This window comes from Thiobacter subterraneus (assembly GCF_055379455.1).
Window position 1 is genome coordinate 1,412,331 of record NZ_AP042402.1, and the last position, 57,000, is coordinate 1,469,330.

Below are 57,000 nucleotides of genomic sequence, written 5' to 3' on the forward strand. Positions count from 1 at the left end.
TGGGCGATGCGGCGCGTGCAGAAATCCTGGAAGGGCGGTGAACGCTTGAGCAGGGCGTCGAAATCGGCGGCAGCCAGGCGGTAGCAGAAGGTGTCTTCCACCGCGCGATAGACGTTGCCCACGGGCCGGTGGGCGAGCAGCGCACCGAGGGGGAAGCACTCGCCTTCCACCAGCTGGGTATGCGCCTCGCCGCCGCCTGCGCTGCTCTCGCCCACCACGGCGCCCTGCTTGATCACGTAGAAGTGGCTCACCGGCCCCTGGGCGGGATCGAGCAGCACGCCGTCCCTGGGCGTATAAACCACGGACAGGCGGGCCACCATCCATTCCAGATCCTCGCGCCGCATTTCGGAAAACGGCGCGAAGCGGGCCAGATGGGCAATGGTGGCGTTGAGCAGGCTGGCGGGCAGGGGGGCGGCTTCAGTCATGGTGTCACCTTAATGGGATCCCCCCTGGGCAGCAACCGGCGCGGCTTCCAGGGAGAGCGGCTCGGGCCGGTGCACGCCAAAGCCCTGGGCATAGTCCACGCCGAGGGCGGTGAGGTGACGCACGATCTCGTCGTTCTCCACATATTCGGCAATGGTGGCCAGCCCCATGACGCGGCCGATGCGGGCAATGGCCTCCACCATGGCGAAGTCCACCGGATCCGCGAGCATGTCGCGTACGAAGGCGCCGTCGATCTTGATGGAATCCACGGGCAGGTTCTTGAGATACGCGAAGGAAGACATGCCGCTGCCGAAGTCGTCCAGGGAGAAGGCACAGCCCACTGCGCGCAGGGTGTTCATGAGTTGAAGCGCGCGCGTCAGGTTGGCGATGGCCGCGGTCTCGGTGATCTCGAAACAGATGTGGCGCGGGTCGATGCGGTAGGAGCGAAGCTGGTCCAGCACGAAGTCGCCGAAGTCCTCGTCGCCCAGGGACTGACCAGAAAGATTGATGCTGAGGACGGCGTCCGGACACAGGGCCTCGCGGTTTGCCGCCAGCCAGGCGAAGGTGCTGCGCACCACCCAGCGGTCCAGGATCGGCATCAGGTTGTAGCGCTCCGCCGCCGGGATGAAGGCCATGGGCGGCACCAGGCGGCCGGCCTCGTCCACCATGCGCAGCAGGATCTCCCGCCGCCGGCAGGTCTGGCCCAGGGGCAGGGGATGGATTTCCTGGAAGTAGAGGTGGAAGCGGTTTTCCTCGAAGGCCCGCGTGATCTGGTTGACCCACTCCACCTCGCCCTGCCGGCGGCGCACCTCCGCATCGCTTTCCCGGTGCACGAACACCCGGTTGCGGCCGCGTTCCTTGGCCATGTAGCAGGCGGTGTCGGCGGCGGACAGGATCGCCGCCAGGTCGCCGCAGCCCGCCCCCAGCGCCACCAGCCCCATGGATACCCCGATGGTGAAGGTCTTGTCGCCCCAGACGAAGCGGAATTCCGCAATGGCCTGGCGCAGCGCCTCGGCCACGGCCTCGCCCGCCGCCACGTCGCTGTTGGGCAGCAGCACACCGAATTCATCGCCGCCCAGCCGCGCCAGGGTGTCCTCGGGCCGCAGCCGGGCCGGCAGCACGGCGGCGAGCTGGCGCAGGAGCTCGTCGCCGGCAAGATGGCCGCAGGTATCGTTCACCAGCTTGAACTGGTCCAGATCCAGGAAGAGCAACACGTGGTGTTCGCCCCTTGTGCGCGCCCGGTCGGCCAAATGGGCGAGCCGCCGCTCGAACTCGTGGCGGTTGAACAGGCCCGTGAGGGGATCGTGGCTGGCCTGCCAGGCCAGCTCCTGGGCCAGCACCCGCTCGGTGGTCACGTCCCGGAACACCACCACCGCCCCGAGGACGCCCCCCGCCTTCGCCCGAATGGGGGAGACCGTCTGCTCGATGGCGTATTCCTCGCCGCGACGGTTGAGCAGCACGGGTGCCGCCGGCGTGACAGTCGGCGGCGCATCGGCGAGCACGCCCGCCAGCAGGCCCGCCAGGGGGCGGCGGTCGCGCTCGTCCACCACCCGGTAGATTTCGTCCACCGGCCGGCCCGCCGCTTCCGCCAGGGACCAGCCGGTAAGGCGTTCCGCCATGGCATTCAGGTGGCGCACGCGCCCGTCGGCATCGGTGGTGATGACGGCATCGCCAATGGAATGCAGCGTGATCTCGGCGCGGTCCCGTTCCTCGGCCAGCGCCCGCTCCGCCGCCAGCGCCCGCCGTGTCACCCGCGCCGCGATCACGATGGCCAGGATCACCGCCGCCGCCGCCAGCGCCGCCACCTGCGCGAAGGCATGACGGTAACCGCGGCGCGCCTCGTCAAGGGCACGCGCGCTGGCCGCCTCCTGCAGGGCCAGCAGTTCCTTGAAGTGGACGTACACCGCCTGCTGGGCCGGCAGTGCCTGCTCCACGAGCAGCCGGTCCGCTTCGAACTCCCGTCCCTCCTCCAGCAGGCGCACCACCTCCTCCATGAGAGCGGTGGAGGTGCGTATCTTGACGCGGGAGGCTTCCAGCGCCACCCGCTCGGCGTCCGTCAGCGGCATGGCACGCAGGGCGTCGCGGTGGATCACGTACTGGCTGGCCAGCTCACGGAAGCGCAGCATGAGGCGGTCGCGCTCGAAGGGATCACCCGTAAGCAGCATGGACTGCACCACCAGGGCGCGCTCCCGGGAAGCAGACTGCATGGCATTGACGTGGGCCACTTTGACGTTGGCCTCGACCACGATGCGCTCCAGGCGGGTGTTGGCGGCGCGCATCTGCCACAGCGCCGTGGCGGCCAGGGCGACGAGCAGCAGGCAGACCAGGCCGAAGCCCAGGATGAGGGTGCGCGCGGAGCGGGAAACAGCGGGAGGATTGGCGGCCATGGCTGGGGATGATAGCGCGCGGGAGGCGGGATGGGCCCAGCGCCGGGCAGGATCGGCCCGCACCGGCCCCTCCACACCGTCCCGTTGTGCGAATAGCGGCAGGCAGCCGGCAGGCTTGAGGCCGCTCAAAAAACAAACCCCGCCGCAGCGGGGTTTGTCCGGACCATCCGTTGGGCGGTTACATCATGTCCATGCCGCCCATGCCGCCCATGCCGCCGCCGGCAGGGGCCGGCTTGTCTTCCGGCAGCTCGGCCACCATGCAGTCGGTGGTGAGCATCAGACCGGCCACGGAGGCGGCATTCTGCAGGGCCGTGCGGGTCACCTTGGTGGGATCCAGCACGCCCATCTCCATCATGTCGCCATACTCGCCGGTCTGGGCGTTGTAGCCGAAATTGCCCTTGCCCTCGACCACCTTGTTGACCACCACGGAGGGCTCGTCACCACAGTTGGCCACGATCTGGCGCAGGGGCTCCTGCATGGCGCGCAGCACGATCTTGATGCCGGCATCCTGGTCGTGGTTGTCGCCCTTGAGCTTGGACACCGCTTCCACGCAGCGCAGCAGGGCCACACCGCCGCCCGGCACGATGCCCTCTTCCACCGCCGCGCGGGTGGCGTGCAGGGCGTCTTCCACGCGGGCTTTCTTTTCCTTCATCTCGACCTCGGTGGCAGCGCCCACCTTGATCACCGCCACACCGCCGGCGAGCTTGGCCACCCGCTCCTGCAGCTTCTCCTTGTCGTAGTCGCTGGTGGCTTCCTCGATCTGCTTGCGGATCTGCTTGACCCGGGCCTGGATCGCCTCGGCCTTGCCGGCACCGTCGATGATGGTGGTGTGTTCCTTGGCCACCTCGATGCGCTTGGCCTGGCCCAGATCGGCGAGGGTGGCCTTCTCGAGGGACAGGCCCACTTCCTCGGCGATCACCGTGCCGCCGGTGAGGATGGCGATGTCCTCGAGCATGGCCTTGCGCCGGTCACCGAAGCCCGGGGCCTTGACCGCGCAGGTTTTGAGAATGCCGCGGATGTTGTTCACCACCAGGGTGGCGAGCGCCTCGCCTTCCACGTCCTCGGCGATGATGAGCAGCGGACGGCCCGCCTTGGCCACCTGCTCCAGGATGGGCAGCAGGTCGCGGATGCTGGAGATCTTCTTGTCGTGCAGCAGCACGAAGGGGTTTTCCAGCACGGCGAGCTGACGGTCCGGATTGTTGATGAAGTAGGGGGAGAGATAGCCCCGGTCGAACTGCATGCCCTCCACCACTTCCAGCTCGTTGTCGAGACCCGAGCCGTCCTCCACCGTGATCACGCCTTCCTTGCCCACCTTTTCCATGGCATCGGCGATGATCTTGCCGATGGATTCGTCGGAGTTGGCGGAAATGGAACCCACCTGGGCGATTTCCTTGCTGGTGGTGCAGGGCTTGGAAATCTTCTTGAGCTCCTCCACGGTGGCGGCGACGGCCTTGTCGATGCCGCGCTTGAGGTCCATGGGGTTCATGCCGGCGGCGACATACTTCATGCCTTCCTTGAGAATCGCCTGGGCCAGCACGGTGGCGGTGGTGGTGCCGTCACCGGCCACATCGGAAGTCTTGGAAGCGACTTCCTTCACCATCTGGGCGCCCATGTTCTCGAACTTGTCCTTGAGCTCGATTTCCTTGGCCACGGACACGCCGTCCTTGGTGATGGTGGGCGCACCGAAGGAACGCTCCAGCACCACGTTGCGGCCCTTGGGACCCAGCGTCACCTTCACCGCGTCCGCCAGAATGTTCACGCCGGCGACCATCTTGTGGCGGGCGACATCGCCGAATTTCACGTCTTTAGCAGCCATTTGATTCTCCTGAATTCAAAATCGTGGAACGCAAGGGCGGAGAGGTGGCACGGCAAACCGGCAGGTCCCCGCACTTCGCGTCTTTGCGTGGGATAGCGGTTACTTCTCGATCACGCCCATGATGTCTTCTTCGCGCATCACGAGCAGTTCCTCGCCCTCCACCTTGACGGTTTGGCCGGCGTACTTGCCGAACAGGACACGGTCGCCCACCTTCACGTCCATGGGAATGAGCTTGCCGGAGTCGTCCCGCTTGCCGGGGCCCACGGCGATGACTTCACCCTGGTCCGGTTTCTCCGCGGCGGTGTCCGGAATGACGATGCCGGAGGCGGTCTTGCGTTCCTCCTCCACACGCTTGACGATCACGCGGTCATGCAGGGGTCGGATTTTCATGCTTCGGTCTCCTGAAGTTTTGCGTTGAAACGGGGAATCCGGATCGGCCGGCCTCAAACCTGCGCCCGGGCATGTCGCCCAGGAGTCCGGGCCGGCGGGGCGGCTCGTAGCCACAGCGCGCCGGAATTGTTAGCACTCGGGCGCGAGGAGTGCTAATGATAGGGGCGACCCTTCGAAAGTTCAAGCGCCGGCACGGGCGCACGGCCCTCGGCGGCAGGAGCGACGTTGGGAGGTAATCGCAGAAGCAGCCCTGGCCGTCCGGCGGTTGGCGGCGGGGCATCTCGCTGGGTGAGTTCCCGCTGACCGTTCGCTTCGGTGGCGGCCGCCCCACCGGGCCGTTGCGGTTCTTTATCAGCCCATGGGGCACACGACACAGCCCTTGGCCCCCTGCCAGGCGCCCGGAACGGATCCTGAAGAGGATTTGCGGCAGCATCGCCTGCAATGGCCGCTCCGGCGGTACCGGCCTTGGGTTATTCCCAGGGGCTGTCCAGGCTACCGGGACCACCGCACACCTCACCAGCCCGCCGGTAGTCCCTCTGAGTCAGAATAGTTGTCGCCTCGACAGAATCTGAAACCTGGGGGCGATAAGGGAAGAACAAAGTGGCCAGATACGGACAAGCATTCAAGGACAAAGCGGTAGCACGGTTGTTGCCCCCGGAGAGCGCATCGGTGGAGACGGTTTCCCGCGAACTGAGTATTTCAACGGCGACGCTGGAGAGGTGGCGCGCGGATGCCCTGTCCAAGCCCGCTCGCACACGGGCCTGGACAGGGCCGGCCCGATTCGAGGCCGTGCTGGTCACCGCCGCAATGGATGAAGCCAGCAAGAGCGCCTGGTGCCGCGAGAACGGCGTGTATCCGCAGGAACTCGAGCAATGGCGTGCAGCGGCGACACAAGCGCTGGCCGACCCCGAGGACACCGCGCGGCTCGGCCTCCGCGACAAGAAGGCCGACCGGCGACGTATCAAGGAACTCGAGCGCGAGCTGCGCCGCAAGGAGAAGGCCTTGGCCGAAGCCGCCGCGCTGCTGGTGCTGTCAAAAAAGCTCGAGGCGATCTTTCCAAAGGACAAGGACGAGGACGCATGATCGGCCGGGAAGATCGCCAAACAATCGTCCGCCACATCGACACCGCACATGCCGCGGGGGCGCGCCTGCGCCCGGCATGCGAGGTTGCTGGCATCACCGTGCGCACCCTGCAACGCTGGAAGGCCGAGGACGGCCTGCGCGTCGGCGATCGCCGGCCCATGGCCAAGCGCCCGACACCCGCCCATGCGCTCACCGAAGAGGAGCGCGCCCGCATCCTGGCGGTGGCCAACGAGGCGCGTTTCGCCGACCAACCCCCCGCGCGCATCGTGCCGACGCTCGCCGACGAAGGGATCTATATCGCCAGCGAATCGAGCTTCCAGCGCGTGCTGCGCGCCCACGGGCAGACGCGCCACCGGGGCCGGGCTCGTGCGCCTCAGCGTTCGCGCCCGCCAACCACCCATGTCGCGACCGCGCCAGGCCAGGTCTGGTGCTGGGACATGACTTACCTGCCCACGCAGGTGCAGGGGCGTTGGTTCCACCTTTACCTGATCCTGGATCTCTACAGCCGCAAGATCGTCGGATGGGAAATCCATGCGGCTGACCACGCCGACCACGCGGTGAGCCTGCTCAAGCGCACCGCGCTGGCCGAAGGCGTCCACGCGATGATCGACAAACCCGTGCTTCACGGCGATAACGGCAGCACGCTCAAGGCCACCACGGTGCTTGCCATGCTGCACTGGCTGGGTGTCAAACCCTCTTACTCGCGCCCGCGCGTCTCCGACGACAACGCCTTCGTCGAGTCGCTGTTCAAAACGGCCAAGTATCGCCCCGAATTCCCGGCGCGGGGCTTTGCCACCCTTGAAGAGGCCCGCCGCTGGGGGCGGGACTTCGTGCACTGGTACAACTTCGAGCACCGCCACAGTGGCATCCGCTACGTCACGCCGGCGCAGCGACACGCGTTGGAGGACCAGGCCATCCTGGCCAAACGCCATCAGACGTATCTCCAGGCCCGCGCGCGCCATCCTGCGCGCTGGTCCGGGGAGGTTCGCGACTGGACACCGGTCGGTGCGGTCACGCTCAATCCGGAGCGTAATGCTGTCGTGCGCGGCCACGTACATGCCGAAGATACAGGGCAGTTTGTTGCATGAATCAGGCGACAACTAGCTTGACTTGTTCCGTAGTGCGGGGGGAAATTTGCAGAGAGAAAGATGCACAACTCCCTGCCCACCCAGCCAGTCTTGGTCAGAATGCCGTCGCCATCAAAGTCGAAGTCGATGTGGGCGGGGTAGCCCACTGCCTCCCAGCCGTCGCTGTCGAGGTCCAGGATGAAGGGGTCCCGGGGCCAGCGCCAGGGTTTGGCATCCCGATACCGACCCGTCGTCAAATCAAATAGAGGATCGAGATATGCGTTCCGGCTGATCCATTCACGAAGCTCTTTCAATCCCCATTCCGCCAGGGTGCCTAATCCCGCATCTCGTAGACTTTTCTTCGCGGCCTGATCCTTCAAGTAATCTTGGAATGATTTGTCCTTGCGGAGTGAATCAAATACACGATCGAGACCAGTTTTGGTGAGAGCCTTGTCGAGAAACCAAAGCGGTATGCCAATTCCAACGGCCTCAGCCAGCTTCGTTGCAGCATCATAAGCCGCTTGCTCGCGAGCATTTGGATCAGCCGTGTTTTGGACAATCTCAGCTGCATCAGCCACCTCTTTCAGTTTGGTGGCCACCCATGCAAGGGACCCTGCTTTGTGTAACGCGCTCAAGCTTTACCTCCACGAAAAACGATATAAGCCGCCGACAAGAATTCATCGAAAACATTAACTATAAAGCCAAAAATATATGTCATTGCAGCAATAAGGATTGCGTCCAACAACTCGATATTTTTTGCTGTGAATTTCTCCCCAAAAAAACCAGCGGCGAAGAAAGTTATAAGTCCATAACCAAGCAGCATCCAGAAAGAATCCGTCAGGCTCCCTTTGTTATGCGTGGGAAATCTCGGCCAACCAAGCAGCAGTCCCTCAAACACGCGCCTAAAAGTGTTTGCCAAGAAAGAGGAAAGCAATGCTCCAGCGACCAAATAGGCTCCAAGGCCATTCCACTCAAAACCGACAACTGAATAGACATTGCCCAGCAATTGCTGAGAACGTGTGACGGCTCCGATGCCACGTTCCTTAAATATGTAAAGACACCAAATCAAATGGAGTGTAAAGGACGAACCAAATAGCACGAGGTCCAGAATGTTGGCTTCCGACCTGGATGGTGAGAAATATTTTCCTTTCATGCCGCCATCCGCCACATTTGATTTGCGCATTTCCCGCTTTGGGCGACGCAACCTTCCTCCGCCATCATGATATCCGCGCCGTCCCCCACCAACTGACTTTCAGCGCTGCCGGCGAGGTTGCGCACTTGAACGCGGCAAGCAGATTGTGCGACCCCTTTTCTGTAAATTTCTGCGGCGGGTGTCATGGCGCCGGGGTTACGGGTTGAGGTTGAGATAGACCTTGCCGGTCATCCACTCGTCGTCGAGTTCGGCAAGCAGAGCCGAGACGAGGCGCAAGCAGGAATCCGGGTTGGGGAAGATGCTAGCCACGCGCGTGCGGCGGCGCAGCTCCCGGTTGATCCGCTCCAGGCCATTGGTGGTGCGCAGGCGGATGCGGTGCGCTGCCGGGAAGTCGAACACGGTCAGGCTCTCCGGCACGGCTTCCTCGGCCCATTGGGCCAGCTTCGGATGCGCCTTGCGCCAGGCCTCCAGAGCGCTCTTCAAGAGCCGTTCGGCCTCCGCCCGGTCGGGTGCGTTGAAGATGGCGCGCAGCTGGGCGGCGACCGTTTTCTTCGCCTCCTGGCGGGTAACGAACTGGCCGGCATTCTGCTGCAAATGGAACTGGCAGCGCTGCCATGGGACAGCGGGCAAGACAGCGCGGCGGGCCGCCTTGAGTCCGGCATGATCGTCGGCAACGATGAGCTTGACGCCCTGCAAGCCTCGGGCGAGGAGCTTTTCCAGGAAACGGCGCCAGTTGATCTCGGCTTCCGAGGTGGCAATGTCGCAGCCCAGCACCCGGCGTTTGCCCGAAGCGTCGATGCCGACGGCGATCAAGACTGCGCAATCGACGATGCGGCCTTCCAGGCGGACCTTCTCGTAGCGGGCAGGAAGACAAGAGGTAGGGCACCTCGCCCAAGGGGCGCTCGCGCCAAGCTTTGAGCCCCTCGTCGAGCCTGGCCGCGGCACGGCTCACCTGGGCGGAAGACAGCGCAATCTCGGGCCCAAGCAGACGCTGCAGGACGTCGATCACCCGCCGGGTGGAGACGCCCTGGACATACATCTCGGCCAGCGCCAGGTTGACGGCCTGGTCCGTGCGGGTGCCCTTTTCCAGGGCGGAAGGGTAAAAATCGCCGGAACGCACCTGCGGCACCTGGAAAGTCACTTCACCCAGGCGGGTGAGCATGGTCTTGGGCTTGAAGCCGGGGGCCGAATCGCGCCGGGTTGCGGTGCGTTCGTAAGGCCGGGCGCCGACAAACTCGGCGCGCTCGATCTTGGCCGCCTCGTTGACCAAGATGCGCAGCGCTTCGCCCGCGCCGTCAAGACCGTGCTCAAGCAAGGCTGCATACGCCGCCTCCAGAGCGTTCGTTTCGACTCGCATCGCCATGGGGCTTATACTCCTTTCTCCATGTCATGGCGTCAGATCTCCCACCTCACCATCCCGCCGGTAGGGCGAAACGGAATTTACAGAAAGAAAGATACACAACTGCCACAATGGTTTGACAGCGAAAGAGCGTACGATCATGCCGTTGTCAATGCCAGTGTCAAGCCCTCTTCGTCATTCACCGGGGAACTCTTTGCTGGGGTGCTGCCATTTTGCGTGGCAAGCGACACACGGATTTGACCGCCGGAAGACATCCCGAACGGACTCCGGGGTTCATCAACTCTGCGGCGTCATCTGAGTGGAAGAGCGTCCTTCACCAGTGCAGCTTGGGATCAGTCTTCCCCTGATACTTGAAACCTGCGATCAAGCACCGACCCTGCCGCCGCTGTTGTCCGGCAGCACCGTTACCCCCCATTTGCGCCGGACGGCAGGGCTAGTGCAATTTCACCCGCGGCTTGTTGGGGGAGTTGATGAAGGTGGCGAGGGTGGACAGCACCACGCGGAACACGCCGTGCAGGGCGATCTGGTGCTTCTTGTAGAGGGACCAATAGACGAAGCGCGCGATCAGTCCCTCGATCAGCATGCTGCCCCGCGCGAGCCCGCCCATGAGGTTGCCCACGGTGGTGTAGCGTCCCAGCGCCACCAGGGAGCCGTAGTCGCGATAGACATACTCCGGCAGCGGTTTGCCCTGCAGACGCCGTGGCAGGGATTTGGCCAGCAGCATGGCCTGCTGATGGGCCGCCTGGGCCCGCGGCGGGACGGGCCGGTCGGAGCCGGGCTGGGGACAGGACGCGCAGTCGCCGATGGCGAAGATGTTGGGGTCGCGGGTGGTCTGCAGGGTGGGCAGCACCTTGAGCTGGTTGAGAGGGTTGACTTCCAGTCCGTCCAGGTTGGCGAGGAAATCCGGCGCCTTGATGCCCGCCGCCCACACCACGGTGCGGGCCGGAATGAACAGGCCGCTGGCCGTGCGCACGCCTTCCGCCCTCACTTCCACCACGCGCTCCCCGGTGAACACGTGGATCTTGAGCTCACGCAGCTCCCTGTCGGCCGCCGCGGATAGACGCTCCGGCAGACCAGGCAGGATGCGGTGCGCCGCCTCGATGATGACGATGCGCACGTTTTTCTCGGGCTCGATCTTGTCCAGTCCGTAGGCATACAGCTCGCGCGTGGTTTCGTGCAGTTCCGCCGCGAGTTCCACGCCGGTGGCGCCCCCGCCGATGATGGCCACGGTGAGCTGTCCGGGTTCGATGGGGCCGGGCTGGGTGTGCGCCCGCAGGCAGGTATTGATGAGGTGCTGGTGGAAACGCGCCGCCTGTTCGGTGGTGTCGAGCATGCGGCAATGTTCCCGCGCGCCGGGGGTGTCAAAGGTGTGGGTGACGCTGCCCACCGCGATCACCAGGGTGTCGTAGCGGAAGCTGCGGCGGGGCACGATCTCGCTGCCGTCCTCGTCGTAGGTGGGCGCCACATGGACCAGGCGCCTGGCGCGGTCCAGCCCCTCCATGCGCCCCAGCCGGAAACGGAAGTGGTGCCACTTGGCCTGGGCCAGATACTCCAGCTCGTCATCGTGGGAGTTCAGGCTGCCTGCCGCCACTTCGTGCAGCAGCGGCTTCCACAGATGGGTGCGTGCCTGGTCGATGAGGGTGATGGCGGCCTTGCCGCGTCGGCCCAGGGTATCGCCCAGGCGCGTGGCGAGCTCCAGCCCGCCGGCGCCGCCGCCGACGATGACGATCTGGTGCAGATCGCGGGAGGCGGTCTCGGCGGCGTCGGTCATGGCAGGCCTGCTGGGAAAGCGCGCCATTCTACCGCAGTTGGCCTGCCACGCGCCGCGGCCGCCGCGCGTTCGCAATCACGACCATTGGCAACGGTGCAAATGCGCACCCTCGCCCTGCCTCTTCCCGCAACAGGCGCAGAACACTGACGGGGTCGTCGACGACAGCAGGCCATCCGCAACGCCTCAAGGGGATGTGTCAACCATTCCCCCGGGGCGCCACGGGGTGCGTTCAGCGCTCCCGCTCGGGCCTGCGCGAGGGGCGGCCCTCGTCATCGTCGCCCCTGCCGCGCCAGGGCCGGTTCGCCGCCTCACCGGGCAGGGAACGCTCCACGCGCTCGCGACGCTCGATCCGCTCTTCGCTTTCCATGCGCTGGGGCCGCAGCCCGGGGTCGCTTCGTTCACGGCGCTCCCAGCGGCCTGCCCCCTCCTCGGCCGGCCGGGGCCGCGGCGGCTCTTCGCGCACGCGCGGCACTTCCCGGGGACGCTCGCTGCCGGGCTCCACGGGCACCACCCGGGGCCGGTAGGGATCCCGTTCCGGCCGCCGCGCGTCGGCCCCGTCGCCGCGCCCGCGGGATTCGCGCATGTCCCCGTAGGCGGGCGGCAGACCGGGGCGGGGCCGTTCCGGGCCTGCCTCGCGCCCCTCGGGCGCACGGGGGAACTCGCCGGCGGGCCGGCCCGGGGGCGCCACATGGCGCGGCTCGGCCAGACGCAGGGGATGGGAGGCCTCGACCCGCCAGGGAACCTGGGGCGGCCGCGCGGGGCGCATGGCCACCACCGGCCGCTCCAGCACCTCCCGGGGCGGCAGCACGCCGCGCGCATCATCCCCCGCCAGGCGGCGGGGGTCGGGACGCACGGGCAGTTCGCCCCGGACATGCCTGAGCTCACGCTCCTGCTCCCGCTCGCGGATGCGCACCACGCGCGGATTGCCGTAGCCGAAGCGGTCCACGTCGGTGACCACGATGGTCCTCGCCACCTTCAGGTTTTCGTAATGGATGTGGGTGACGTTGACGACCGTGGTGGGACGGATCACCACCTGGTTGACGATGCGCGGTCCGCCCCAACCGCCCCACCAGGGACGACCGACGAAACGGGGCGGTCCCCACCAGGGCAGCAGGGGCTCGCCCCAGGACAGCGCCACCCAGGCCAGGCCCGCAGGGCCTATGCCCAGGGACACGCCCGAACCGGTACGGAAAAACGCCACCAGCGCGGGGGCATAGACCGGGCGTGCCACCACCACGGGGCCCGGCGCCCACGCCCAGTAACCGTCAAGGAAGACCCAGCGACCATAGTGAAAGGGCACCCAGCCCCAGGGCGCATCGTCCACCCAGGTCCAACCGTAGTAGGGATCCCAGATCCAGCGGCCGGTGCTGTAGGGCACCCAGCCGGGCGGCAGACCGTCGGGTACCCACACGGGGCCGTAGGGCGGCACCACGCGCCAGCTTCCGTAATGGTCTAGCTCGCGCGCGCCCGCCACCCCCGGCGGCAGGTAACGCTCGCTGACCGCGTCCAGCAGTTCCCGGCTGCGGGCCTCGTTCCAGCGGTCCCAGCGGTCCGGTTCGGGGGCCACGTAGCTGCTGACCTGGGCCGGCTCCGAGCCCTCCACCACCACTTCCTCGGAGGGGCGGATGCTGTAGGGCGCGCCACCCGCAGGCACCACCACGGCGCGCCCGCCCCGGCGCGTAATGAAATGCACGTCTCCGTCCACATCGACCCGGTAGTAGCCCGGACGGTCGATAGTGAACACCGCGTTGGGTGTGTCGAGCTCGATCACCTTGCCCGCGGGCAGGGCGCGCAGATCCAGGGACACCCGCCCCGAGGGAATGCGCAGCTGCAGGAAATCCCGTTCCTGGATCACCAGGGTGAGCTGGGTGTCGTCGTCGGCCCGGATGAAGGCGCGGCTGCCAAGCTGCAGCTCCAGCTCGGAGCGTTCGCCCACGTAGAGGGCATCCCCCGCCGCCAGGGGCGTGTTCACGCGCGCGGCAGTCCAGTCCTCGGCGCCGTACCGCATGAAGGAGACGCTGCCGCCCACGTGACTCAGCCGCAGGGGCTCGAAATCCCTGGGTTCGTCCGCGGCACGGACATACGCCGCGGACCACGCAAGGGCCAGCGCAAGCAGACACAACACCAGGCGGCGCAGAAAGACCATGACGACCTCCGAAGACGGAAATGGCGATCACGCGGCATCACAACGCAGCAGCGGCGCAAGGGTTTACCTCGCGTGACCCACTGGAGCGGACTGCCCCATCCCGCCGCGGTGTCGCTGGTCACTGTAGCAGGTCGCAATCCTCCCCGCATGAACGGGCTGTCACGATTCCAGCCTCAGCGCCGGCGGTGCACCGGTGCGCGGGCCGTCGCCACCGCCGGGCGCTCGTCCTTGTGGCGGAAGCTGATGCGCGCCTTGGTGAGATCGTAGGGGGACATCTCCACGGTGACCTTGTCCCCCTCGAGGATGCGGATGCGGAACTTGCGCATCTTGCCCGAGGCGTAGGCGACGACGTCCACACCGTTTTCCAGCAGCACGCGGAAGCGCGTATCCGGCAGCACTTCGGTGACGGTGCCTTCCAGTTCGATCAGTTCTTCTTTGGCCATGCTCTGCTCCTGCCCGGAATCAAGCACCGGGCGGCTTGCCATGAAAAAGAAAAAGCCCGGTAAACCGGGCTTTTCCGTGTCGTTCAGCCGCCGCTTATGCGGGACGGATGTTGGACGCCTGTTTGCCCTTGGGGCCTTCGGTCACGTCGAACGTGACCCGCTGGTTCTCGGACAGGGTCTTGAACCCGCTGCCCTGGATGGCGGAGAAGTGGGCGAATAGATCGTCGCCACCGCCGTCGGGTGTGATGAAGCCAAAACCTTTGGCGTCGTTGAACCATTTCACAGTACCAGTTGCCATGTCTAGATTTCCTGAATAGCAGTTTGAGGATGGGCGCATGCCCGGGTGACGAGAATCAAGACGGAACAGCTGACGAACTGGAGTACCGGATACAAAAATGAGGCACAGCGTAACGGGCTTGCGTACTGCTTGAACATCTCGTTGACGGCAGTATGGGGGCAGCAGGGGGCCAATGCAAGCTTTATTTGCAAAAACTTTTCCGGCGCGGGCGCATTGACCTCTGTTATGATGCGCGGGCGGCATCTGTTCCAGTCTCCGTGCCGCGTCCGGTTTTTCCTCCACGACCCCCATCTGCCTCAGACTGGCGCGCCGCGGGCGCGACAGGCCGATACTTTTTTCTCGGAGTATTCATGCATTTTTCAGAGCTCGGCCTGGCCGAACCCATCGTCCGTGCCGTCACCGAACACGGCTACACCACGCCCACCCCCATCCAGCGCCAGGCGATCCCGGCGGTGCTGGCCGGCGGCGACCTGCTTGCCGGCGCCCAGACCGGCACCGGCAAGACGGCGGGCTTCGTGTTGCCCATCCTGCACCGCCTGGCGCAACGGCCCGTCACGAACCCGGCGCCCGGCCGCCCGCGTGCCCTCATTCTCGTCCCCACTCGGGAACTCGCGGCCCAGGTGGAAGAATCGGTGCGCATCTACGGGAGATACACCGCGTTGTCCTCGATGGCCATGTTCGGCGGCGTGGGCATCAATCCCCAGATCGCGCGGCTGAAAAAACGCCTGGACATCCTGGTGGCCACACCCGGGCGGTTGCTGGATCACGTGCAGCAGGGCACGCTGGATTTGTCGGGTGTCGAGGTGCTGGTGCTGGACGAGGCCGACCGCATGCTGGACATGGGCTTCATCCACGATATCCGCAGGATTCTCGCCCTGCTGCCCACGCATCGGCAGAACCTGCTGTTCTCCGCCACCTTTTCCGACGAGATCAAGTCCCTGGCGGACAAGCTGCTCAACCGGCCTGCCCTGATCGAGGCGGCCCGGCGCAACGCCACTGCCGACACCATCGCCCAGAAGATCCATCCGGTGGACCGGGACCGCAAGCGGGAACTGCTCGCCCATCTCGTCAAGACCCATCAGTGGTTCCAGGTGCTGGTCTTCACCCGCACCAAGCACGGGGCCAACCGGCTCGCCGAACAGCTCAGCCGCGACGGCATTCCGGCCCTGGCCATCCACGGCAACAAGAGCCAGGCGGCGCGCACCCGCGCCCTCAGCGAATTCAAGCAGGGCAAGCTCCAGGTGCTGGTGGCCACCGACATCGCCGCCCGGGGCATCGACATCGCCGAGCTGCCCCACGTGGTGAATTACGAACTGCCCAACGTTCCTGAGGACTACGTCCACCGCATTGGCCGCACCGGCCGCGCCGGCAATGTGGGGGAGGCGGTGTCCCTGGTGTGCGTGGACGAGCACCGCTTCCTTGCCGACATCGAACGACTGATCCGGCGCAGGCTGCCCCGGGAAGTGATCCCGGGATTCGAGCCGGATCCAAACGCCCGGCCCCAGCCCATCGAGTTGCGCAGCCCCGGACATGGCACCCGCCGGCATCCGCCGCGGGGCGGTGCCCGGGCGGCCGGCCACGCCACCTCCCGGTCCGGCCCGGGGCACGGTCAGTCCGTCCGACGCGGCCGCGCCTGAAGCAACCCGGCCGCCGCGCCAGTCGGCAGGATCCGGCGCAACGGGGAAAAACACGACGGCTGCGGGCGCCCGGGAGCCCCGTGCGCCATCCAGCGCGCAATCGAGAAGCTGGACCAGGAGCACGGGCCAGGGTGAGGCAGATCAGCGCGCCCGCCCGAACACGTAGCGCAGGCGCGAGGGTGCGTTGACCTCGGGCTTGTCCAGAAACACCAGGTGCAGGTTGCCCGCGGCATCCAGGGTCAGGGCGGCATCGGACTGCACGCCGGGACCGGCCGCGCCTGGCACCGCGAGGTCCTCGCTCCAGCCCTGGGACATCTTCCAGGACAGCCAGATGTCCGGCGTGCCGTCGCGATCGTCGTCCCAGGCCACCGCCACGCGACCGTCCGGGTGGCCGGCGATGGCAGGATGCCACTGGGCGATGTTGTCGCCGAAGGGGTCCTGCACCTTTTCGTTGGCGCCGAAGGTCAGGTCGGCACCGGCAAACGCACCATAAACATCGTAACCCGAGCGGAAGTCGCGCTTGTCGGCCCAGACCGCGGCCACGCCATCGCGCCAGGGCGTGAGTGCCACCCGCATCACCCCGGTGCCCCGGCCGAAGCCGAGACTCTGGCCGCGCCATTCGGATTCGTTGAGCTGCCGCGGTGGAGAAAAACGGCGGCCTCCATCCCGTGACACGGCGTAGTAAAGCCGGGTGTGGCCGGCGCGCCTGTCCTCCCACGCCACCACCAGCCGGTTGCCGTCGAGCACCGCGAGACTCGGATAGGCCTGATCTCCGGCGCCGCCATCATCCACCGCGCGGACGCGAAGCACGCGGCCGTCCCGCGCCAGGGCCGCCACCTGGATGCGCCACTGCCCGCGCCGCCGTTCCGACCAGGCGGCAAACAGGCCCGTTTGGGGATGGAATCCCAGGCTCACCTGCGCCGAGGGCACCGCCGTGAGGGACCGGGCGGGCCCCAGGCCACGGGCATCCAGCCGGCGCACCCGCACGCGACCCCCCTCCTCCCAGCCGGCCACGAAGGCCCCTTCTGCCACGGCATGCACCACGGGTTCGGCACAGTCGCCGGTTCCGCTCAGCCGGCGCGGGGGCGCGAAGCCGCCGGCATCCAGCACCTTCAGGGCGACATGGCAGCGGGGGGTCCCGTCCCGTTGGTCCTCCCAGGCGACTGCCACCGTGTTGCCGGAAACGGCAATGTTCTTGCGTCCGGCGGATTCCACGTGGAAGAAAGCCGTCACGCCGGGCACCACGTCCAGCGGCGCAGAAAATTCCCATTGCGCGTGCGCACCCCCTGCGCCCAGGGCCAGCAGCGCGACAAGCCACCTCATGGCTCGCCCCGCAGGAATTCGGTCAGGGTCTGGCTGCGGTAGTGGCCTTCGCGCACGAAGCGGTCGTAGTTGCGGAAATCTTCCACCGTCTGGATGCCCGGGATGCGCGCCACCTCCGTGCCATCCGGCAGCAGGTACAGGAACAGGGGGGTGGCGAAGGCATGCAGACGCACCCCCAGCTCGGCCTCGGTGATGCGCTCGCCGCTGGGCAGGCGCAAACGGCGTCCGCTTTCCGCATCCACATACACCAGCACGTAATGACGGGTGTAGAGATCCTTCAGGGCAGGATCCACGAAGGTCTTGCGGTTGACCTCGTCACACCAGGCACAGCCGAAACGGCCGAAATAGACGAACAGGGGTTTGCCCGTCTGCCGCGCCCGCGCCAGGCCTGCGTCGAAACTCAGGAAGGGATAGCCGGCAGGGGGGTCGGCGTGGACAGGCAGGGCGGACAAAAGGCCAAGCAGAAAGGACGCGATCCAGCGGGGCATGGAACACTCTCCAGCAGGGGCAGGCAGCATGGCCGTACGGGACGGGCTCTCATTCTGCATAAACCATCGCCGGCGGATTGCCAAGTCCGCCTCGCCCCGGCTGCCGCGGGCCCCTACAATAGAGGTTTTTCTGCCGGAGTTTTTCATGGGATACCAGTTGCTTGTGGGCCTGCTCGGCCTGCTCTTCACCTTGGGCGCCGCTGCCGCCAACCCGGTGGTGGAAATGAAAACCAGCCTGGGCACGGTGACCCTCGAGCTCTATCCGGACAAAGCGCCCAAAACGGTGGAGAACTTTCTGCGCTACGTGAAACGGGGTCACTACAACGGCACGATCTTCCACCGGGTGATCGACGGCTTCATGATCCAGGGAGGCGGCTTCGACACGCACTTCCGGGAGAAGCCCACCGACGCCCCCATTCCCAACGAGGCCAACAACGGCCTGCGCAACGAGCGCTACACCGTCGCCATGGCGCGCACCATGGATCCCCACTCGGCCACGGCGCAGTTTTTCATCAACGTGCGTGACAACGATTTCCTCAACCACAGTGCGCCGACCCTGCGCGGCTGGGGTTATGCCGTGTTCGGCCGGGTGGTGCGCGGCGAGGAGGTGGTGGACCGCATCGCCAAGCTGCCCACCGGGCCCGGCGGCCCCTTTCCCGGTGACGTGCCGCGCCAGACGGTGGTGATCGAGGACATGCGGCTGGTGCAGTGAAGCATGCCCCGCAGAGGTTTCACCTGGTCTTCCATCCTGGCACTCATCGCCGAGCATCGGCGCGAGCTCCTGCTGGCCCACGGCGTGGCGATCCTGGCCGCGCTGGCCAGTGTGCCCATTCCGCTGCTCATGCCCCTCATGGTGGACGAGGTGCTGTTGCACAAGCCGGGACCCATGCTGGCCCTGATCGACCATCTCACCCCCGCGGCCTGGCAGGGGCCGGTGTTCTACATCCTGACGGCGCTTACCCTTACCCTGCTCCTGCGCCTGACCGCGCTGGTATTGGGCGTCTGGCAGGCCCGCCAGTTCGTGCTGGTCGCCAAGGACGTGGTGTACCACCTGCGCGAGCAGCTGCTTCTGCGCCTGTCCCGCATCGCCCTGTCCGAATACGAAACCCTGGGCAGTGGCACGGTCGCCTCCCATCTGGTGAAGGATCTGGACGCGGTGGACAGCTTCATCGGCGCATCCGTTTCCAAGTTCGTGGTGGCGGTGCTCTCCATCCTGGGGACGGCGGTGGTGCTGCTGTGGATGCACTGGAAACTGGCGCTGTTCATCCTGCTGCTCAACCCGGCGGTGATCTACTTCACCATGGTGCTGGGCAAGCGCGTGAAGGAGCTCAAGAAGCGGGAGAATCGCGCCTTCGAGGTGTTCCAGCAGTCCCTCACGGAAACGCTGGATGCCATCCACCAGATCCGGGCGATGAACCGCGAGCGTCATTACATCGCCCAGGTGATCGACCGCGCCCGGGGCATACGCACCCATACCGCGGCCTTTTCCTGGAAGTCGGACGCGGCAGGCCGCCTGTCCTTCCTGGTATTCCTGTTCGGTTTCGATGTGTTCCGCGCCCTGGCCATGCTGATGGTGCTCTATTCCGGCCTGTCCATCGGCCAGATGATGGCGGTGTTCGGCTATCTCTGGTTCATGATGGGGCCGGTGCAGGAAGTGCTGGGCATCCAGTACGCCTACTACGGGGCCAAGGCGGCACTCGCGCGGGTGAACGGGCTGTTGCGCCTGAAGGAAGAGCCGATCTATCCCCACCTGAAGAACCCTTTCCTGGGCAAGCGCACCGTGGGGGTGGAGGTGGAGGATGTTTATTTCAGCTACGGCGACACACCGGTGCTCAACGGTGTCTCCCTCGCCATTGCACCCGGCGAGAAAGTGGCGCTGGTGGGTGCCTCCGGCGGCGGCAAGTCCACCCTGGTGCAGGTGATCCTGGGACTCTATACGCCCCAGTCCGGCACGGTGAAGTTCGACGGCGTGCCCGTGACGGAAATCGGGCTGGACGTGGTGCGCTCCCATGTGGGCACGGTGCTGCAGCATCCGGCCCTGTTCAACGAAACGGTGCGCATGAATCTCACCCTCGGCCGCGAACTTTCGGAAGCGCAGCTGTGGCGCGCCCTGGAGGTGGCCCAGCTCGCCGATACCGTGCGGGCCATGCCCAAGGGTCTGGACACCGTGGTGGGGCGCCAGGGCGTGCGCCTCTCGGGCGGCCAGCGCCAGCGCCTGGCCATCGCCCGCCTGGTCCTGTCGGACCCGCAGGTGGTCATCCTGGATGAGGCCACCTCCGCCCTGGACGCCGAAACCGAAGTCCGCCTGCACGCGGCGCTGGCCGAATTCCTGCGCGGGCGTACCACCCTCATCATCGCCCATCGCCTGTCCGCGGTGAAACAGGCGGACCGTGCGCTGGTGTTCGAGAATGGCCAGATCGTAGAGGAGGGCCGCCACGAGGAACTCATCCGGGGCGATGGCCTCTACGCCCGGCTCTACGGCACACTGCAGCACTGATGGCGGAGCTAGTCCCGATCGCCGCGGCCTGGCTTGCCTACGGGGCGCTGCATTCCTGGCTGGCCGGACGCGCCTGCAAACAATGGGTCGGCCGGCACTGGCCGCGGCTGCTGCCCGCCTACCGGCTGCTCTTCAATCTGGTGGCCGTCGTCCTGCTCATGCCGCCCCTGTGGCTTGCCTGGCGCTTCGACGGTCCGGTGCTGTGGCAGGTGCCCGGCTGGATCGCCTGGCCGGCGCTGATCCTCGCCCTTGCCGGTTTCGCCTGGAGCACCCGCTGGTATGACGGTGCCACCTTTCTGGGACTTGCCCAGTTGCGGCGCCGTATCGGTCCGGACGATCAGCGGGAAGCCTTCACCCTCTCGCCCCTGCATCGCCACGTGCGCCATCCCTGGTATGCCCTGGGACTGCTCGTGTTGTGGACGCGCGACATGAACGCGGCGTGGCTCACCACGGCCGTCATCGTCACGCTCTATCTGGTCGTCGGCAGCCGGCTGGAAGAGAACAAGCTCATCGCCCTCTACGGCGAGGCCTACCGCCGCTACCGGGCCCGCGTGCCCGGTCTCATTCCCTGGCCCGGGCGCAGTCTCAGCCGCGAGGAGGCGCAGGCGCTGGAAGCCCTGGCCCGCTCTTCAACACCCTGACCGGCGCTCATCCCGCCTGCCTCCGGCAGGAAGCCTGCCCTATTCCTTGAGCGCCTCCAGCGCAATGTTGAGCCTGACCTCGTCCGACACGCCGGGCGCGAACTTGCCCATGCCGAAGTCCGAGCGTTTCACGCTCGCCACCGCGTTGGCGCCAATCGCCTCCTTCTTGCGGATGGGGTTCATGGCCTGGTGGAAATGGGTGATCTCCAGCGTGACCGGTTTCGTCACGCCCTTGATGGTGAGCAGCCCTTCCACCGCCACCGGCCGGTCACCCTCGATGCGCACCTGGGTGGACCGGTAAGTGATGACCGGATGGCGCGCCGTGTCGAAGAAGTCCTCCCCCTGGATGTGCTCGTTGAACAGGGGATGGCCGGTGTTCACGGACTTGGCATCGATGCTGACCTCCACGCTGGCGGACCGCGCGGCGCGGTCCAGCACGACCTTGCCGCTCACCCGGTCGAAGCGGTGGGTCTGGGTGGAAAATCCCAGATGGTTGTAGGAAAACCAGGGCGCGGTATGGGCCGGGTCGATGACGAAGGTTTCGGGTGCCGCCAGCGCGGGGCCGGCCATCAGGAGCAACAGGGCAAGCAGACGTTTCATGGACTCTCCTCCTTTCCGACGGACAGCAGGATTCAGGACGAACCGGACGCGGCGAGCACGAGCCGGACACGCACTTCCACTTCGTTGGCCACGGTCGAGACATCGGCCCACATGCCCTCGCCGACGGCAAAATCCAGGCGCCGCAGCGTGAAGCGGGTCTCCGCCACGGCGCGCCTGCCGCTCGTGCGGACAGTGACGGGCAGGACGAGCGACCGGCTGCGGCCCTTGATGGTGAGCGTGCCGCCCACCTCGTAGCGGTCAGCCCCTGTTGCCTTCACTTTCTGCACCAGGAAGCGCGCCACGGGATGGCGCAGGGCATCGAACCACAGCCGGCCGCGGGCTTCCCCGTCCCCTTCCGGCGAGCCGGTATCGATGGCGCTGACTGCGACCGTGATCTCGCCCCGGGTGGCCTCCGGTCTGGCCGGGTCGAAGACGAGGGATCCGCCCACCTGCCGGAAGGCGCCTTCCACCGGCACGTTCATCTGGCGATAGATGAAGCCGATGCGGCTTTCCTCCGCCACCAGCGTGTCGTATTGCAGCGCCGCCGCCGGGCCCGCCAGCAACCCCGCCAGGACAAAAAGCCAAGCCTTCATCCCCGCCTCCCCGCCCGTCCGGGCAGCATGCGCAGCATGAGGCCATCCCGGTCGTGGAACTGGTGCTTGAGGGCGGCGGCCACGTGCACCACCACGAGCCCCAGGAAAAGGTAATTGAGCGCGCGGTGGAGCACGGTGAGGGCATCTCCCAGCACCTTGTCCCGGCCCACCAGGTCAGGCAGCGGCAGGATGCCGAACCAGACGGTCTGAAATCCCTTGGCGGAACTCATCAGCCAGCCCGACAGGGGAACGACGAACATGAGCAGGTAGAGCAGGCCGTGCACCCATTGCGCCGCCAGGCGTTGCCAGGCGGGCATGACGGGAAGCGGCGGTGGACGATGGGCAAGACGCCAGCCAAGCCGCAGCAGCGCAAGCAGGAACAGGGTGACACCGGCCCACTTGTGCCAGGCGTAGAGCCTGAGCCGCTGGGGACTGAGGGGCAACTCGTGCATAGAGAGGCCCAGCAGGAAGGTGCCGGCCAGGCCCACCGCCATCAACCAGTGCAGGCCGATGGCCGTGCGGGTGTAACGCGCGCCGGCTTCCCATCCCATGGCGCCTCAGCACCGACCGTCAGGTGCGCTCAGCCCACCTTGTGCACGCGGTTGGCCTGGAGCCCTTCGTCTGCGGTCTCCACCAGGAAGCTCACCTCGTCGCCCACCTGGAGGTGTTCGAATTCCGGATGCACGACGTTGAAGCGGTGGAAGTAGAGCTCGTCGCCGGTGGCCGTCTCGATGAAGCCATAGCCCTCCTCCGGGAACAGGCGGGCGATGCGGCCGCGGCTTTCCACTTCGTGGGTCTTGATCTCGCCCCGCTGCCTGCGCGCGAAATCCTCCAGCTTGCGCCTGGCGGCGTCGAAGGCGTCGCGGATGGCCACATAGATGTCTTCCGCCTTGTCGCGGTTGATGACGAGCTCGCTGCCGGGCACGGTGATGTCCAGACGGATGTTGTAGAGCTTGCCCTGGCGGTGGTGCCGCTGGATGGTGCCCACCACCGCGCGCACCGCCATGATGCGGTCGTAGAAACGGTCGAGTTTCTCCGCCTTTTCCCGGATGGCGGTCTCGATGGCATCGGAATGGGGAATGTCACGGAATGTGACCTGCAGGGGCAGTTGCATGATGGCTCCCTCGTGGATTCGGGTAGAAAAATGGATGGTTTGCCCGCAGTTTACCATCCGGCCCCGGGGAACCGCGACATGCCCGCGGGGTCTTTACCCGGTCCGTGCCCCTGAAAACGGTAAAATCTGCCGATGAATCCGCCCTTTGCCGAACCCAAACCGCTGATGCGCTACCGCCCCTACTGGGCCAGGCGCTTCGGCACCGCACCCTTCCTGCCCATGAGCCGCGCCGAAATGGAGGCGCTGGGCTGGGATGCCTGCGATGTCATCCTCGTCACGGGCGATGCCTACATCGACCACCCGAGCTTCGGCATGGCCCTGGTGGGCCGCCTGCTGGAGGCCCAGGGCTTCCGCGTCGGCATCATCAGCCAGCCGGACTGGCGCTCCGCCGAGCCTTTCCGCGCCCTGGGCCGGCCGAGGCTGTATTTCGGGGTCACGGCGGGCAACATGGATTCCATGGTCAACCGTTACACCTCGGACCGGCGCATCCGCTCCGACGATGCCTACACGCCCCACGGCGAGCCCAACCGGCGTCCGGACCGGGCGGTGATCGTCTATGCCCAGCGCTGCCGGGAAGCCTATCCGGACGTCCCCATCGTCATCGGCGGCATCGAGGCCAGCCTGCGCCGCATCGCCCATTACGACTACTGGTCGGACAAGGTGCGCCGCTCGGTGCTGGTGGATGCCAAGGCCGACATGCTGCTCTATGGCAATGCCGAGCGCGCCCTGGTGGAACTCACCCACCGCCTGGCCCGGGGCGAGTCCATCGAGACCATCACCGATTTGCGGGGCACGGCCTTCCTGCGTCCCCACGGCTGGCTGCCGGGGGCGGACTGGACGGTGATCGATTCCACCGAAGTGGACACCCCCGGCCCGCTAATCCCGCATCCGGACCCCTATGCCATGACGCCCGCCCCCACTGCCTGTGCCGCCCCGGAGACGGCCCCGCAAACGCAGGCGCCGCCGGCTGCCCCCGCGCCCCAGGTCATCCGGCTCCATCGGCAGCGGGCCGACCGCAGCCGCACGGTGATCCGGCTGCCTGCCTTCGAGCAGGTGGCCCATGACCCCGTGCTCTACGCCCACGCTTCGCGCACCCTGCATCTGGAATCCAATCCCGGCAATGCCCGTGCCCTGGTGCAGGCCCATGGCGACCGGGACGTGTGGCTCAATCCGCCGCCCATTCCCCTCACCACGCCGGAGATGGATTACGTCTACGGTCTGCCCTATGCGCGCCGGCCCCACCCCGCCTACGGCGATGCGCGCATTCCCGCCTGGGAGATGATCCGCTTCTCGGTGAACATCATGCGCGGCTGCTTCGGCGGCTGCACCTTCTGCTCCATCACCGAGCACGAGGGGCGCATCATCCAGAGCCGCTCGGAGGCCTCCATCCTGCGCGAGATCGAAGAGATCCGCGACCGGACCCCGGGCTTCACCGGCGTCATTTCGGACCTGGGTGGCCCCACCGCCAACATGTACCGCATGGCCTGCAAAAGCCCGACCATCGAGTCCGCCTGCCGGCGCCTGTCCTGCGTGTTCCCGGACATCTGCCACAACCTGAACACGGACCATGGGCCGCTCATCTCCCTCTACCGCAAGGCACGCGCCCTCCCGGGCGTGAAGAAGGTGTTGATCGGTTCCGGGATCCGCTACGACCTCGCGGTGCGCTCGCCCGAATACATCCGCGAGCTCGCCATGCACCACGTGGGCGGCTATCTCAAGATCGCGCCCGAGCACACCGAGCCCGGCCCCCTCGCCCACATGATGAAGCCGGGCATCGGCAGCTATGAGCGGTTCCGGCAGCTGTTCGACCGCTTCTCGAAGGAAGCGGGCAAGGAGCAGTATCTGATCCCCTACTTCATCGCAGCCCATCCGGGCACGACGGACGAGGACATGCTCAAGCTTGCCCTGTGGCTGAAACGCAACGGTTTCCGGCTGGACCAGGTGCAGACTTTCCTGCCCACGCCCATGGCGCTGGCGACGACCATGTACCACACCGGCCTCAACCCCCTGAAGGGACTGAAATGGCGGGTGCCGGTCAACACGGTGCGCCAGGGGCGGGTGCGCAGACTGCACAAGGCCTTCCTGCGCTATCACGATCCGGAGAACTGGCCGCTGCTGCGGGAGGCTCTGAAGCGCATGGGCCGCGCCGACCTGATCGGCAACGGCAAGCACCACCTGGTGCCGGCCTGGCAGCCGCCGGGCACCGGCCGCCGGCCGGAGGGCGTGCGCACGCCGCACAAGGCCGCGGCCAAAGGGCCCCGGCGCTAGCAGGCCTCAGCGCCGCCTTTTGCGGGCAATGTTGCCCACCCAGCCACAGGCCGGATTGTCACAGCGATAGCGCCGCACCGGTCTGATTAGCGACCAGAGACGATCCGCCAGCCGGCGACGGACGCGCTGCAGGCTTCCCCCGCACAGGGGGCAGGCCAGGGTGGAAGCAGGGTCGTCGTTCATGGCGGCGCCGGGCTCATTGGGCTTGGTGGAAGTGGAGACGGGTTGTCATACCCCTGCGTAGAGTGCGGGCGCGTGCGCCGGTTCCCCGCAGTGCGAGGCAGGCAAGTCTGGAACAATCCTCCATGCCGCTGTGAGACATGCGGAGGCTCTAGTCAAAAAACGCGCCGGCTTCCCGCGGCCAGCGTCGAGAAGTCCTGCCTGCCGCAAGGATCTGGGATAATGAACCGGTGTTGTCAACCCGAGCCTGCGCCTTGCCCCAAACCGCGGGTGTGAGGCGGCTTCACCCGATTTTCTGCGATTGCCGACCCATGCAGATTCCTGCCCGTATCCAGTCTGAACTTCCCCGCCTGGTGGCCCTGCGTCACGAGCTGCACGCCCACCCGGAGCTCGCCTTCGAGGAACATCGCACCGCCGATCTGGTGGTGCGCGTGCTGGAGAAAGCCGGCATCGAGGTGCACCGGGGCCTCGCGGGCACGGGTGTGGTGGGGGTGCTGCGGGCGGGACGCTCGCCGCGGGCCATCGGCCTGCGCGCCGACATGGACGCTCTGCCCATCGAGGAGGAAAACACCTTCCCCCATCGTTCCCGCCACCCCGGTCGCATGCACGCCTGCGGTCACGACGGCCACACCGCCATGCTCCTGGCGGCGGCGGAATACCTCGCGGCCACACGGGAATTCGATGGCACGGTGTATTTCATCTTCCAGCCCGCAGAGGAGGGGGAAGGCGGCGCCCGCGCCATGATCGAGGACGGGCTGTTCACGCGCTTCCCCATGGATGCCGTGTTCGGGCTGCACAACTGGCCGGGGCTGCCCGTGGGGCAGATCGCCGTGCACAGCGGGCCGGTGATGGCGAGCACCGACCAGTTCGACATCATCCTGCGCGGCCACGGCGCCCATGCCGCCATGCCCCACCAGGGACGCGATCCGGTGCTGGCCGGCGCGACGCTGGTGCAGGCCCTGCAGGGGCTCATCAGCCGGGAGTGCGCGCCCCTGGATGCGGCGGTGCTGTCGGTGACGCGCTTCCATGCCGGGGAAGCCTACAACGTGATTCCCCCCCAGGCCGTGCTGGGCGGCACGGTGCGCACCCTGCGTCCCGAGGTCCAGGCACAGCTGGAAGCCGCCATCGAACGCATGGCCACCGGCATCGCCCAGGCCCACGGCATGCAGGCCCAGGTGGATTACCGGCGGGGCTACCCCGCCACCGTCAACAGCCTGCGCGAGGCGGAATTCTGCCGGCAGGTGGCAGCCGAGGTGGTGGGGGAAGCCCAGGTGCGCACCGACCTGCCGCCCTCCATGGGTGCCGAAGACTTCGCCTACATGCTCCGGGAAAGGCCGGGCTGCTATGTCTGGCTTGGCAACGGGCCGGGGGAGGGCGGCTGCACCCTGCACAATCCCCGCTATGATTTCAACGATGCCGCCCTGCCCATCGGCGCTGCCTACTGGGTGCGGCTCGCGGAGCGCTGGCTGGCGACTTGAGGCATGGCGTGCGCGCCCCGGCGTTGCTATCCTCTCGCCGTCCCATGACCAAAAAAGGAGGAGGACGATGGAATTGCAGGGTTCGCTGCAGATGACCGCTGGCAGCATCACCCTCGACGGCTATCTGCTGCTGCTGTTCGCCATCATGCTGTTCACGGGTCTGTTGGGCGGGCTGGCCAACTATTTCCTGAGCGTGCGCGCGCCGGGCATCGCAGCCCGCGAGCTTTTGCGGTACATCGTCCTGGGCATGGTGGCGGCACTCACGGTGCCCCTGTTCCTCAACATGATTTCCAGCGATCTGCTGGCCATGGCCCGAACGCGCCCCATCGACCTGTTCGTGTTCGCCGGCTTCTGTCTCCTGTTCGTGCTCGCTTCGCGTCGTCTGGTGGACAATCTCGCGACGCGGCTGCGCCCGCCGGCGCGCTGACAGGGGGCGCCATGGAAACCACATCCACCCAACTGTTCGATCCCTACATGGTGACGGTGTTCACCGTCATGGTGAGCGCCGGCATTCTCGCGGGTCTTGCCAATTTCTTCCTGGCCGAGGGCAGCAGCGGGCGGGAGCTCGCGAAATACGTGGTGCTGGGCATCGTCGCCGCCCTCACCGTGCCCCTGTTCCTCAACATGACGTCCAGCAATCTGCTGGAATTCGGCCGCACCCGTCCCCTGGCGGTGTTCGTGTTCGCCGGTTTCTGCCTGCTCTACGTGCTGCTCTCGCGGCGCGTGTTCGAGGCGGTGGCCAACCGGCTGTTCGCGAAGGCGGGCCGCACCAGCCCCGAGCCGGTGAGCGCGGCACCGGCCAGCGTGGAAGACTTCTTCCGCGCGGGGTTCAACGCGACCGATGTGGAAATCCTCCGGGCCGTGGCCCAGGGCGGCTCCGTCTATGACAACCTGAGCAGCCTCACCGCCAACCCGCCGGCCAAGGAGTTCGTCAACGAGCGGCTGGCGCGGCTGCGGCAGTCGGGGCTGGTGGATCTCAGCACGGACGAGCAGAATCTGGTGCATCTGTGCCTGTCGCCCCGCGGCGCGCAGCTCCTGGCGGAAGTCAGCGGGGGCGGCCACGCCTGAGGGGCCCCTTACGCGCCATGGACAAGGAGGGCCTGTGGACGAAGCGGATCTCAGAAACGACCTGGAACGCCAGCTCTACGCCGCCCAGACCGGGCAGACCGATAGCGAGGTGTTCATGAAACAGCTGGTGGACGCGCAGGTATTCATGCCGGTCAGGGACGATACGGCCCCCGGCGGCATCCAGCGCTCCACCCGCGCCCAGCCGCTGGTGGTGCGGGACGAGGCGGCGGGTCTGTCGGTACTGGTGCTGTTCACCAGCCCGGAGCGCGCCAAGCCCTTCCTGGAACACTACCCGGAATTCCGCGGCGGCATTCTCACGGAATTCCGCTGGGTGCTGGAGCGCATGGAACCCGGCTTCGGCATCGTCCTCAATCCGGGGGACGAGCTGGGGCTGGACCTGGAACCGGAACTGGTGGCACAACTGGTGCACAGCCTGCGCAGCTTGCATTGACATGAACAGGCCGTAATCCTTCCGCTTTGCGCCCCGGCTAAAATTTCCGTCACCTCAAACCACGAAAGGAACACGCCATGTCCAGCCGTTTTCTGCGTATCACGAGCCGTATCGCCCTTGCCCTCATGCTGGTGGTCACCCTGCCTTTGCAGACCGCCCAGGCCGGCCTGGTGAGCACCGAGCAGATCGCCCGCGGCAGCGCCGAGCGGGAGCGCGTGCTGGGGCTGCTGGAGCGCGCCGATGTGCGCGCCGCGCTGGAAGCCCGCGGCGTGGACGTCGCCGAAGCGAAGCAGCGGGTGGCGGCCCTCACCGACGAGGAAGTGGCCCAGATCGCAGGCAAGCTGGACGAAGTGCCCGCAGGCGGCGATGTGCTGGGCGTGATCGTGTTCATCTTCCTCGTGCTCCTCATCACGGACATCCTGGGCTTCACCAAGGTCTTCCCCTTCACACGCTCCGTGCGCTGATCCTTGCGCGGCATCCTGCGCCTTACCCATTCGGCCCGCCTGTGCGCGGGCCTTTTGCTTCTGGCGGGCCTTACCGGCTGCGCCGGCACGCCGGAACTCGCCCGCCTGCGCGCGGCCCCGCCGGCCCTGCCTGCCCGGGTGGAACTGGAGCAAGTCCCCTTCTTTCCCCAGGAAACCCATCAGTGCGGCCCGGCATCGCTGGCCATGGCGCTCACGGCGGCGGGCCGGCCGGTGACCCCGGACGCGCTCACGCCGCGGGTGTATGTGCCGGAGCGGCAGGGCAGCCTGCAGGTGGAAATGCTGGCCGCCACCCGGCGCGAGGGACTCATGGCCTATCCCCTTGCGCCCTCCCTCGGCGACCTGCTCGCCGAAATCGCCGCGGGCACGCCGGTGATCGTGCTCCAGAACCTGGGACTGTCCGTGCTGCCCCTGTGGCACTACGCGGTGGCGGTGGGTTACGACCTGCACCGGGAGGAAATCGTGCTGCGTTCGGGACTCACCCGGCGCGAGGTGATGCCCCTTGCCACCTTCGAGCACACTTGGGCGCGCAGCGGCTACTGGGCCATGCTGGCCCTTCCGCCTGCGCGGCTGCCGGCCACGGCGCGCGAGGACACCTATGTCCAGGCCGCGCTGGCCCTGGAACAAGTCGGCCAGACGGCCGCGGCGCACGAGGCTTACCGCACCGCCCTGTCACGCTGGCCGGGCAACCGGCTGGCGCGCATGGGCCTGGGCAACACCGCCGCCGCGCTGGGCGACTGGCGGGAAGCGGAAGCGGCGTTCCGTCAGGTCACCCGGGATCATCCCCGGGAGTGGGCGGCCCACAACAACCTGGCCTGGGCCCTGGCGCAACAGAAACGCTGGAAGGAAGCCCTGGAGGCCGCGCAGCACGCCATCCAGCTGGCGGGCGATCAGCCCCAGGCGCGGCAGACCCTGGAAGACATCAGAAAGCGGATGAAAGAGGCGAAAAGCAGGTGACGGACCGCCCCCGACGACGCAGCGTCCGCAGCCCGGGTCCAGGCCCGGAATGCGCAAAGCGCCTCACATGCCGGGAAACAGGCCCTTCATCCCGCGCAGCATCTTGCCCAGGCCGCCCTTGCTCAGGGATTTCATCATTTTCTGCATGTCCTCGAACTGCTTGAGCAGGCGGTTCACATCCTGCACCTGCACGCCGGCTCCCGCGGCGATGCGGCGCTTGCGTGAGGCCTTGAGGATGGCGGGATTGGCCCGTTCCTCGGGGGTCATGGAATTGATGATGCCCTCGATGCGCCGCAGCAGCCGGTCGTCCAGCTGCTGACCCTGGGCCGCCTGGGCCAGGTTGCCCGGCAGCTTCTCCAGCAGCGCGGACAGCCCGCCCATCTTTTGCATCTGCTGCAACTGGGCGCGGAAGTCCTCGAGATCGAACCCCTTGCCGGTCTTGAGCTTTTTGGCGAGCCGGGCCGCCTCGGCCTGATCCACCTGGCGACGCGCCTCCTCGATCAGAGACAGCACGTCCCCCATGCCCAGCACCCGCGAAGCCATGCGTTCCGGGTGGAAGGGTTCCAGGCCGGTGGGCTTTTCCGAGACGCCCACGAATTTGATGGGCTTGCCCGTGACGGCGCGCACGGAGAGCGCCGCACCGCCGCGGGCATCGCCGTCGAGCTTGGTGAGCACCACGCCGGTGAGGGGCAGCGCCTCGTTGAAGGCGCGCGCCACATTGACCGCATCCTGTCCCTGCATGGCATCCACCACGAACAGGGTCTCGATGGGCTTGAGCGCCTCGTGCAGGGCGCGGATCTCGTCCATCATCTCCTGGTCGATGGCGAGCCGGCCCGCGGTATCCACGATCACCACGTCGTAGTAATGCGTGCGGGCATAATCGAGGGCCTGCCGGGCGATGTCCACCGGGCGGGCGCCGGCGGGCGCCTCGTGGAAATCCACCTGCAGCTGCCGCGCGAGCTGGCGCAACTGCTCGATGGCGGCGGGACGATAGACGTCGCAGCTCACCAGCAGGACTTTCTTCTTCTGCTCCTTGAGCAGGCGCGCCAGCTTGGCGCTGGTGGTGGTCTTGCCCGAGCCCTGCAGGCCGGCCATGAGGATCACCGCCGGCGGCGTGGTGGCCAGATTGAGGGCGGCATTGTGCTCGCCCATGAGCCGGGTCAGCTCCTCGTGCACCACCTGGATCAGCGCCTGGCCCGGGGTGAGGGAGCCGATCACCTCGCGGCCCAGCGCCCGCTCCTTCACGTGGGCGATGAAGTCCCGGACCACGGGCAGGGCCACGTCCGCCTCCAGGAGCGCCAGGCGCACCTCGCGCAGAGCGTCGGCGATGTTGTCCTCGGTCAGGCGCGCCTGGCCACGCAGATTCTTGATGAGACCGGACAGCCGGCTGGTGAGGGTATCGAGCATGGGATGGAATCGGCTGGGGATGCGGCGTGCTGGGCTATAATCGGCGCAGCGCAATCATTTTACACCCGATGCCCCTGGCCGTTCTGTCCATCCTCACCGCCCTCCTCTACGGCGGACTCGCCTGGTACTGCCGCCGGCGCGCGGCCCGGGCTCAGGAAGCCGGCGGCCCGGGCCTGCCGCTGCTGCTCATCCCGCCCCTTTTGCTCCACGGCGGGCTGCTCTATACCTCCATCTTCACCGCCCAGGGCACGAACATCGGCGTGGGCAACGCCCTGTCGGCCATCACCTGGGTGACGCTGCTGCTCTATGCCGCCACCAGCGTGCGCTACCACCTGCAGGCGCTGCACCCGGTGGTGCTGCCCGTCGCCGCCGTCGGTGCCCTCATGCCCCTGCTCGTGCGCCAAACCCACGTCCTGCCCTACGGGGCCAACGTGCTGTTCCAGGCCCATTTCGCGGCGGCTTTCCTCGCCTATGCCCTGTTCACCATCGCCGCCCTGCACGGCATGGTCATGGCTTTGGCGGAAAAACGCCTGCATGCGCGCGAGCCCGAGGCGCTGGCCGGCCTGCCACCCCTCATGACCATGGAGCGGCTTCTGTTCCGCATCATCGGCGCCGGCTTCGTGCTGCTCACGCTCACCCTCGCCAGCGGCATGCTGTTTTCCGAGGAGCTGTTCGGCAAGCCCCTGTCCTTTGGCTATTTCACCCAGCACAAGACGGTGTTCGCGCTCATGTCCTGGTTCATCTACGGCGCGCTGCTGCTGGGCCGGCGCATCTATGGCTGGCGCGGGCGCACGGCCCTGATCTGGAGCCTGGCCGGTTTCAGTGCGCTTTTGCTCGCCTACGTGGGCAGCAAGGCAGTGCTGGAAATGCTGCTGCACCGCGGCTGAGGCTTCCTGGCCCCTGCCGCCTCCGGTAAACTTGCCCCCCTTTTTTGCGGCAGTTCCGACCATGTATGCCTTCTATTTCGAGGATGGCCAGTTCCGTGTGGGCACCATTCTCGCCGACAACGGCAGCTCGCTGCAGATCGAGGCCCAGCACGGCCGGCGCGCCAAGGTGAAGGCCGCGGACGTGCTGTTCCAGTTCCAGGAGCCGGGCCTTGCGGGCTTCATGGAAGCGGCGCAAAAGCTCGCCGCCGAGATGGACCGGGATTTCCTGTGGGAGGCCGCGGGCAGCGAGGAATTCGACTACGCAACGCTCGCGCGGGATTACTTCGGCCGCGAGCCCACGCCGGTGGAACGCGCGGCGATCCTGCTTAGCCTGCACGGCGCGCCCATGTATTTCTACCGCAAGGGACGCGGCCGCTATAAACCTGCCCCGCCGGAGGCATTGCGTGCAGCCCTCGCCGCCGAGGAACGCAAGCGTCAGCAGGCGGCGCAGCTCGCGCGCTGGGTGGAGACCCTGAGCCGCTTCGAGCTGCCGGAGGAATTCCGGCCCCAGCTCGAGCGCCTGATCTACGCCCCGGACAAGAACGCCCTGGAAACCAAGGCACTGGAACAGGCCGCAGCGGCCAGCCATCTTTCCGTGCTGCATCTGCTGGAGCGATGCGGGGCCATTCCCTCCAGCCGGGACTACCACCTGAACCGCTTCCTGCGCGAATGGTTTCCGGAGGGACGCGGCTTCCCGCCGCTGCCACCGGTGCCGGTGCCGGCGGATTTGCCGGTAGCCGGTGTGGCCGCCTTCAGCATCGACGACGAAACCACCACGGAGATCGACGACGCCCTGTCGGTGGAGAAGCTGGCGGACGGCAGCGTGCGCGTGGGCATCCACATCGCCTGTCCGGCCCTGGGGGTGACACCGGGCTCGGAACTGGACGCCGTGGCCCGCAGGCGCCTGTCCACGGTTTACATGCCGGGCGACAAGATCACCATGCTGCCGGACGAGGCCGTCGCCGCCTACACGCTGCGCGAGGGCACGGAATGTCCTGCCCTGTCCACCTATTTCACCGTCGCGCCGGACTACCGCATCGCCGGGGTGGACCTGCGCGTGGAGCGGGTGGCCATTGCCGCCAACCTGCGCCACGAGACCCTGGAGCCCCTGTTCAACCTGGGCACCATCGGCCAGGCGGCGGATTACCGCTACCGCGAGGAACTGGAATGGCTTTGGCACTTCGCCGAGCATCTGGAAGAGCAGCGCGGCGCCAGGGACAAGGGACGCAGCCTGGTGCCGGAATACACCTTCCGCGTGGAAGGAGAGACGGTGCGCATCCTGCACCGGGAGCGGGGCACGCCCATCGACAAGGTGGTGGCGGAGATGATGATCCTGGTCAACAGCCACGCCGGGCGTCTGGCTGCGGAGGCGGGTTTTGCCGCCCTCTACCGGGCCCAGACCAATGGCAAGACACGCACGACCACCGAACCTCTGCCCCACCAGGGGCTTGGGGTGTCCCATTACACCTGGGTGAGTTCGCCCCTGCGCCGCTACGTGGATCTCGTCAACCAGCGCCAGCTGCTCGCCCACGTGCGGGGCGAGGCGCCCCCCTACCAGGCCCGGGACGAGGCCCTGCAATCGGCCCTGCGCGACTTCGAGACGGCCTACGAGGCCTACAACGAATTCCAGCGCAACATGGAACGCTACTGGACGCTGCGCTACCTGCTGCAGGAAGACATGCGCGAGGCCACCGCCACCGTGCTGCGGGAAAACCTGGTGCGCTTCGAGACCCTGCCCCTGGTGACCCGGGTCGCCGCCCTGCCGGAACTCGCGCCCGGCACGCGGATCAGGGTGGGCATCCGCAGCGTCGATCTGCTCACGCTGGAGGTGACCTGTCCCTTCCTGGAAGTGTTGCCTGCCGCATAGCGGGCAGCAGGGCAGGCGACGCGTTACAATGCAGGCGTTCCATCCTGCCGGCAACGCCCGCGTCCCAGTCGAGTGTTCGTGAATTCCAGCGCCCCGCCCAGCATCTCCCGCCCCCTGCTGACGGCACCGCCACCCATCGCCGTGGCCATGGCGGCCTCGGTGCTGTTGCACGGCCTGCTGCTCAGCATCCACTTCGTGCCGCCGCCACCCAAGCCGCAACAGGCGCGCCACGCCCTGCAGGTGGTGCTGGTCAATGCCAAGTCGGCCCATCGGCCCAGCAAGGCCGACGCCCTGGCCCAGGCCCATCTCGATGGCGGCGGCAACACGGATCAAAAGCTGCGTGCCTCCTCCCCCCTGCCGGCCCTGGGTGAACACGACCCCCAGCCGGAACTCAAGCAACGGGAAGAGCGGGTGCGGGAACTGGAACAGGAAGCCGCCCGGCTGCTCGCCCAGGTGCGCGCCACCACGCCGCGGCCCGCGCCTGCCCCCAGCCCCGCCCCGCCGGCCCAGGCCGCGCCGGCGCCAGGCACCGACCTCATCACCCAGAGCCTGCAGCTCGCGCGCCTGCAGGCCCAGATAGAGAAGGACTACCAGCAGTACCAGGAACGGCCCAAACGCCGCTTCGTGGGCGCGCGCACCGAGGAATACCGGTTCGCCCAATACGTGGAGGACTGGCGCCTGAAGGTGGAGCGGGTGGGCAACCTCAACTACCCGGAAGAGGCCCGGCGCAAAAAGATCTACGGCAGCCTGCTGCTCACCGTGCACATCCGCAGCGACGGCAGCGTGGAGAAAATCGACATCGACCGCTCCTCGGGCTCGTCCATCCTGGACGAGGCGGCAGTGCGCATCGTCCGGCTCGCGGCACCCTTCGCCCCGTTCCCCGAGAACGTGCGGCGGGACACGGACATTCTCGCCATCACCCGCACCTGGACCTTCACCCGCGAGGATCAGCTGACGAGTCAGTGAGGCGGAAGCGGATGGGAATCTCCACCCGCGCCGCCACCGGCTCCTCCCCCCTTCGTGCCGGCAGGAAGCGCCAGCGCTTCACGGCGGCGAGCGCCGCCTCGTCCAGCAGCGCATGACCACTGCTGCGCGCGATTTCCAGCTCGCCGCAGCGGCCGTCCGGCAGGATCTCCGCCCGCAGCAACACCTCGCCCTCCAGGCCCAGGCGCCGCGCGGCCAGGGGATAGGCCGGGGCGGGGTTGGCGAGATAGGCCGCGCGCCACGCCGGGGGTGTCACGGGCTCGGGGCGGCTGACGGGCGCCTCCGGGGAAACGGACACGCCGGGGCTTAATGGCGCCACCGGCGGGTCCTCCCTGGAAGAGGTGGCGGGCGCTTCGGCGCTGGCCGCCGCCCCGGGTGGCGTGGGCTGGATGTCGGTTTGGGGCATGGCGGGGCGCAGCACCGACCTTGGCCGGGAAGGAGGCGCCACGGTAGAGGTCCGGGGAGAGGCGGGTTCCACCGGGGAGAGCGCCACGGGCACCGGAGCCGGCGCCTGCACCAGGCGCACCTGCAGCGGGACGTGCAAGCCCCGCGGCAGGGTACGGGCCGGCGCGGGCCACAGGGCGAGCAGGCTCACATGCAGGCAGAAGGAGAGCAGCGCCGCCCAGGCCAGGCGCCCGCGCTGAGCGCGCTGGCAGGGCGGCGCGGCCTGCCAAATCAGGGCATGTCCCTCGACGCCTGCAACGTCGGGGCGATGCCCTTCCTGTGACGGCCTGCCTTCCCGCTGCCGAACCATGGCTGAAAAGCCGCGCGCAGGGCCCCCGGCATGCCGTCTCGAAACAGGGGCACCAGGGGACGGCACGGGGGCAACCGCCTACCAGGTGAGGGTTTTGGTATTGTCCCGGAACAGGGCGCTGCCCGTGAGATCGGGATTGCCCACCTTCAGTCCCGGAAGGATGTCTGCCTCCTTCACACCATAGTGCTTCATGCACATGGGACATATCAGGACCGTGGCCCCTTTGTCCATGAGTTCGCCCAGCATTTTTTGCGGCTCGGCATAGCGCGCGGCGTGACTCCTGGAACCCACCTGCACGCCCTTGTCATTGAGGAAGACCGTGAGGGGGTGACCGCGTTCCAGCTGATTCTTGCCGAAGGTGAGCGCCATCGTGGCGCGATGGCCATCGTCGCTGGTCAGGTTGATGAAGAGGGGATCCGTCTGACCGGCCGAAGCCGAAACCAGCGCGTTTCCGGCGAGAAGCGCCAGGGTCAGCAGGAGTTGGGTAAAGCATTTCATGGGAGACCTCCTTCAAGTGAGGGGGAACGGCAAACCGCGTTCGAAACCGGACCGGCGGTGTCATGATAGAAAACGCCCCACTGGAACGAATGCGACACGTTGTCGCACCCCCGACACAAAAAGGACGCCGATATCCAATTGAATTTTCGCGATATTTCTGTATAATCAGCAAGTTCTAATGTTCTGAATCACTGAGAAAGGCACCCCATGCATCTCGGCACCACCCTCACCCAGTTTCTCATCGAGGAACAGCGCCGCGTCGCCGGCGCCACCGGCGACTTCACCGGCCTTTTGAACGACATCGTCACCGCCATCAAGATGATCTCCAACGGCGTCAATCATGGCGGCCTGCTGGGCGTGCTGGGGGCGGCGGGTTCGGAGAACGTCCAGGGCGAAGAGCAGAAGAAGATGGACGTGATCTCCAACGAAATCTTCCTCAAGCGCAACGAGTGGGCCGGCCACCTCGCCGCCATGGCGTCCGAGGAGATGGACGAGCCCTACCAGATCCCCCCGGGCAATCCCCGGGGCAAGTATCTGCTCCTGTTCGATCCCCTGGACGGCTCCTCCAACATGGACGTGAACGTGTCCGTGGGCTCCATCTTCTCCATCCTGCGCTGTCCCGGGGACAGGAACGTGGACGGCCCCACGCCGGTGGAAGCCTTCCTCCAGCCCGGCGTGAAACAGGTGTGCGCGGGCTATGCCATCTATGGCCCCTCCACCATGCTGGTGCTCACCACCGGCCACGGCGTGAACGGCTTCACCCTCGACCCGAACGTGGGCGAGTTCGTGCTGACCCACGAGAACATGACCATCCCCGCCGACACCAAGGAGTTCGCCATCAACATGTCGAACTACCGCTTCTGGGAAGCGCCCGTCCGCCGCTACGTGGACGAGTGCATCCAGGGCAAGGAAGGCCCGCGGGGCAAGGACTTCAACATGCGCTGGGTGGCCTCCATGGTGGCGGAAGTACACCGCATCCTCACCCGCGGCGGCGTGTTCATGTATCCCATCGACAGCAAGATCCGGGACAAGGGCGGCAAGCTGCGCCTGATGTATGAGGCCAATCCCATGAGCTTCATCGTGGAGCAGGCAGGCGGCGCCTCCAGCACCGGGCGCGAACGCATCATGGAAATCCAGCCCACCCACATCCACCAGCGCGTGCCCGTGATCCTGGGCTCGAAGAACGAGGTGGAGCGCATCGTTTCCTACCACCGGGAGGCTGGGGAAAAAGCGGCCTGACTTTTGGGGCCACCCCCGGCGGCAGGGGAGCAGGCCCGGCCGGTTTCGCCCCAGGCCAGGCCCGGAATCCGGGCTGGCCTACCGGAGGGCTTTCAGGCGGCGCGCTGCACCCGGTTGCGCCCGGCCCGCTTGGCATCGTAGAGGGCGGAATCCGCAGCGGCGAGCAGGGCGTCAGCGTCCGCCCCGGGCGGGGCGAGACTGGTGGCAACCCCCACCGAAACGGTGACGCTGAAGCTGCCCGCGGGATGGTCGAAGGTGATGGCGGCGAAGCGTTCCCGGATGTCCTCCATGAGCAGCACGGCGTCCCCGGCACTGCAGCCGGGCAGGAGGACGACAAACTCCTCTCCACCGTAGCGTCCCACCAGATCGCTGCGCCGCAGCCGCTGGCGCAGCAGGGTCGCCAGCGCCGTGATCACCAAATCGCCGCTGGCATGGCCGTAGCGGTCGTTGACCGATTTGAAATGATCCAGGTCGAGCATGGCCACGGCCAGCGAGGTCTGGCTGCGCCGCGCCTTGGCCAGCTCCGCCGCCAGCGCATCCTTGATGGCACCGTGGCGCAGCAGGCCCGTGAGGCTGTCGCGGCTGATGAGGGCGGCAATCTCCCGCGCCCGTTCCACCCGCGACCGGACGACGGCGACCAGCCGCCGGTCTGGGATGGGTTTGGTGAGGAAGTCGTCGCCCCCTCGCGCCAGGGCGGCCACCTGGGCATCCAGATCCGTATCGGCGGAGAGATACACGATGGGCAATCCCGCCCAGCGCTCGTGCTGGCGGATCACGCCTGCCAGCTCCGGCCCGCTGAACTGGGGCATGTACACATCCAGCAGGAGAATCTCCGGATCCACCGCGGCCAGGGCGTCCAGCACCCGATGAGTGTCCGTGAGCACCGTCACTTCCATGCCTGCCGCCTCCAGCACCAGCCGGTAATGGGCGGCCAGGGGAAGGTCGTCGTCCACGATCATCACCCGGGGCGGCGGAGCCGCCCGCCGCGCCAGGATGTCGGTGATGCGGGCAGCCAGACGGGGCACGTCCACGGGTTTCAGGACGTAGCCCTCCGCCCCCAGGCGCAGGGCCCGCACGCGTGAGGCCAGATCGCCGGCCGAAGAAACGAAAAGCACGGGGCAGCCGACACGCAGCAGGGGATGCTCCGGTGACAGCACCTGCGTGCTGTCACCCTGGCCGGGGAAGAGCACGTCGAGCAGGAGCAGATCCGGCCGTTCCCGCGCCACCGCGTCCGCCGCTGCCTCCAGGCTCGGAAAATGGCGCACGCTGTTGCCGAAGGAAGCGAGACGCTCGCCGAGGGTGGCGGCGAACTGGGCATCGTCGTCCACCAGCCAGACCGAGGGCATGCGGCTGCCCACGCCAGCCGCAGGGCCGCCGGCATCGGCCGTTTCCACCATGGTGACGCCGGCGGGCGCGGTCACCGCCCGTTCGAGAGCAGCCAGGCGCTCAGCGAGCAGGCGGACATCGGCCGGGCTGCGGTCGGACAGGGGCTGGGCGAGCCAGGCCCGGACCAGACTTTCCGCCTCGCGCGCCGCTTCGCTCAGGGCCGGCAGGCCGAAGCTGCCGCCGCTGCCCGCCAGCTTGTGCAATTCCTGCTGCAGCGTCGTGAGCATGGTGCGGGCCGACTCATCCGGCACGAAGGTCCGGGCCAGTGCCGTGAGCTCGGCGAGCACCCGGGGCAACTGCGCCCGCCATGCGCCGTGCAGCCGGGCAAGTTCCTGATGCAGGGTAACCGAATCACGCATGGCGGCCCTCCCACAGCTGCCGGACCTGGTCGGCCAGGCTCATGGGGTCGAAGGGCTTGGCAATCACCCCCAACGCACCCAGAGCCTCGAGCTCACGAACTTCGCCCGGCTGCACCTTGGCGGTCATGAAGGCCACCGGTACCGCAGCCAGGGAAGGCTGAGCACGCAGCGCCCGCAGCGTGGCGGGACCGTCCATGCCCGGCATCATCACGTCGAGCAGGATCATGTCCGGCGCGAAGGCGGCGGCCTCGCGAACCGCTTCCTCCCCGGAGGCACAGAGCTTAACCGTGAACCCACCCACTGCTTCCAGCGCAAGCTTCGCCACGGCCTGAATGTCCGGGTCGTCTTCCACGTAGAGAATTCTCTCAGGTTTGCCCATCTGCCTTTTCCTGTCCCTCCACCGGCAAGGCAGCCGCGAGCGGCAGCTCGAACCAGAAACAGGCGCCACCGCCCGTGGCCGGCTCATGGCCGATTCGTCCCCCCATATGCTCCACCAGCTCCTTGCTGATGGCCAGCCCCAGGCCGGTGCCTCCCAGCCGGCGGCTGTCCGAGGCATCCGCCTGGGCAAAGCGCTGGAACAGGCGGGGACGGAACGCCTCCGGCACCCCCGGCCCCTGGTCGCACACCGACACACGCACCGTCCTGCCCTCCGTGACCGCGCGCACCGTCACCCGGCCACCCTGGGGAGAGAACTTGATGGCGTTGGCCAGCAGATTGGCCAGCACCTGGCCGAGCCGGTCCGCGTCCACCTCCACCAGGACGTCCTCCGCGCTGCCCTCGAGTGTCAGCCCGACCTCCCGGCTTTGGGCATAACCGCGCATGGCGTCCACGCCCTGGACCAGAAGCGGGCCGAGAGGCTGGCGGCGCAGGTGAAGACGCAGCCGGCCGGCGGCAATGGATTCCATGGTGAGCAGGTCATTGATGAGCTTGGTGAGGCGCTCGCCGTTCCGGCGCGCCAGCTCCAGCATCTCCCGTGCCGTGTCCGGCAGGCTGCCGGCCACCCCGGCCGCCAGCAGCCCCAGGGATCCCAGCAGGGCCGTGAGGGGCGTGCGCAATTCGTGGCTCACGGTGGCGAGAAACTCGTTCTTCATGCGCTCCACCCGTTTGGCTTCGGTGAGGTCCCGGGCGGTGCCCACGAAGATGCGCTGGGCGCCGCGGCGGATTTCCACGACCGACAGCTCCATGGGAAACAGGCTGCCGTCCCGCCGCTGGCCCTGGACTTCCCGGCCGATGCCAATGATACGTGGCTCGCCGTGTTCCAGGTAACGGCGTATGTAGCCATCGTGCGCCTCCCGGTGGGGGCTGGGCATGAGCAGACTGACATTGCGCCCGATGATTTCCGGGGCCGGCCAGCCGAACATCTTTTCCGCTGCGGGATTGAAAGAGAGCACGGTGCCGGCCTCGTCGATGGTGATCACCGCCTCCAGGATACTGTCCACGATGGCGCGCGTCTCCCGCGCCTGCTCCAGCAGCCGCGTCTGGATGGCGCGCCATTCACTCACGTCCTCGACGATGGACCAGATGAGTTCGCGCCCGTCCGCATCCACGATGCGCACGCCGGACAGGCGCACGGGATAGCGGCTGCCATCCTTGCGCCGGTATTCCTTCTCGTAGGGACCATAGCGGCCGCTGGTACGCAGCTGCTCGAGCTGGGCTGCTTCCTGGGCTGCGTACTCGGGGGGCGTGAGATCCCAGTAACTCAGGGCGAAAAACGCGTCCCGGCTGTATCCCGTGGGACGGATGAGGGCGTCGTTGGCCTCCAGGAAGCGGCCGGTGGCCATGTCATTGAGCGCGATGCCCACCGGCGAAAGTTCGAACAGCGCGTTGAGGCGGCTGCGCTGCAGTTCCAGCGCAGCTGCCTGCTGGGTGGCGACCACGAGCTGCCCGATGGTGACGGTCAGGGGTGCCAGCCACTCCACCAGCGCCTGGCTGTAGCCACCGGGGCGGTTGGCCAGACCCACCAGGGCCACGAATCGTTCACCGTGGTACACGGGCAGGCCGAGGAAGGCGGTGAGGGGCGGATGCCCGGGCGGCAGCCCGCCCCGGCGCGGGTCATGGGCCGGGTCGTTGCTGATCACCGGCGCGCCGGTCCTGAGGGCAGCCCCGAACAGGGTGTTGAGGTTGCGAAACTCCAGGCCCGCGGGCGCGTGGGCCTCGTAAAAGGCGCGGGTGGCGTCATCCCAGGCGATGTTGGTGAGGGCAAAGGTCTTCAGCCAGGGCGTGCCGTCGGCGTCGCGCCGCACTTCGCCGATGAAGCCATATTCGCTGTCCGTGAGGTCGAGCAGCGCCTGCAACAGGGTGTCGAACGTCTGATGCCGGTCGGCGCTGGCGATGAAGCGCGCCTGCACCCGGGTGATGGCATCCGTCAGCCGCTGGTTGTGCGCGGCGCGCACGGCGCTGGCTTCGGCGTCGCCCTTGAGACGGATATTCTCCGCCAGCATGAGATGGATGCGCCCCAGGGTGGCATACATGAACACGACGAAAGCCGCCACCATGAGCGCCATGACTTCCTGTATCTCGCCACCGGCGGCCAGCAGCCGCAGCACGAGGGGCAGCAGGGCAGCGAGCAGGAAGCCCCCGGCGGCGGGCCGGTCCACCGCCAGCGCGGCCACCGCCGCTGCGCTGACCCCCGCGAGCACGAAGGCGAGGAAAACCTGGCGGGTGAGATCCGGCGGGAACAGGAGGAGGCTCACCACACCCCACAGGAGGCCGGTGGCGATCGCGCCCCAACGCAGGGCGCGCAGCCGCCGCGCCGGGGCCCACGCCGCCCCCCGCCAGGTGAGCAGGGCCCGCGCCGCCAGCACGAGCGCCATGAGCGCGAGCCAGATACCGGAGGCCGGCCATTCGCCCAGCACCGAGACGGTGAGCAGGGCGAGCAGCACGTTGCCGGCGATGCCCAGGGGCACGCCGGCGGCCAGCAGCCGTGCCTGTTCCTCGCGCAGAGTCACGTTGGCACGGGATCCGCGAAACGCGCCCGGATGTCGAGTATGGCCGGCAGCTCGGCGAGAAAGAGGTCCGCAAGGCGGGGGTCGAAATGGCGCCCCCGCTGCTCACGGATGTAGGCCGTGGCCGCCTCGATGGTCCAGGGCTTCTTGTAGGGACGGGCGGAGGTGAGGGCGTCGAACACGTCCGCCAGGGCAACGATGCGTCCCGCCTCCGGGATGTCCTCGCCCGCGAGTCCCCGGGGATAGCCGCTGCCATCCCATTTCTCGTGGTGGCACAGGGCGATGTCCCGGGCGAGGGTCAGCAGGTCCGAATCGTCGCCTTCCAGGAGTCTCGCGCCCACGGTGGTGTGGGTCTTCATGATCTCCCACTCGTGGGGCTCGAAGCGGCCGGGCTTGAGCAGGATGGCATCGGGGATGCCGATCTTGCCAATGTCATGCATGGGGCTGGCATGGAGCATGAGCTCGCAGCGCGCTTCATCCCAGCCTGCGCACCGGGCGAGATGGGCCGAGATGTGGCTCATGCGCAGGATGTGATTGCCGGTCTCCTCGTCCCGGTATTCCGCCGCGCGCCCGAGGCGCTGCACGATCTGCAGCCGGGTGTGGCGCACTTCTTCGGTGCGGGCGCGCACCATTTCCTCCAGGACGCTCTTCTGGTCGTGCAGCATGCGGTGGGCCAGCTGGGCATCCAGCAGATTGCGCACACGCATGGTGAGCTCGTTGATGTCGAAGGGCTTGGTGACGTAGTCGCGCGCGCCTGAGGCGAGCGCGCGCAGGAGAAAATCTTTGCCGTGCTGGGCGGTGAGGATGACGACAGGCGGCAGCAGCGGATCATCGAGCGCCTTGAGCTGCGCCAGCACCGCGAAACCGTCCAGATGGGGCATGTTGAGGTCGAGCAGAATCAGGTCCGGCCGCCGGGCGCGGTAGCGGTCCAGCACCTGACGCGAATCGGAGACCAGCTCCAGGCTGCGATAGCCCTGTTGGCCGAGGACACGCTCCAGCAGCTTCAGATTGACCGGCTCGTCGTCCACGATGAGGAGATGGGGTTCGGGCGCACTCATGGAGCACCTTTGTCGAGCAGGCGGTCGATGGCGGCGAGAAAGCGCGGCACATCGATGGGTTTGGTGAGGTAATCGGCGAAGCCGGCCTGCCGGCCCCGCTCCACATCCCGGGGCATGGCGTTGGCGGTGAGGGCCATGACGGGAATGTCCCGGGTGAGGGGATCGCCCTTCAGCACGGACAGCACCTCGTAGCCGTTCATGCCCGGCATGGTGATGTCCAGGATGATCAAATCCGGCCGGCGCACGCGCGCGGTCTCGATGCCCAGCTCGGGCGTGTGGGCGGTGAGCAGGTGGAGGTGGGGATGGCGCGCCAGGATCTGGCTCACCAGGCGGATGTTGGAGGGATTGTCCTCCACGTAAAGCACGGTGTGTGCCCGGCCGCCGGTTGGGGTCACGGTTTCGCCCCTGTCGCTGTCGCCGGTGGTGACGGCCGCCTCCGATTCACGGCGCAAGTCGATCCAGAATACGCTGCCTTCGCCCACTTGGCTTGCCACGCCCACGCGGCCGCCCATCACCTCCACCAGGCGGCGGGTGATGGCAAGACCGATGCCGGTGCCTTCCACCTCGGTGGCTTCGGCACCCAGGCGGTTGAAGGGCTCGAACAGCTCCCCGAGTTTCTCCGGCGCAATGCCCGGGCCTGTGTCCGCCACGGCAAGACGCACCCAATCCGTCTCCGGTTCCTCGATGCGCACCGCGACCTGCCCGCCCGGCCGGTTGTATTTCACGGCGTTGGACAGGAGATTGAGCAACGCCTGCTTGAGCCGGGTGCGGTCGGCGCGCACCACCCGGGTACCGGCCTCCTGGCAGGCCACGGCAATGTCCCGCGCTGCCGCGAGGGGAGTGATGAAGCGGATCGCCTCGTCCAGCACCTCGGCCACGCCCACGGCCTCGATGGACAGGTCGATCCGTCCGGCCTCGATCCGGGACAGGTCCAGCACCTCGTTGATGAGTTCCAGGAGATGGTGACCGGCCTTGAGGATTTCGTCCACCATCTCCTTTTGTTCCGGCGTGGTGCTGGGGTCGTAGGCCAAAAGTTGCGCGAAACCCAGCACCGCGTTCATGGGTGTGCGCAGCTCATGGCTCATGCTGGAGAGGAATTCCGACTTGGCGCGGCTCGCCTGCTCGGCTTCCTCCCGGGCGGCGACCAGGGCGAGTTCCGCCTGCTTCCGATCGTGAATGTCCTGCACCACCCCCAGCATCTGCAGCGGGGTGCCATCCTCGGCGCGCAGCACCGCCCCCCGCTCCAGCAGCCAGCGCACGGTTCCGTCCGGCCAGACCACCCGGTGCTCGATCTCATAGGGCTCGTCCCGTTCCACGGCGGCGTTCACCGCGTCGATCACGCGCTGCCTGTCCTCCGGATGCACCGCCGCGAGGAAGTTTTCATAGGTCGTCTCCAGCTCGCCTTCCGGATACCCAAACAGGGGCGCGATGCGTTCGGTCCAGAAGAGTTCACCGGTCTGGATGTTCCAGTCCCAGGTGCCGATGTTGGCGTAAACCTGGCCGCGGCGCAGGCGCTCCTTGTGGGCTTCCAGATCCCGTTCCGTTTCCTTGAGCCGGGTGATGTCGGTGCGAATGGAAACGTACTGGTAGGGTTTGCCCGTCTCATCCAGGAAGGGCACGATGGTGGAAAGCACCCAGTAAAAAGACCCGTCCTTGCGCCGGTTGCATATCTCGCCCTGCCACACCCGGCCCGACGAGATGGTGGCCCAGAGGTCGCGGTAGAACGCCGGCTCGTGCCACCCGGATTTCACGATGCGATGGTTCTGCCCCAGCAGCTCGCCCCGGGAATAGCCGCTCACCTCGCAGAAGCGGTCGTTGACATACACGATGATTCCCCGCCGGTCGGCGACACTGACGATGGCATGCTGGTTCAGCGCCAGATGCTCCCGCTCGCGTTCGTAGAGGCTCGCCTCGAGGCGTTTCTGGATCGCCCGGATCTGGCGCACCCGGCGTGCCCGCGCCGTGACCGCCGCCACCAGATGCTCCGGGTCCACCGGCTTGACCAGAAAGTCGTCGCCACCCCGGAACAGCGCCGACACTTGCTGGGCCGGGTCGGTCTCGGCCGACAGGAACAGGATGGGCAGGGTGAGATCGTCGTCCCGCTCCCGCAGCACCGCCGCCAGCTCGGGGCCGGAGGCACCGGGCATATACACGTCCAGCACCAGCACGTCCGGCTGGAACCGCTCGAGCACCTCGAACAGCCGCAGGGGCTCCGCCAGGGCCTCCACCTCCAGGCCGGCCTCCCGCAGGATGGTGGCCTGGTATTCCAGCAGCAGGGGATCGTCGTCCACCAGGAGCACCCGGTAGGGCTGCTGGGGGGCCACGCCGGTGACCGCGCGCAGCACGTCCGCAACCCGCCCGGGGGTGACCGGCTTGGTGAGGTAGCGGCAGGCGCCCGCCCTCAGCGCCGAAAGGTGCGCTTCCAGGTCGGTGCGTGCGGAAAGCACCACGGTGGGTACCAGGGCCCCCGAAGCCTTGAGCGTCTCCAGGAGGCGAACGCCCCCCAGGGCGTCACCTGCCAGCGTCAGGTCCATCACGAGGGCATCCGGGCGGGGCTGTCCGGGGTCGCGCCAGGCCGCAAGCAGCGACTCGCTGTCGGCGAAGCTGCGCACCTGCAGCCCTTCAGCCGCCAGCCGTGTCTCACAGGCGGCGCGGTGGCTGGCGTCGTCCGCCAGCAGCCAGATCAGTAGCCTGCCCGCCGCCCGCTCCGGCTGGGCAGGAACGGGCAGCCCCTCGGGGGTCTGCCCGGCCCGGGCGGCCAGCTCGGCGAGCTGCGCGAAGGCTGCCAGCAGCTGGCGGTGGAGGGCTTCGGCGGGCGCGTCGGCCCATTCCCCCAGGGCAAGTTCCAGGAGCCGGGCCTGCTCGGACAGGGCCGCAAAACCAAAGGTGCCCGCCGCGCCCTTCAGCTGGTGGACCAGCTGCCGCAGGCTTTCCGCCGTGGCGCGGGCGTCCGCGGCATCCAGATGGTCGAGCCGGACGCCCATTTCCTGCAGTCGGCCGGGAAGCTGTTCCAGGAAACGGGCGCGCAGGGCCGCAAGGGCCTCGGGGAAGGAGGTTGTGTGAGGCATGGCAGAGGGAGCGGTTTTTGTGGTTTATCGGCCGCCAGGGCGGTTACTTTAGTCAAGCGGCCCGCAACGCCCGGGAGGAAGGTGGCTCAAGAACCGCGCGCCGACCTGAACCAGGCCAGCGCCCGTTCCCGCGCCCACCCGTGGTCCACCAGGGGGGCGGGATAGTCGTGCCCGATGCGGCAGCCGCTGGCCGCCTGCTCGATGGGCGTCATCTGCCAGGGCGCGTGGAGGGCCGCCTCCGGCACCCGGGCGAGTTCCGGCAGCCAGCGCCGGATGTAGCGCCCCTCCGGGTCGAACTTGCGGGACTGGGTCACCGGATTAAAGATGCGGAACCAGGGCTGGGCGTCGCAGCCGGTGGAGGCGGCCCACTGCCAGTTGCCGTTGTTGGAGGCAAGCTCGTAATCGAGCAGCCAGCGGGCGAAATGACGCTCGCCGCGCCGCCAGTCCACCAGCAGATCCTTGGTGAGAAAGGACGCCACGATCATGCGCACCCGGTTGTGCATGAAGCCGGTGGCCGCAAGTTCCCGCATGCCCGCATCCACGATGGGATAGCCGGTCTGGCCGGCGCACCAGCGCTCAAACGCCGCCTCGTCCCCGGGCCAGGGCAGGCCGTCGAATTCCGGGCGGAAGGCATGCTCCACCACCCGCGGGTGGAAGTGCAGGATCATCTGGAAAAACTCGCGCCAGATGAGTTCCGACAGCCAGACCTGGGCGCCCCGCCCGGGCGCGTGCCAGGCATGCCGCACCAGGGTGCGCACCGAAATCGTGCCGAAGCGCAGGTGCACGGAGAGGTGGGAGGTGGCGTCGAGATCCGGCCGGTCCCGCAGCAGATGGTAGTCCGCGAGCCGTTCCCGGAACGCGGCCCAGGTCTGCTCGGCGCCACGCGTGCCGGGCTTCACCCCCAGGGTGAGCAGGTCGGTGGCGCGAAAACCGAGATCCCCGAGGCTGGGCAATCTCTCCTGAGAGGGGCGGGCCAGGCGATGCACATGCTCGGCCACGGGATGGGGGGCCAGCCGTTCGTCGGAAAGACGCTTGAGCCAGGCGTTCCGGTAGGGGGTGAACACGCTGTAGGGATGGCCCGCCGCGGACACCACCTCCTCCGGGGCGAAGATCACCTGGTCCGTGAACAGATGGAAGGCGATGCCGTCCCCCCGCAGCCGGTCCGCCACGTGGCCGTCGCGGGCCACCGCCTCCGGCTCGTAGTCGCGATTGGCATAGACGGCCTCGCAGGCGAGCTCGCGGGCAAGCTGGGGAATGACCTCGCGTGCCCGTCCCACGCGTACCAGCAGGCCGCCGCCCATGGCGGCGAGCGCCGCGGCCAGCGCCTGCACGCTGTGCCAGATGAATTCCACGCGCCGGTCGGTCCGGTCCGGCAGGGCATCGAGGATGTCCGTGTCGAAGACGAAGGCGCAGTACACCGCGCGCGCCTCCTTGAGCGCGCGCGCCAGGGCGGCATGATCGTGGTCGCGCAGGTCACGGCGGAACCACACCAGGGCGCGGTCGTAGCGGGTTGTCATGGTGGTATCGTAGCGGCTTTGTCCGGAGCCTGGCCATGACCCTCGACGCCCACGTCCTGTCCCGGCGCATCGCCGACCACTGGCAGCGCGAAATCATCCCGCGCCTGTGTGACTACATCGCCCTGCCCGCCCTCTCGCCCGCCTTCGATCCCGACTGGGCCACCCACGGGCACCTCGACGCGGCTGTGGCCCTCGCCCTCGACTGGGTGCGGCAGCAGCCCCTGCCGGGCTTGCACGCAGAGGTGGTGCGCCTGCCCGGCCGCACCCCCACCCTGTTCGTCGAAATGCCGGGCAGCCGCCCCGGCAACGTGCTGTGTTACGGCCACCTGGACAAGCAGCCGCCCTTCACGGGCTGGCGCACGGGACTTGGGCCCTTCACGCCGGTGATCGAGGATGGGCGGCTCTACGGCCGCGGCGGGGCGGATGACGGCTATGCCGTGTTCAGCGCGGTCTCGGCCCTGGCGGCGCTGGCGGAGCTGGGGGTGCCACTGCCCCGGGTCACCCTGCTCATCGAGACCAGCGAGGAATCGGGCAGCCCCGATTTGCCCGCCTACGTGGGCCACCTGGGCCAGCGCATCGGCGTGCCCGATCTGGTGATCGGCCTGGATTCGGGCTGCGGGGACTATGAACGCCTGTGGGTCACCACGTCCCTGCGCGGGATGGCCACCGGCGTGCTGTCGGTGCAGGTGCTGCGCGAGGGCGTCCACTCGGGCGACGCCAGCGGCATCGTGCCCGACAGCTTCCGTCTCGCGCGCCGGCTCCTGTCCCGCATCGAGGACGAAGCGACGGGCCACATCCTCGTGCCCGCCTGCCATGCCCCCCTCGACGAGGCCGCCGAGCGCGAGGCAGCACGCACGGCACAGATCCTGGGGCCGGCGCTCCATGAAAAATTTCCCTTCGTGCCGGGCGCCCGGCCCGTGAGCGACGATCCCACCGAGCTCGTGCTCAACCGCAGCCTGCGCCCCACCCTGACCGTGACCGGCGCCGACGGCCTGCCGCCCCTCAATCAGGCGGGCAACGTGCTGCGCCCCGCCACCCGCCTGAAGCTCTCTTTCCGCCTGCCGCCCGGGGTGGAGGCCCAGCCGGCGATGCTGGCGGTCAAGCAGGTGCTGGAAGCCGATCCCCCCCATGGGGCCCAGGTGCGCTTCGAGTTGGAGCAGGCCGCGGACGGCTGGCGTGCCCCGACGCCCGCCCCTTGGCTGGCGGCCGCGCTGTCCCGCGCCTCGCACCGCCATTTCGGGCGCACCTGCGCCTTCCAGGGCGAGGGCTGGAGCATTCCCTTCATGGGCATGCTGGGACGCGCCTTTCCCCAGGCGCAGTTCCTCATCACGGGCGTGCTGGGGCCGGGCGCCAACGCCCATGGCCCCAACGAATTCCTGCATCTGCCCTATGCGCAGAAGCTCACCGCCTGCGTGGCGGAGGTGGTGGCGGCGCTACCGGGCGCGGACTGATGCGGCGCCCGCCGCGTCACAGGGAGTTGTGGGTGCCGTCGCAGTAGGGCAGGTTGTCGCTCATGCGGCAGCCGCACAGCCACACCGTGCCGCTTTCCTTGGGCGTGAAGGGCATGGGTTCCACCCCGGTGCCTTCGTGGGAGCCGTCGCACCAGGGCTGGTTCTTGCTCTTGCCACAGGCGCAATACCAGTATTCCTGGCCGGCCTCGACCTCAACTTCGTAGGGCGCGTTCTGATTGGACATGTCACCTCCTCGCTGGAAAAAGGGCGCGGTGGCGCCGCAAGGCCGGCCATTCTCCCACAAAGCAGGCGCCGGCAAAACCACGCCGGGGCCGTGAATTCGTCCGGCGGTGCAAGGCTTGCTGTGCGATAATCCCGGCATGGATCGGGTCAATCTCACCCACCACTTCCTGATCGCCATGCCCGCCATGGCCGATCCCTATTTCGCCCGCTCCGTCACCTATGTGTGCGACCACAGCGAGCACGGGGCGCTGGGCATCATCATCAACCGTCCCCTGGATTTGACCCTGGGCACCCTGCTGGACCAGGTGGGCATCAAGCTGGAAGTGCCGGAGTTGGCCGGCCGCGCCATCCATTTCGGCGGGCCGGTGCAGACCGAACGGGGCTTCGTTTTGCACCGGCCCGCTGGAGCCTGGCAGTCCACCCTGGCGGTGCGCGAGGACATCGCCCTCACCACCTCCCGCGACGTGCTGGAGGCCCTGGCCCAGGGCCGCGGCCCCGGCCAGTTTTTCATCACCCTGGGCTACGCCGGCTGGGCGGCGGGACAACTGGAACACGAGCTCTCCCAGAACGCCTGGCTCACCGTGCCCGCCGATCTGGACATCCTGTTCGAGCTGCCGGTGGAAGCGCGCTTCGACGCCGCCATGGGCCTCCTGGGTCTCAACGCCGCCAACCTCTCGGAAGACGCCGGCCATGCCTAAGCCTCCGGAACGCGGCACGGTGCTGGCCTTCGACTTTGGCAGCAAGCGCATCGGCGTGGCCGTGGGGGAGCTGGAACTGGGCCTGGCCCATCCCCTCGCCACCCTGCCGGGCGAGCCGCGCGAGGCGCGCTTCGCGGCGATTGCCGCGCTGGTGCGTGAATGGCGGCCGGCGCTGTTCGTGGTGGGACTGCCGCGCCACCTGGACGGCACCGAACACGAGTTCGCCGCCCGCTGCCGGCGCTTCGCCCGCCAGCTGGAAGGGCGCTTCGGGATTCCGGCGGTGCTGGTGGACGAACGCCTGAGCTCCCACGCGGGGCAGGCCGATCTGATCGAGGCCGGCATCCGGCGCGGTCGCAGCAAGGCAGTGCTGGACCAGGCGGCGGCGCGCCACATCCTGCAGAGGTTCTTCGATGAGCGCAAGCACCGGGCTGCCTGACGCCGAAGCCCTGATCCGCAGGCTGGCGGAGGCGATCGCGGATCACCTCACCGACCGCAGCGCCCTGGTGGGCATCCACACCGGTGGCGCCTGGGTGGCCCAGAAGCTCCATGCCCTCCTGGGGCCGGAGATTCCCCTGGGCACCCTGGACATCGCCTTCTACCGCGACGATTTCAGCCGCATGGGCCTGCATCCCCAGGTGCGGCCGTCCCACATCGACTTCCCCGTGGAAGGCGCCCACATCATCCTGGTGGACGACGTGCTCTACACGGGCCGCACCGTGCGCGCGGCCATGAACGAGCTGTTCGATTTCGGCCGCCCCGCCTCCATCGAACTGGCGGTGCTCATCGACCGCGGCGGGCGCGAGCTGCCCATTGCGGCCCAGTACGTGGGAGCGGTGATCCCCCTGCCGCCGCACCAGCACATCCAACTCGACCGTGATTCCCAGGGACGTTTGAGCCTGAGTCTGCTCGACAAGCGACACTGACGAAACTTTCCATGGCGCCGAATCCCCAACTCGACGACACGGGCAAGCTCCGCCACCTGCTCACCATCGAGGGCCTGGACGCCGCCCTTATCCACTCCATCCTGGACACCGCGGAATCCTTCGTGGGCGTGAACGAACGCGAGGTGAAGAAGGTTCCCCTGCTGCGGGGCAAGGCCATCTTCAACCTGTTCTTCGAGCCCTCCACGCGCACCCGCACCACCTTCGAGATCGCCGCCAAGCGTCTGAGCGCGGACGTGGTCAATCTCAACATCAGTGCTTCCAGCCAGAGCAAGGGCGAGACCCTGCTGGACACGGTGGACAATCTCGCCGCCATGGGGGCGGACATGTTCATCGTGCGCCATGCGGAATCCGGGGCCGCCCATTTCATCGCCCGCCATGTGGCGCCCCACATCCGCGTCATCAATGCCGGCGACGGCCGTCATGCCCATCCCACCCAGGGTCTGCTGGACGTGTTCACCATCCGCCGCTACAAGAAGGACTTCACCCGGCTGTCCATCGCCATCGTGGGCGACATCATGCACTCCCGCGTGGCCCGCTCCGAGATCCACGCTCTCACAGCCCTGGGGGTGCCCGACCTGCGTGTGGTGGGACCGCGCACCCTGCTGCCCAAGGGTGTGGAGGAACTGGGGGTGCGGGTCTATCACGACATGGAAGAGGGCATCGCGGATGTGGACGTGGTGATGATGCTGCGCCTGCAGAACGAGCGCATGCGCGGGCCGCTCCTGCCCAGTGCCGGCGAATACTTCAAGCACTACGGGCTGACACCGGCCAAGCTCAGGCGCGCCAAGCCCGACGCCATCGTCATGCATCCGGGGCCCATGAACCGTGGCGTGGAAATCGACTCCGCGGTGGCCGACGGCCGCCAGGCGGTGATCCTGCCCCAGGTCACCTACGGCATCGCCGTGCGCATGGCGGTGATGAGCCTGCTGGCGGGAGGCGGCAGCCCATGAAGATCCAGATCCGGAACGCCCGCGTCATCGATCCCGCGAGCGGCCTGGATGCCGTGCAGGATCTGTGCATCGCCGCCGGGCGCATCGTCGCCCTCGGGCAGGCGCCCGCGGATTTCCATCCCAACCGGGTGATCGACGCCAGCGGCCTGATCGCCTGTCCCGGCCTGGTGGATCTTTCCGCGCGCCTGCGCGAGCCGGGCCTGGAATACAAGGCGACCCTGGAATCGGAACTTCTGGCCGCGGTGGCCGGCGGCGTGACCACCCTGGTCTGCCCGCCGGACACCGATCCGCCCCTGGACGAGCCGGGCCTGGTGGAGATGCTCAAATACCGGGCGAAGAGCCTCAACCTCGCCCGGGTCTATCCCCTGGGTGCCCTGACCCAGAAGCTCGCCGGCGAGCGGCTGGCAGAGATGGCGGTGCTGCGCGATGCCGGCTGCGTGGCCTTCTCCCAGGCGGATGCGCCGCTTTCGGATACCCAGGTGCTGCTGCGTGCGCTGGAATACGCTGCCACCTTTGACATGCCGGTCTGGCTGCGCCCCCAGGACGCCCATCTCGCCCGCGACGGCGTGGCCCACGACGGGCCGGTGGCCACCCGCCTGGGCCTGCGCCCCATTCCGGCCTGCGCCGAGACGGTGGCCCTGGCCACCATCCTGCTCCTGGTGCGCGCCACCGGGGCGCGTGTGCACCTGTGCCGCCTCTCCAGCAAGGAGGCGGTGGACATGGTGCGCCGCGCCCGCCACGACGGTCTGCCCGTCACCTGCGACGTCTCCATCAACCATCTGCACCTGTGCGACGAGGACATCGGCTGGTTCGACGCCAACTGCCGGCTGGTGCCGCCGTTGCGCAGCCGCGCGGATCGCGCCGCGCTGCGCGCCGGCCTGCTCGACGGCACCATCGACGCGCTGTGCTCCGATCACACGCCGGTGGACGACGATGCCAAGCAGCTTCCCTTCGGCGAAGCCGAGCCGGGGGCGACCGGGCTGGAGCTCCTGCTGCCCCTCACCCTGCGCTGGGCGCAGGAGACCGGCCTGCCCCTCACCGAGGCCCTGGCGCGGGTGACCAGCCTGCCGGCGCGCATTCTCGGCCTGGATCACGGCCGGCTCGCGCCGGGGCTGCCGGCCGACATCTGCCTGTTCGATCCCGCGGGCGAAACGCCGGTGGACGCCCGCCTGCTCAGAAGCCAGGGCCGCAACACCCCCTTCCTCGGCCAGACCCTGCCGGGGCGGGTGCGCCTGACCCTGGTGGAAGGCCATGTGGTGTTCGAGCAGCCGGCCCGCGCCTGAGCCGGCCTGCACCTGCGCCCGGCTTGACAGGGCGGCACGCGGTTTCGACAATCCTTGCCATCCCTTCCCCGCGGTCCCGAACCCTTGGACGACATTCCCTTAAGCGCACTGCTCGCGGCGCTGGCAGTGCTGCTTGCCCTGTCGGCGTTCTTCTCCCTGTCCGAGACCGGCATGATGTCCCTCAACCGCTACCGGTTGCGGCATCTTGCCAAGCACGGCCATCGCGGCGCGCGCCTGGCCAGCCAGCTCCTCGCGCGCACCGACCAGCTCCTGGGCGTGATCCTCCTGGGCAACAACCTGGTCAATGCCGCAGCCGCCTCCCTGGTGACGGTGATCGTGGTGCGGCTGCTGGGCTCCAGCGAGCTGGCGGTGACCGTCGCGACCCTGGTGGTCACCTTCCTGATCCTGGTGTTCGCCGAGGTGACCCCCAAGGTGCTGGCCGCCGCCTACCCGGAGCGCCTGGCCTTCCCCGCCGCCTATGTGCTGCGGCCCCTGTCCACCCTGCTCTATCCCGCGGTGTGGGTGGTCAACCTGTTCGTGCGGGCGCTGCTCGCGCTGATGCGCCTCAAGCCCCACACGGCGGAACGGGACAAGCTCAGCCTCGCCGAGCTGCGCACCCTGGTGCTGGAGGCGAGCGGCTACATTCCCCGCGCCCACCAGACCATCCTGCTCAACCTGTTCGACCTGGAACGCATCAGCGTCGAGGACGTGATGACCCCCCGCGGACGCATCGAGGCCATCGACCTGGACAGCCCGGAAGAGGAACTGTGGGCCCAGCTCACCACCGCCCACCACAGCCTGCTGCCGGTGTACCAGGGGGAGCTCAACAACGTGATCGGCATGGTGCATGTGCGCCAGGTGCTGCATCTGGCCCAGTCCGGGCCGGTGGACCGGGAGGGCCTCAAGAAAATCCTGCGCGAGCCGTATTTCATCCCGATGGGCACAGCGCTGTTCACCCAGTTACAGAATTTTCAGCAAAGCCGGCGCAAGGTGGGGCTGGTGGTGGACGAATACGGCGAACTGCAGGGCTTGCTCACGGTGGAGGACATCCTGGAGGAAATCGTCGGCGAATTCACCAGCCAGACGCCCGCCCGCGGCGCGGAGTTCCAGCGCGAGCCGGATGGCAGCTGGCTGGTAGACGGCGCCACCGCCCTGCGCGACCTCAACCGCAAGCTGGGCACCCACTTCCCGCTGGACGGGCCGCGCACGCTGAACGGTCTGATCCTGGAACATTTCCAGGACATCCCGGAGGCCGGCACCAGCCTGAAAATCGCCGGCCATCCGCTGGAAATCGTCCAGACCCAGGACCGGGTGGTGAAGGTGGTGCGCATCCATCCCGCCCCGGAGGCTGGTGAGGCGGAAAAATCGCCTTTACAAACAGAGTGATCGTGGGCAGTATTTAACGACTTTATGAAGTTGTCTTAAGGACGTCACCGACACGCCATGGCCGCCGCATCCGTTTCCACCGCCCTGTCGGGCCTCGCCCGCACCCTGGTTCAGCATGGGCGGCTCAACGAGGCCGATGCCGAAGCCATTCAGGCCCAGGCCAATGCGTCCAACGTTTCCTTCGTCACCGCCCTGGTGCAGACCCGCAAGCTGAGCGCGGTGGACGTCGCCGAATTCGCCGCCCAGACCTTCGGCTATCCCCTGCTGGATCTGGACGCGCTGGACGTGGAGCACCTGCCGCGCGACCTTTTGCCTGCCCGGCTGATGCAGGAGCGCCGGGCCGTGGGCCTCTACAAGCGGGGCACGCGCCTCTACGTGGCCATGTCCGACCCCACCAATTTGCAGGCCCTGGACGACATCAAGTTCCAGACCGGCATGATCGTCGATCCCATCGTGGTGGAGGACGACAAGCTGGGCCGCCTGCTGGACAAGGTCACCGAAAGCGCCACGGACAAGCTCAACGAGCTGGTGGGCGAAGAGGTGGAAGCGAGCCTGCTGGAAGAGGAAGGCACGGCAGTCGAAACCAAGGACGAGGCGGCGGAAATCGACGACGCACCGGTGGTGCGATACATCCAGAAAATCCTGCTGGATGCCATCAACTCCGGCGTGTCCGACATCCACTTCGAACCCTTCGAGAGGTTCTACCGCATCCGCTATCGCCTGGACGGCGTGCTCTACGAGGTGGCGCGCCCGCCGCTGGCCATCAAGGACAAGATCGCCTCGCGCATCAAGGTCATCTCCAAGCTGGACATTTCCGAAAAGCGCGTGCCCCAGGACGGGCGCATGAAGCTGGTGCTCTCCAAGAACCGCGCCATCGACTTCCGGGTGAGCACCCTGCCCACGCTCTACGGCGAAAAGATCGTGATGCGCATCCTGGATCCCACCAGCGCTTCCCTGGGCATCGATGCCCTGGGCTACGAGCCGGAACAGCGGGATGCCCTGCTCGCCGCCATCCACCGTCCCTACGGCATGGTTCTGGTGACCGGTCCCACCGGCAGCGGCAAGACCGTGTCCCTCTACACCTGCCTCAACATCCTGAACCAGCCCGGGGTGAACATCTCCACGGCGGAAGACCCGGCGGAGATCAACCTGCCCGGCATCAACCAGGTGAACGTCAACGAAAAGGCGGGCCTCACCTTCGCCGCCGCCCTGCGCGCCTTCCTGCGCCAGGATCCGGATGTGATCATGGTGGGCGAGATCCGCGACCTGGAAACCGCGGACATTGCCATCAAGGCGGCTCAGACCGGCCACCTGGTGCTGTCCACCCTGCACACCAACGACGCCCCCACCACCCTCACCCGGCTGGCGAACATGGGGGTGGCGCCGTTCAACATCGCTTCCTCGGTGATCCTGATCACCGCCCAGCGGCTGGCGCGCCGGCTCTGCCCCCACTGCAAGCAGCCGGCGGACATCCCGCCGGAGGCGCTGCTGCGCGCAGGCTTCCGGGAGGAAGACCTGGACGGCAGCTGGCAGCCCTTCCGCCACGTGGGCTGCGAACACTGCAAGGGCACGGGATACAAGGGGCGCGTGGGCATCTACCAGGTCATGCCCATTTCCGAGGAAATCAGCCGCATCATCATGAAGAACGGGACATCCCATGACATCGCGGACCAGGCCCGGCGCGAGGGCGTGAAGGACCTGCGCCAGTCCGGTCTGCTCAAAGTCAAGGCGGGCATCACCTCCCTCGAGGAAGTGGAAGCCGTCACCAACGAATAGAGGTGTCAACCATGGCCGTCGCACGCAAGGCTGCAGTCAAAGAATTCACCTACGTCTGGGAGGGCGTGGACAAGAAGGGCAAGAAGCTCAAGGGCGACATGCGCGCGCCCGGGCCCCAGTTCGTGAACGCCCAGCTGCGCCGCCAGG

General features: G+C 67.5%; 50 protein-coding genes and 2 pseudogenes (2 of these 52 running past the window's edge). 25 read left to right on the forward strand and 27 right to left on the reverse strand.

Going from position 1 to position 57,000, the window contains the following annotated elements; genetic code table 11:
- The 4 genes from ACZ42P_RS07075 to groES all read right to left on the reverse strand — a co-directional run.
- On the reverse strand, positions 1–425 hold the start of the coding sequence (locus tag ACZ42P_RS07075; RefSeq protein ID WP_464896858.1) for a DUF294 nucleotidyltransferase-like domain-containing protein. Its footprint begins 1,474 nt before the window's first position; the window shows 425 of its 1,899 coding nt (coding positions 1–425); its start codon is at positions 423–425; its stop codon lies beyond the left edge, outside the window.
- Positions 426–434: 9 nt separating this feature from the next.
- Complete coding sequence (locus tag ACZ42P_RS07080) at positions 435–2,810, reverse strand: EAL domain-containing protein (RefSeq protein WP_464896859.1); 2,376 nt, start codon at positions 2,808–2,810, stop codon at positions 435–437.
- Positions 2,811–2,988: 178 nt separating this feature from the next.
- Entirely contained in the window at positions 2,989–4,626 is a 1,638-nt protein-coding gene (groL, locus tag ACZ42P_RS07085; RefSeq protein WP_464896860.1) for a chaperonin GroEL, read from the reverse strand.
- A gap of 99 nt (positions 4,627–4,725) precedes the next feature.
- Positions 4,726–5,016 carry a co-chaperone GroES gene (gene groES, locus ACZ42P_RS07090; protein ID WP_464896861.1) on the reverse strand — a complete coding sequence of 97 codons (291 nt, stop codon included), beginning with the start codon at positions 5,014–5,016 and terminating at the stop codon, positions 4,726–4,728.
- Between the two features lie 600 nt (positions 5,017–5,616).
- Between groES and ACZ42P_RS07095 the strand changes: the two genes are divergently transcribed.
- Positions 5,617–7,187 (forward strand): IS3 family transposase gene (locus tag ACZ42P_RS07095; RefSeq protein ID WP_464896862.1). Its coding sequence is split into 2 segments (ribosomal slippage): positions 5,617–6,049 and positions 6,049–7,187, totalling 1,572 coding nucleotides; the frame shifts between segments, so codons are not numbered across the junction.
- A 610-nt stretch (positions 7,188–7,797) separates the two neighbouring features.
- Here the strand turns inward: ACZ42P_RS07095 and ACZ42P_RS07100 are convergent.
- From ACZ42P_RS07100 to ACZ42P_RS07125, 6 genes and pseudogenes are all read right to left on the reverse strand, one after another.
- Positions 7,798–8,349: a hypothetical protein gene (locus ACZ42P_RS07100; protein WP_464896863.1), complete on the reverse strand. Its 552-nt coding sequence runs from the start codon at positions 8,347–8,349 to the stop codon at positions 7,798–7,800.
- Between the two features lie 165 nt (positions 8,350–8,514).
- Positions 8,515–9,682, reverse strand: a pseudogene (locus tag ACZ42P_RS07105) (IS256 family transposase).
- 430 nt (positions 9,683–10,112) lie between these two features.
- Positions 10,113–11,417, reverse strand: a complete 1,305-nt coding sequence (locus ACZ42P_RS07110) for an NAD(P)/FAD-dependent oxidoreductase (protein ID WP_464899378.1) — start codon at positions 11,415–11,417, stop codon at positions 10,113–10,115.
- A 262-nt stretch (positions 11,418–11,679) separates the two neighbouring features.
- Positions 11,680–13,596 carry a DUF6600 domain-containing protein gene (locus tag ACZ42P_RS07115; protein WP_464896864.1) on the reverse strand — a complete coding sequence of 639 codons (1,917 nt, stop codon included), beginning with the start codon at positions 13,594–13,596 and terminating at the stop codon, positions 11,680–11,682.
- Between the two features lie 173 nt (positions 13,597–13,769).
- Positions 13,770–14,039, reverse strand: coding sequence for a translation initiation factor IF-1 (gene infA / locus ACZ42P_RS07120; RefSeq protein ID WP_464896865.1), 270 nt, complete (start codon positions 14,037–14,039; stop codon positions 13,770–13,772).
- A 94-nt stretch (positions 14,040–14,133) separates the two neighbouring features.
- Positions 14,134–14,337, reverse strand: a complete 204-nt coding sequence (locus ACZ42P_RS07125) for a cold-shock protein (RefSeq protein ID WP_464896866.1) — start codon at positions 14,335–14,337, stop codon at positions 14,134–14,136.
- A gap of 350 nt (positions 14,338–14,687) precedes the next feature.
- On the opposite strand from ACZ42P_RS07125, the gene ACZ42P_RS07130 reads away from it, so the two are divergent.
- Entirely contained in the window at positions 14,688–15,974 is a 1,287-nt protein-coding gene (locus ACZ42P_RS07130) for a DEAD/DEAH box helicase (protein WP_464896867.1), read from the forward strand.
- A gap of 141 nt (positions 15,975–16,115) precedes the next feature.
- Here ACZ42P_RS07130 and ACZ42P_RS07135 read toward each other — a convergent pair whose 3' ends face one another.
- Together ACZ42P_RS07135 and ACZ42P_RS07140 are read right to left on the reverse strand one after the other, a co-directional pair.
- Positions 16,116–17,297, reverse strand: coding sequence for a hypothetical protein (locus ACZ42P_RS07135; protein ID WP_464896868.1), 1,182 nt, complete (start codon positions 17,295–17,297; stop codon positions 16,116–16,118).
- On the reverse strand, positions 17,294–17,785 hold the full coding sequence (locus ACZ42P_RS07140) for a thioredoxin family protein (RefSeq protein ID WP_464896869.1): 492 nt from the start codon (positions 17,783–17,785) through the stop codon (positions 17,294–17,296). Before ACZ42P_RS07140 ends, ACZ42P_RS07135 begins: the two co-directional genes overlap by 4 nt.
- A 214-nt stretch (positions 17,786–17,999) precedes the next feature.
- Between ACZ42P_RS07140 and ACZ42P_RS07145 the strand changes: the two genes are divergently transcribed.
- The 3 genes from ACZ42P_RS07145 to ACZ42P_RS07155 are packed head-to-tail and all read left to right on the forward strand — an operon-like array spanning position 18,000 to position 20,923.
- Entirely contained in the window at positions 18,000–18,497 is a 498-nt protein-coding gene (locus tag ACZ42P_RS07145; RefSeq protein WP_464899379.1) for a peptidylprolyl isomerase, read from the forward strand.
- Between the two features lie 3 nt (positions 18,498–18,500).
- Positions 18,501–20,282: an ABC transporter ATP-binding protein gene (locus tag ACZ42P_RS07150; protein ID WP_464896870.1), complete on the forward strand. Its 1,782-nt coding sequence runs from the start codon at positions 18,501–18,503 to the stop codon at positions 20,280–20,282.
- Positions 20,282–20,923 (forward strand): methyltransferase family protein, encoded by a 642-nt coding sequence (locus tag ACZ42P_RS07155; protein ID WP_464896871.1) that lies wholly within the window; start codon positions 20,282–20,284, stop codon positions 20,921–20,923. The genes ACZ42P_RS07150 and ACZ42P_RS07155 overlap by 1 nt, the downstream gene beginning before the upstream one ends.
- A 39-nt stretch (positions 20,924–20,962) precedes the next feature.
- Here the strand turns inward: ACZ42P_RS07155 and ACZ42P_RS07160 are convergent, their stop codons facing one another.
- From ACZ42P_RS07160 to ACZ42P_RS07175, 4 genes are read right to left on the reverse strand one after another with little or no spacing between them, the layout of a single operon-like run.
- Positions 20,963–21,523: a YceI family protein gene (locus ACZ42P_RS07160; RefSeq protein ID WP_464896872.1), complete on the reverse strand. Its 561-nt coding sequence runs from the start codon at positions 21,521–21,523 to the stop codon at positions 20,963–20,965.
- A gap of 32 nt (positions 21,524–21,555) precedes the next feature.
- Positions 21,556–22,116 (reverse strand): YceI family protein, encoded by a 561-nt coding sequence (locus ACZ42P_RS07165; protein WP_464896873.1) that lies wholly within the window; start codon positions 22,114–22,116, stop codon positions 21,556–21,558.
- Complete coding sequence (locus tag ACZ42P_RS07170) at positions 22,113–22,667, reverse strand: cytochrome b (RefSeq protein ID WP_464896874.1); 555 nt, start codon at positions 22,665–22,667, stop codon at positions 22,113–22,115. The genes ACZ42P_RS07165 and ACZ42P_RS07170 overlap by 4 nt, the downstream gene beginning before the upstream one ends.
- 29 nt (positions 22,668–22,696) lie before the next feature.
- Positions 22,697–23,230, reverse strand: a complete 534-nt coding sequence (locus ACZ42P_RS07175; protein ID WP_464896875.1) for an HPF/RaiA family ribosome-associated protein — start codon at positions 23,228–23,230, stop codon at positions 22,697–22,699.
- A gap of 132 nt (positions 23,231–23,362) precedes the next feature.
- Here ACZ42P_RS07175 and ACZ42P_RS07180 point away from each other — a divergent pair, with 132 nt between their 5' ends.
- The 7 genes from ACZ42P_RS07180 (at position 23,363) to ACZ42P_RS07210 (ending at position 30,114) form a co-directional block, all read left to right on the forward strand.
- Positions 23,363–25,498: a YgiQ family radical SAM protein gene (locus ACZ42P_RS07180; protein ID WP_464896876.1), complete on the forward strand. Its 2,136-nt coding sequence runs from the start codon at positions 23,363–23,365 to the stop codon at positions 25,496–25,498.
- Between the two features lie 491 nt (positions 25,499–25,989).
- Positions 25,990–27,156, forward strand: a complete 1,167-nt coding sequence (locus ACZ42P_RS07185) for a M20 aminoacylase family protein (RefSeq protein ID WP_464896877.1) — start codon at positions 25,990–25,992, stop codon at positions 27,154–27,156.
- A gap of 67 nt (positions 27,157–27,223) precedes the next feature.
- Complete coding sequence (locus ACZ42P_RS07190) at positions 27,224–27,583, forward strand: YEATS-associated helix-containing protein (protein WP_464896878.1); 360 nt, start codon at positions 27,224–27,226, stop codon at positions 27,581–27,583.
- Between the two features lie 11 nt (positions 27,584–27,594).
- Positions 27,595–28,224, forward strand: coding sequence for a YEATS-associated helix-containing protein (locus ACZ42P_RS07195; RefSeq protein ID WP_464896879.1), 630 nt, complete (start codon positions 27,595–27,597; stop codon positions 28,222–28,224).
- A 34-nt stretch (positions 28,225–28,258) separates the two neighbouring features.
- Complete coding sequence (locus ACZ42P_RS07200) at positions 28,259–28,675, forward strand: SseB family protein (RefSeq protein WP_464896880.1); 417 nt, start codon at positions 28,259–28,261, stop codon at positions 28,673–28,675.
- Positions 28,676–28,752: 77 nt separating this feature from the next.
- Positions 28,753–29,139 (forward strand): PA2779 family protein, encoded by a 387-nt coding sequence (locus ACZ42P_RS07205; RefSeq protein WP_464896881.1) that lies wholly within the window; start codon positions 28,753–28,755, stop codon positions 29,137–29,139.
- Positions 29,140–29,142: 3 nt separating this feature from the next.
- On the forward strand, positions 29,143–30,114 hold the full coding sequence (locus ACZ42P_RS07210) for a PA2778 family cysteine peptidase (protein WP_464896882.1): 972 nt from the start codon (positions 29,143–29,145) through the stop codon (positions 30,112–30,114).
- Between the two features lie 63 nt (positions 30,115–30,177).
- Here the strand turns inward: ACZ42P_RS07210 and ffh are convergent, their stop codons facing one another.
- Complete coding sequence (gene ffh, locus ACZ42P_RS07215) at positions 30,178–31,521, reverse strand: signal recognition particle protein (protein WP_464896883.1); 1,344 nt, start codon at positions 31,519–31,521, stop codon at positions 30,178–30,180.
- A 68-nt stretch (positions 31,522–31,589) separates the two neighbouring features.
- On the opposite strand from ffh, the gene ACZ42P_RS07220 reads away from it, so the two are divergent.
- The 3 genes from ACZ42P_RS07220 to ACZ42P_RS07230 all read left to right on the forward strand — a co-directional run bounded on the left by ACZ42P_RS07220 (position 31,590) and on the right by ACZ42P_RS07230 (position 35,280).
- Complete coding sequence (locus ACZ42P_RS07220; RefSeq protein ID WP_464896884.1) at positions 31,590–32,408, forward strand: cytochrome C assembly family protein; 819 nt, start codon at positions 31,590–31,592, stop codon at positions 32,406–32,408.
- A gap of 61 nt (positions 32,409–32,469) precedes the next feature.
- A complete protein-coding gene (locus tag ACZ42P_RS07225; RefSeq protein ID WP_464896885.1) occupies positions 32,470–34,314 on the forward strand; it encodes an RNB domain-containing ribonuclease in 1,845 nt (614 codons plus the stop codon).
- Positions 34,315–34,392: 78 nt separating this feature from the next.
- Entirely contained in the window at positions 34,393–35,280 is an 888-nt protein-coding gene (locus ACZ42P_RS07230) for an energy transducer TonB (protein WP_464896886.1), read from the forward strand.
- Here ACZ42P_RS07230 and ACZ42P_RS07235 read toward each other — a convergent pair.
- Together ACZ42P_RS07235 and ACZ42P_RS07240 are read right to left on the reverse strand one after the other, a co-directional pair.
- Positions 35,249–36,052, reverse strand: coding sequence for an energy transducer TonB (locus ACZ42P_RS07235; RefSeq protein ID WP_464896887.1), 804 nt, complete (start codon positions 36,050–36,052; stop codon positions 35,249–35,251). The two genes, ACZ42P_RS07230 and ACZ42P_RS07235, sit on opposite strands and share 32 nt — an antisense overlap.
- Positions 36,053–36,130: 78 nt before the next feature.
- Entirely contained in the window at positions 36,131–36,550 is a 420-nt protein-coding gene (locus ACZ42P_RS07240) for a DsrE family protein (RefSeq protein ID WP_464896888.1), read from the reverse strand.
- A gap of 207 nt (positions 36,551–36,757) precedes the next feature.
- Between ACZ42P_RS07240 and ACZ42P_RS07245 the strand changes: the two genes are divergently transcribed.
- Complete coding sequence (locus ACZ42P_RS07245; RefSeq protein ID WP_464896889.1) at positions 36,758–37,789, forward strand: class 1 fructose-bisphosphatase; 1,032 nt, start codon at positions 36,758–36,760, stop codon at positions 37,787–37,789.
- Between the two features lie 92 nt (positions 37,790–37,881).
- Here ACZ42P_RS07245 and ACZ42P_RS07250 read toward each other — a convergent pair whose 3' ends face one another.
- The 7 genes and pseudogenes from ACZ42P_RS07250 to ACZ42P_RS07280 form a co-directional block, all read right to left on the reverse strand.
- Entirely contained in the window at positions 37,882–39,534 is a 1,653-nt protein-coding gene (locus tag ACZ42P_RS07250) for a diguanylate cyclase (protein ID WP_464896890.1), read from the reverse strand.
- On the reverse strand, positions 39,527–39,913 hold the full coding sequence (locus ACZ42P_RS07255) for a response regulator (RefSeq protein WP_464896891.1): 387 nt from the start codon (positions 39,911–39,913) through the stop codon (positions 39,527–39,529). Before ACZ42P_RS07255 ends, ACZ42P_RS07250 begins: the two co-directional genes overlap by 8 nt.
- Entirely contained in the window at positions 39,900–41,036 is a 1,137-nt protein-coding gene (locus ACZ42P_RS07260; protein ID WP_464899380.1) for a sensor histidine kinase, read from the reverse strand. The genes ACZ42P_RS07255 and ACZ42P_RS07260 overlap by 14 nt, the downstream gene beginning before the upstream one ends.
- Before the next feature lie 33 nt (positions 41,037–41,069).
- Positions 41,070–42,347, reverse strand: a pseudogene (locus tag ACZ42P_RS07265) (GAF domain-containing protein); the annotation flags it as partial.
- 131 nt (positions 42,348–42,478) lie between these two features.
- A complete protein-coding gene (locus ACZ42P_RS07270) occupies positions 42,479–43,537 on the reverse strand; it encodes an HD-GYP domain-containing protein (protein WP_464896892.1) in 1,059 nt (352 codons plus the stop codon).
- The gene (locus tag ACZ42P_RS07275) at positions 43,534–46,605 is read right to left on the reverse strand and encodes a response regulator (RefSeq protein WP_464896893.1); all 3,072 of its coding nucleotides are present in this window, start codon (positions 46,603–46,605) and stop codon (positions 43,534–43,536) included. Before ACZ42P_RS07275 ends, ACZ42P_RS07270 begins: the two co-directional genes overlap by 4 nt.
- 86 nt (positions 46,606–46,691) lie before the next feature.
- Entirely contained in the window at positions 46,692–48,122 is a 1,431-nt protein-coding gene (locus ACZ42P_RS07280) for a cryptochrome/photolyase family protein (RefSeq protein ID WP_464896894.1), read from the reverse strand.
- A gap of 35 nt (positions 48,123–48,157) precedes the next feature.
- Here ACZ42P_RS07280 and ACZ42P_RS07285 point away from each other — a divergent pair, with 35 nt between their 5' ends.
- Entirely contained in the window at positions 48,158–49,573 is a 1,416-nt protein-coding gene (locus ACZ42P_RS07285; protein ID WP_464896895.1) for a M20/M25/M40 family metallo-hydrolase, read from the forward strand.
- A gap of 16 nt (positions 49,574–49,589) precedes the next feature.
- On the opposite strand, the gene ACZ42P_RS07290 is transcribed toward ACZ42P_RS07285, so the two are convergent.
- A complete protein-coding gene (locus tag ACZ42P_RS07290) occupies positions 49,590–49,817 on the reverse strand; it encodes a CDGSH iron-sulfur domain-containing protein (protein WP_464896896.1) in 228 nt (75 codons plus the stop codon).
- Between the two features lie 136 nt (positions 49,818–49,953).
- Between ACZ42P_RS07290 and ACZ42P_RS07295 the strand changes: the two genes are divergently transcribed.
- From ACZ42P_RS07295 to ACZ42P_RS07330, 8 genes are all read left to right on the forward strand, one after another.
- Positions 49,954–50,514 carry a YqgE/AlgH family protein gene (locus ACZ42P_RS07295; RefSeq protein ID WP_464896897.1) on the forward strand — a complete coding sequence of 187 codons (561 nt, stop codon included), beginning with the start codon at positions 49,954–49,956 and terminating at the stop codon, positions 50,512–50,514.
- Positions 50,507–50,950, forward strand: coding sequence for a Holliday junction resolvase RuvX (ruvX, locus tag ACZ42P_RS07300; protein WP_464896898.1), 444 nt, complete (start codon positions 50,507–50,509; stop codon positions 50,948–50,950). Before ACZ42P_RS07295 ends, ruvX begins: the two co-directional genes overlap by 8 nt.
- Positions 50,925–51,437: a bifunctional pyr operon transcriptional regulator/uracil phosphoribosyltransferase PyrR gene (gene pyrR / locus ACZ42P_RS07305; RefSeq protein ID WP_464896899.1), complete on the forward strand. Its 513-nt coding sequence runs from the start codon at positions 50,925–50,927 to the stop codon at positions 51,435–51,437. Before ruvX ends, pyrR begins: the two co-directional genes overlap by 26 nt.
- 11 nt (positions 51,438–51,448) lie before the next feature.
- Positions 51,449–52,408 (forward strand): aspartate carbamoyltransferase catalytic subunit, encoded by a 960-nt coding sequence (locus ACZ42P_RS07310; protein ID WP_464896900.1) that lies wholly within the window; start codon positions 51,449–51,451, stop codon positions 52,406–52,408.
- Positions 52,405–53,691, forward strand: coding sequence for a dihydroorotase (locus tag ACZ42P_RS07315; protein WP_464896901.1), 1,287 nt, complete (start codon positions 52,405–52,407; stop codon positions 53,689–53,691). Before ACZ42P_RS07310 ends, ACZ42P_RS07315 begins: the two co-directional genes overlap by 4 nt.
- Before the next feature lie 84 nt (positions 53,692–53,775).
- The gene (locus ACZ42P_RS07320; protein WP_464896902.1) at positions 53,776–55,077 is read left to right on the forward strand and encodes an HlyC/CorC family transporter; all 1,302 of its coding nucleotides are present in this window, start codon (positions 53,776–53,778) and stop codon (positions 55,075–55,077) included.
- Positions 55,078–55,134: 57 nt separating this feature from the next.
- Positions 55,135–56,853 carry a type IV-A pilus assembly ATPase PilB gene (pilB, locus tag ACZ42P_RS07325; RefSeq protein ID WP_464896903.1) on the forward strand — a complete coding sequence of 573 codons (1,719 nt, stop codon included), beginning with the start codon at positions 55,135–55,137 and terminating at the stop codon, positions 56,851–56,853.
- Positions 56,854–56,864: 11 nt separating this feature from the next.
- Positions 56,865–57,000: the start of a type II secretion system F family protein gene (locus ACZ42P_RS07330; protein ID WP_464896904.1), read on the forward strand. Its footprint extends 1,085 nt past the window's final position; only the first 136 of its 1,221 coding nucleotides appear in the window; it begins with the start codon at positions 56,865–56,867; the stop codon falls past the right edge of the window.

Coding starts and splice junctions, on each gene's coding strand:
- ffh (WP_464896883.1), bottom strand. CDS start 31,521: ATGCTCGATACCCTCACCAGCCGGCTGTCCGGTCTCATCAAGAATCTG.
- ACZ42P_RS07280 (WP_464896894.1), bottom strand. CDS start 48,122: ATGACAACCCGCTACGACCGCGCCCTGGTGTGGTTCCGCCGTGACCTG.
- ACZ42P_RS07310 (WP_464896900.1), top strand. CDS start 51,449: ATGGCGCCGAATCCCCAACTCGACGACACGGGCAAGCTCCGCCACCTG.
- ACZ42P_RS07165 (WP_464896873.1), bottom strand. CDS start 22,116: ATGAAGGCTTGGCTTTTTGTCCTGGCGGGGTTGCTGGCGGGCCCGGCG.
- pyrR (WP_464896899.1), top strand. CDS start 50,925: ATGAGCGCAAGCACCGGGCTGCCTGACGCCGAAGCCCTGATCCGCAGG.
- pilB (WP_464896903.1), top strand. CDS start 55,135: ATGGCCGCCGCATCCGTTTCCACCGCCCTGTCGGGCCTCGCCCGCACC.
- ACZ42P_RS07185 (WP_464896877.1), top strand. CDS start 25,990: ATGCAGATTCCTGCCCGTATCCAGTCTGAACTTCCCCGCCTGGTGGCC.
- ACZ42P_RS07100 (WP_464896863.1), bottom strand. CDS start 8,349: ATGCGCAAATCAAATGTGGCGGATGGCGGCATGAAAGGAAAATATTTC.
- ACZ42P_RS07220 (WP_464896884.1), top strand. CDS start 31,590: ATGCCCCTGGCCGTTCTGTCCATCCTCACCGCCCTCCTCTACGGCGGA.
- ACZ42P_RS07245 (WP_464896889.1), top strand. CDS start 36,758: ATGCATCTCGGCACCACCCTCACCCAGTTTCTCATCGAGGAACAGCGC.
- ACZ42P_RS07155 (WP_464896871.1), top strand. CDS start 20,282: ATGGCGGAGCTAGTCCCGATCGCCGCGGCCTGGCTTGCCTACGGGGCG.
- ACZ42P_RS07160 (WP_464896872.1), bottom strand. CDS start 21,523: ATGAAACGTCTGCTTGCCCTGTTGCTCCTGATGGCCGGCCCCGCGCTG.
- groL (WP_464896860.1), bottom strand. CDS start 4,626: ATGGCTGCTAAAGACGTGAAATTCGGCGATGTCGCCCGCCACAAGATG.
- ACZ42P_RS07115 (WP_464896864.1), bottom strand. CDS start 13,596: ATGGTCTTTCTGCGCCGCCTGGTGTTGTGTCTGCTTGCGCTGGCCCTT.
- ACZ42P_RS07195 (WP_464896879.1), top strand. CDS start 27,595: ATGGAAACCACATCCACCCAACTGTTCGATCCCTACATGGTGACGGTG.
- ACZ42P_RS07125 (WP_464896866.1), bottom strand. CDS start 14,337: ATGGCAACTGGTACTGTGAAATGGTTCAACGACGCCAAAGGTTTTGGC.
- ruvX (WP_464896898.1), top strand. CDS start 50,507: ATGCCTAAGCCTCCGGAACGCGGCACGGTGCTGGCCTTCGACTTTGGC.
- ACZ42P_RS07190 (WP_464896878.1), top strand. CDS start 27,224: ATGGAATTGCAGGGTTCGCTGCAGATGACCGCTGGCAGCATCACCCTC.
- ACZ42P_RS07240 (WP_464896888.1), bottom strand. CDS start 36,550: ATGAAATGCTTTACCCAACTCCTGCTGACCCTGGCGCTTCTCGCCGGA.
- ACZ42P_RS07140 (WP_464896869.1), bottom strand. CDS start 17,785: ATGCCCCGCTGGATCGCGTCCTTTCTGCTTGGCCTTTTGTCCGCCCTG.
- ACZ42P_RS07235 (WP_464896887.1), bottom strand. CDS start 36,052: ATGGTTCGGCAGCGGGAAGGCAGGCCGTCACAGGAAGGGCATCGCCCC.
- ACZ42P_RS07250 (WP_464896890.1), bottom strand. CDS start 39,534: ATGCGTGATTCGGTTACCCTGCATCAGGAACTTGCCCGGCTGCACGGC.
- ACZ42P_RS07270 (WP_464896892.1), bottom strand. CDS start 43,537: ATGAGTGCGCCCGAACCCCATCTCCTCATCGTGGACGACGAGCCGGTC.
- ACZ42P_RS07275 (WP_464896893.1), bottom strand. CDS start 46,605: ATGCCTCACACAACCTCCTTCCCCGAGGCCCTTGCGGCCCTGCGCGCC.
- ACZ42P_RS07135 (WP_464896868.1), bottom strand. CDS start 17,297: ATGAGGTGGCTTGTCGCGCTGCTGGCCCTGGGCGCAGGGGGTGCGCAC.
- groES (WP_464896861.1), bottom strand. CDS start 5,016: ATGAAAATCCGACCCCTGCATGACCGCGTGATCGTCAAGCGTGTGGAG.
- ACZ42P_RS07080 (WP_464896859.1), bottom strand. CDS start 2,810: ATGGCCGCCAATCCTCCCGCTGTTTCCCGCTCCGCGCGCACCCTCATC.
- ACZ42P_RS07295 (WP_464896897.1), top strand. CDS start 49,954: ATGGATCGGGTCAATCTCACCCACCACTTCCTGATCGCCATGCCCGCC.
- infA (WP_464896865.1), bottom strand. CDS start 14,039: ATGGCCAAAGAAGAACTGATCGAACTGGAAGGCACCGTCACCGAAGTG.
- ACZ42P_RS07285 (WP_464896895.1), top strand. CDS start 48,158: ATGACCCTCGACGCCCACGTCCTGTCCCGGCGCATCGCCGACCACTGG.
- ACZ42P_RS07315 (WP_464896901.1), top strand. CDS start 52,405: ATGAAGATCCAGATCCGGAACGCCCGCGTCATCGATCCCGCGAGCGGC.
- ACZ42P_RS07180 (WP_464896876.1), top strand. CDS start 23,363: ATGAATCCGCCCTTTGCCGAACCCAAACCGCTGATGCGCTACCGCCCC.
- ACZ42P_RS07130 (WP_464896867.1), top strand. CDS start 14,688: ATGCATTTTTCAGAGCTCGGCCTGGCCGAACCCATCGTCCGTGCCGTC.
- ACZ42P_RS07170 (WP_464896874.1), bottom strand. CDS start 22,667: ATGGGATGGGAAGCCGGCGCGCGTTACACCCGCACGGCCATCGGCCTG.
- ACZ42P_RS07205 (WP_464896881.1), top strand. CDS start 28,753: ATGTCCAGCCGTTTTCTGCGTATCACGAGCCGTATCGCCCTTGCCCTC.
- ACZ42P_RS07175 (WP_464896875.1), bottom strand. CDS start 23,230: ATGCAACTGCCCCTGCAGGTCACATTCCGTGACATTCCCCATTCCGAT.
- ACZ42P_RS07225 (WP_464896885.1), top strand. CDS start 32,470: ATGTATGCCTTCTATTTCGAGGATGGCCAGTTCCGTGTGGGCACCATT.
- ACZ42P_RS07150 (WP_464896870.1), top strand. CDS start 18,501: ATGCCCCGCAGAGGTTTCACCTGGTCTTCCATCCTGGCACTCATCGCC.
- ACZ42P_RS07255 (WP_464896891.1), bottom strand. CDS start 39,913: ATGGGCAAACCTGAGAGAATTCTCTACGTGGAAGACGACCCGGACATT.
- ACZ42P_RS07290 (WP_464896896.1), bottom strand. CDS start 49,817: ATGTCCAATCAGAACGCGCCCTACGAAGTTGAGGTCGAGGCCGGCCAG.